Origin of the sequence: Vreelandella jeotgali Hwa, assembly GCF_000334215.1 — a bacterium.
GTDB lineage: Bacteria > Pseudomonadota > Gammaproteobacteria > Pseudomonadales > Halomonadaceae > Vreelandella > Vreelandella jeotgali.
Window position 1 is genome coordinate 1 of record NZ_AMQY01000021.1, and the last position, 56,988, is coordinate 56,988.

General features: G+C 60.7%; 54 protein-coding genes. 15 read left to right on the forward strand and 39 right to left on the reverse strand.

Annotated features, from left to right (window positions below; all coding sequences use genetic code 11):
- The first annotated feature begins 651 nt into the window (after positions 1–651).
- Genes C793_RS0109710 through C793_RS0109735 form a run of 6 tightly spaced genes read left to right on the forward strand, consistent with a single transcriptional unit; the run spans position 652 to position 6,894 of the window.
- Positions 652–1,524 carry a decaprenyl-phosphate phosphoribosyltransferase gene (locus C793_RS0109710; protein ID WP_017430752.1) on the forward strand — a complete coding sequence of 291 codons (873 nt, stop codon included), beginning with the start codon at positions 652–654 and terminating at the stop codon, positions 1,522–1,524.
- Positions 1,521–2,486 (forward strand): lysylphosphatidylglycerol synthase transmembrane domain-containing protein, encoded by a 966-nt coding sequence (locus tag C793_RS0109715; protein WP_017430753.1) that lies wholly within the window; start codon positions 1,521–1,523, stop codon positions 2,484–2,486. The genes C793_RS0109710 and C793_RS0109715 overlap by 4 nt, the downstream gene beginning before the upstream one ends.
- Complete coding sequence (locus C793_RS0109720) at positions 2,483–3,781, forward strand: FAD-binding oxidoreductase (RefSeq protein ID WP_017430754.1); 1,299 nt, start codon at positions 2,483–2,485, stop codon at positions 3,779–3,781. The genes C793_RS0109715 and C793_RS0109720 overlap by 4 nt, the downstream gene beginning before the upstream one ends.
- Positions 3,778–4,560: an SDR family oxidoreductase gene (locus C793_RS0109725; RefSeq protein WP_017430755.1), complete on the forward strand. Its 783-nt coding sequence runs from the start codon at positions 3,778–3,780 to the stop codon at positions 4,558–4,560. Before C793_RS0109720 ends, C793_RS0109725 begins: the two co-directional genes overlap by 4 nt.
- Positions 4,557–5,207: an HAD family hydrolase gene (locus C793_RS0109730; protein WP_156805017.1), complete on the forward strand. Its 651-nt coding sequence runs from the start codon at positions 4,557–4,559 to the stop codon at positions 5,205–5,207. Before C793_RS0109725 ends, C793_RS0109730 begins: the two co-directional genes overlap by 4 nt.
- A 1-nt stretch (position 5,208) precedes the next feature.
- Positions 5,209–6,894 carry a DUF8728 domain-containing protein gene (locus C793_RS0109735; RefSeq protein ID WP_169330549.1) on the forward strand — a complete coding sequence of 562 codons (1,686 nt, stop codon included), beginning with the start codon at positions 5,209–5,211 and terminating at the stop codon, positions 6,892–6,894.
- Between the two features lie 24 nt (positions 6,895–6,918).
- On the opposite strand, the gene C793_RS0109740 is transcribed toward C793_RS0109735, so the two are convergent.
- A complete protein-coding gene (locus C793_RS0109740) occupies positions 6,919–7,893 on the reverse strand; it encodes a hypothetical protein (protein WP_169330550.1) in 975 nt (324 codons plus the stop codon).
- A gap of 560 nt (positions 7,894–8,453) precedes the next feature.
- Here C793_RS0109740 and C793_RS0109750 point away from each other — a divergent pair.
- Positions 8,454–9,586 (forward strand): IS3 family transposase gene (locus C793_RS0109750; protein WP_371827780.1). Its coding sequence is split into 2 segments (ribosomal slippage): positions 8,454–8,736 and positions 8,736–9,586, totalling 1,134 coding nucleotides; the frame shifts between segments, so codons are not numbered across the junction.
- A 115-nt stretch (positions 9,587–9,701) separates the two neighbouring features.
- Here the strand turns inward: C793_RS0109750 and C793_RS0109755 are convergent.
- From C793_RS0109755 to C793_RS0109780, 6 genes are all read right to left on the reverse strand, one after another.
- Positions 9,702–10,676: an Rpn family recombination-promoting nuclease/putative transposase gene (locus tag C793_RS0109755; RefSeq protein ID WP_017430761.1), complete on the reverse strand. Its 975-nt coding sequence runs from the start codon at positions 10,674–10,676 to the stop codon at positions 9,702–9,704.
- A gap of 175 nt (positions 10,677–10,851) precedes the next feature.
- Entirely contained in the window at positions 10,852–11,643 is a 792-nt protein-coding gene (locus C793_RS0109760; RefSeq protein ID WP_017430762.1) for a SapC family protein, read from the reverse strand.
- The gene (locus tag C793_RS0109765; RefSeq protein ID WP_017430763.1) at positions 11,603–12,037 is read right to left on the reverse strand and encodes an adenylyltransferase/cytidyltransferase family protein; all 435 of its coding nucleotides are present in this window, start codon (positions 12,035–12,037) and stop codon (positions 11,603–11,605) included. The genes C793_RS0109760 and C793_RS0109765 overlap by 41 nt, the downstream gene beginning before the upstream one ends.
- Positions 12,034–13,242, reverse strand: coding sequence for a tetratricopeptide repeat protein (locus tag C793_RS14490; RefSeq protein WP_017430764.1), 1,209 nt, complete (start codon positions 13,240–13,242; stop codon positions 12,034–12,036). Before C793_RS14490 ends, C793_RS0109765 begins: the two co-directional genes overlap by 4 nt.
- A 158-nt stretch (positions 13,243–13,400) precedes the next feature.
- A complete protein-coding gene (locus C793_RS0109775; RefSeq protein ID WP_169330551.1) occupies positions 13,401–14,924 on the reverse strand; it encodes a hypothetical protein in 1,524 nt (507 codons plus the stop codon).
- Between the two features lie 318 nt (positions 14,925–15,242).
- The gene (locus C793_RS0109780) at positions 15,243–15,572 is read right to left on the reverse strand and encodes a helix-turn-helix domain-containing protein (protein ID WP_017430766.1); all 330 of its coding nucleotides are present in this window, start codon (positions 15,570–15,572) and stop codon (positions 15,243–15,245) included.
- A gap of 45 nt (positions 15,573–15,617) precedes the next feature.
- On the opposite strand from C793_RS0109780, the gene C793_RS13770 reads away from it, so the two are divergent.
- A complete protein-coding gene (locus tag C793_RS13770; RefSeq protein ID WP_017430767.1) occupies positions 15,618–16,835 on the forward strand; it encodes a tyrosine-type recombinase/integrase in 1,218 nt (405 codons plus the stop codon).
- Here the strand turns inward: C793_RS13770 and C793_RS0109790 are convergent.
- From C793_RS0109790 to C793_RS14090, 7 genes are all read right to left on the reverse strand, one after another.
- The gene (locus tag C793_RS0109790; protein ID WP_156805021.1) at positions 16,781–17,725 is read right to left on the reverse strand and encodes a hypothetical protein; all 945 of its coding nucleotides are present in this window, start codon (positions 17,723–17,725) and stop codon (positions 16,781–16,783) included. The genes C793_RS13770 and C793_RS0109790 overlap by 55 nt on opposite strands.
- 107 nt (positions 17,726–17,832) lie before the next feature.
- The gene (locus C793_RS0109795; RefSeq protein WP_156805023.1) at positions 17,833–18,207 is read right to left on the reverse strand and encodes a hypothetical protein; all 375 of its coding nucleotides are present in this window, start codon (positions 18,205–18,207) and stop codon (positions 17,833–17,835) included.
- A gap of 246 nt (positions 18,208–18,453) precedes the next feature.
- On the reverse strand, positions 18,454–20,451 hold the full coding sequence (locus C793_RS0109800; protein WP_017430770.1) for a phage tail tip fiber protein: 1,998 nt from the start codon (positions 20,449–20,451) through the stop codon (positions 18,454–18,456).
- Positions 20,451–22,220, reverse strand: a complete 1,770-nt coding sequence (locus C793_RS0109805) for a hypothetical protein (protein ID WP_017430771.1) — start codon at positions 22,218–22,220, stop codon at positions 20,451–20,453. Before C793_RS0109805 ends, C793_RS0109800 begins: the two co-directional genes overlap by 1 nt.
- Positions 22,210–22,761: a glycoside hydrolase family 108 protein gene (locus tag C793_RS0109810; RefSeq protein WP_017430772.1), complete on the reverse strand. Its 552-nt coding sequence runs from the start codon at positions 22,759–22,761 to the stop codon at positions 22,210–22,212. Before C793_RS0109810 ends, C793_RS0109805 begins: the two co-directional genes overlap by 11 nt.
- Positions 22,758–23,072 carry a hypothetical protein gene (locus tag C793_RS0109815; protein WP_017430773.1) on the reverse strand — a complete coding sequence of 105 codons (315 nt, stop codon included), beginning with the start codon at positions 23,070–23,072 and terminating at the stop codon, positions 22,758–22,760. Before C793_RS0109815 ends, C793_RS0109810 begins: the two co-directional genes overlap by 4 nt.
- Before the next feature lie 50 nt (positions 23,073–23,122).
- Entirely contained in the window at positions 23,123–23,530 is a 408-nt protein-coding gene (locus C793_RS14090; RefSeq protein ID WP_017430774.1) for a DUF1353 domain-containing protein, read from the reverse strand.
- A gap of 75 nt (positions 23,531–23,605) precedes the next feature.
- Between C793_RS14090 and C793_RS0109825 the strand changes: the two genes are divergently transcribed.
- Positions 23,606–23,863 carry a type II toxin-antitoxin system RelB/DinJ family antitoxin gene (locus C793_RS0109825; RefSeq protein ID WP_017430775.1) on the forward strand — a complete coding sequence of 86 codons (258 nt, stop codon included), beginning with the start codon at positions 23,606–23,608 and terminating at the stop codon, positions 23,861–23,863.
- A complete protein-coding gene (locus tag C793_RS0109830; protein ID WP_026106225.1) occupies positions 23,863–24,135 on the forward strand; it encodes a type II toxin-antitoxin system YafQ family toxin in 273 nt (90 codons plus the stop codon). The genes C793_RS0109825 and C793_RS0109830 overlap by 1 nt, the downstream gene beginning before the upstream one ends.
- Here the strand turns inward: C793_RS0109830 and C793_RS14495 are convergent.
- From C793_RS14495 to C793_RS0109910, 16 genes are all read right to left on the reverse strand, one after another.
- Positions 24,121–24,354, reverse strand: coding sequence for a hypothetical protein (locus tag C793_RS14495; RefSeq protein WP_156805025.1), 234 nt, complete (start codon positions 24,352–24,354; stop codon positions 24,121–24,123). The two genes, C793_RS0109830 and C793_RS14495, sit on opposite strands and share 15 nt — an antisense overlap.
- Entirely contained in the window at positions 24,344–24,973 is a 630-nt protein-coding gene (locus C793_RS13780) for a hypothetical protein (RefSeq protein WP_156805027.1), read from the reverse strand. Before C793_RS13780 ends, C793_RS14495 begins: the two co-directional genes overlap by 11 nt.
- Positions 24,974–24,983: 10 nt before the next feature.
- Entirely contained in the window at positions 24,984–26,126 is a 1,143-nt protein-coding gene (locus C793_RS0109840) for a hypothetical protein (protein ID WP_017430778.1), read from the reverse strand.
- 1 nt (position 26,127) lies between these two features.
- A complete protein-coding gene (locus C793_RS0109845) occupies positions 26,128–26,712 on the reverse strand; it encodes a hypothetical protein (RefSeq protein WP_017430779.1) in 585 nt (194 codons plus the stop codon).
- On the reverse strand, positions 26,712–26,978 hold the full coding sequence (locus C793_RS0109850; protein WP_017430780.1) for a phage fiber-tail adaptor protein: 267 nt from the start codon (positions 26,976–26,978) through the stop codon (positions 26,712–26,714). The genes C793_RS0109845 and C793_RS0109850 overlap by 1 nt, the downstream gene beginning before the upstream one ends.
- Positions 26,975–28,795: a hypothetical protein gene (locus C793_RS0109855; protein WP_017430781.1), complete on the reverse strand. Its 1,821-nt coding sequence runs from the start codon at positions 28,793–28,795 to the stop codon at positions 26,975–26,977. The genes C793_RS0109850 and C793_RS0109855 overlap by 4 nt, the downstream gene beginning before the upstream one ends.
- 9 nt (positions 28,796–28,804) lie before the next feature.
- On the reverse strand, positions 28,805–29,227 hold the full coding sequence (locus C793_RS0109860) for a phage tail fiber protein (RefSeq protein ID WP_017430782.1): 423 nt from the start codon (positions 29,225–29,227) through the stop codon (positions 28,805–28,807).
- A gap of 88 nt (positions 29,228–29,315) precedes the next feature.
- Positions 29,316–37,757: a thermonuclease family protein gene (locus C793_RS0109865; RefSeq protein ID WP_017430783.1), complete on the reverse strand. Its 8,442-nt coding sequence runs from the start codon at positions 37,755–37,757 to the stop codon at positions 29,316–29,318.
- Positions 37,758–37,830: 73 nt separating this feature from the next.
- On the reverse strand, positions 37,831–39,690 hold the full coding sequence (locus C793_RS0109875) for a hypothetical protein (RefSeq protein WP_017430784.1): 1,860 nt from the start codon (positions 39,688–39,690) through the stop codon (positions 37,831–37,833).
- A gap of 11 nt (positions 39,691–39,701) precedes the next feature.
- Positions 39,702–40,436, reverse strand: coding sequence for a hypothetical protein (locus C793_RS14095; RefSeq protein ID WP_017430785.1), 735 nt, complete (start codon positions 40,434–40,436; stop codon positions 39,702–39,704).
- Positions 40,437–40,448: 12 nt separating this feature from the next.
- Positions 40,449–41,063 (reverse strand): hypothetical protein, encoded by a 615-nt coding sequence (locus C793_RS0109885; RefSeq protein WP_017430786.1) that lies wholly within the window; start codon positions 41,061–41,063, stop codon positions 40,449–40,451.
- Positions 41,063–41,506 carry a hypothetical protein gene (locus C793_RS0109890; protein WP_017430787.1) on the reverse strand — a complete coding sequence of 148 codons (444 nt, stop codon included), beginning with the start codon at positions 41,504–41,506 and terminating at the stop codon, positions 41,063–41,065. The genes C793_RS0109885 and C793_RS0109890 overlap by 1 nt, the downstream gene beginning before the upstream one ends.
- Entirely contained in the window at positions 41,493–42,107 is a 615-nt protein-coding gene (locus tag C793_RS0109895) for a hypothetical protein (RefSeq protein ID WP_017430788.1), read from the reverse strand. The genes C793_RS0109890 and C793_RS0109895 overlap by 14 nt, the downstream gene beginning before the upstream one ends.
- 2 nt (positions 42,108–42,109) lie before the next feature.
- Entirely contained in the window at positions 42,110–42,838 is a 729-nt protein-coding gene (locus C793_RS13800; RefSeq protein WP_017430789.1) for a phage adaptor protein, read from the reverse strand.
- 4 nt (positions 42,839–42,842) lie between these two features.
- Positions 42,843–43,214, reverse strand: coding sequence for a hypothetical protein (locus C793_RS0109905; RefSeq protein WP_017430790.1), 372 nt, complete (start codon positions 43,212–43,214; stop codon positions 42,843–42,845).
- Between the two features lie 56 nt (positions 43,215–43,270).
- Positions 43,271–44,404 (reverse strand): phage capsid family protein, encoded by a 1,134-nt coding sequence (locus C793_RS0109910; RefSeq protein ID WP_017430791.1) that lies wholly within the window; start codon positions 44,402–44,404, stop codon positions 43,271–43,273.
- A 306-nt stretch (positions 44,405–44,710) separates the two neighbouring features.
- Here C793_RS0109910 and C793_RS0109915 point away from each other — a divergent pair, with 306 nt between their 5' ends.
- Together C793_RS0109915 and C793_RS14880 are read left to right on the forward strand one after the other, a co-directional pair.
- Positions 44,711–45,232, forward strand: a complete 522-nt coding sequence (locus C793_RS0109915) for a hypothetical protein (protein ID WP_017430792.1) — start codon at positions 44,711–44,713, stop codon at positions 45,230–45,232.
- Positions 45,183–45,350 (forward strand): type II toxin-antitoxin system YafO family toxin, encoded by a 168-nt coding sequence (locus C793_RS14880; RefSeq protein WP_371827781.1) that lies wholly within the window; start codon positions 45,183–45,185, stop codon positions 45,348–45,350. The genes C793_RS0109915 and C793_RS14880 overlap by 50 nt, the downstream gene beginning before the upstream one ends.
- Positions 45,351–45,717: 367 nt before the next feature.
- Here C793_RS14880 and C793_RS0109920 read toward each other — a convergent pair whose 3' ends face one another.
- The 9 genes from C793_RS0109920 to C793_RS0109965 all read right to left on the reverse strand — a co-directional run bounded on the left by C793_RS0109920 (position 45,718) and on the right by C793_RS0109965 (position 53,370).
- Entirely contained in the window at positions 45,718–46,857 is a 1,140-nt protein-coding gene (locus C793_RS0109920) for a hypothetical protein (RefSeq protein WP_017430793.1), read from the reverse strand.
- The gene (locus tag C793_RS0109925; protein ID WP_017430794.1) at positions 46,850–49,009 is read right to left on the reverse strand and encodes a portal protein; all 2,160 of its coding nucleotides are present in this window, start codon (positions 49,007–49,009) and stop codon (positions 46,850–46,852) included. The genes C793_RS0109920 and C793_RS0109925 overlap by 8 nt, the downstream gene beginning before the upstream one ends.
- 6 nt (positions 49,010–49,015) lie before the next feature.
- Complete coding sequence (locus C793_RS0109930) at positions 49,016–49,267, reverse strand: hypothetical protein (protein ID WP_017430795.1); 252 nt, start codon at positions 49,265–49,267, stop codon at positions 49,016–49,018.
- Positions 49,264–49,518 carry a hypothetical protein gene (locus C793_RS13805; protein ID WP_017430796.1) on the reverse strand — a complete coding sequence of 85 codons (255 nt, stop codon included), beginning with the start codon at positions 49,516–49,518 and terminating at the stop codon, positions 49,264–49,266. The genes C793_RS0109930 and C793_RS13805 overlap by 4 nt, the downstream gene beginning before the upstream one ends.
- Positions 49,515–50,054, reverse strand: coding sequence for a Gp49 family protein (locus C793_RS14615; protein WP_217994470.1), 540 nt, complete (start codon positions 50,052–50,054; stop codon positions 49,515–49,517). The genes C793_RS13805 and C793_RS14615 overlap by 4 nt, the downstream gene beginning before the upstream one ends.
- A gap of 8 nt (positions 50,055–50,062) precedes the next feature.
- Positions 50,063–51,892, reverse strand: coding sequence for a phage terminase large subunit (gene terL / locus C793_RS13815; RefSeq protein WP_017430797.1), 1,830 nt, complete (start codon positions 51,890–51,892; stop codon positions 50,063–50,065).
- On the reverse strand, positions 51,879–52,427 hold the full coding sequence (locus C793_RS0109955; RefSeq protein ID WP_017430798.1) for a hypothetical protein: 549 nt from the start codon (positions 52,425–52,427) through the stop codon (positions 51,879–51,881). The genes terL and C793_RS0109955 overlap by 14 nt, the downstream gene beginning before the upstream one ends.
- Before the next feature lie 99 nt (positions 52,428–52,526).
- A complete protein-coding gene (locus C793_RS14570; protein ID WP_017430799.1) occupies positions 52,527–52,832 on the reverse strand; it encodes a coiled-coil domain-containing protein in 306 nt (101 codons plus the stop codon).
- 205 nt (positions 52,833–53,037) lie between these two features.
- Positions 53,038–53,370, reverse strand: coding sequence for a hypothetical protein (locus tag C793_RS0109965; RefSeq protein ID WP_017430800.1), 333 nt, complete (start codon positions 53,368–53,370; stop codon positions 53,038–53,040).
- 348 nt (positions 53,371–53,718) lie between these two features.
- Here C793_RS0109965 and C793_RS0109970 point away from each other — a divergent pair, with 348 nt between their 5' ends.
- The 3 genes from C793_RS0109970 to C793_RS14505 all read left to right on the forward strand — a co-directional run bounded on the left by C793_RS0109970 (position 53,719) and on the right by C793_RS14505 (position 55,919).
- Entirely contained in the window at positions 53,719–55,002 is a 1,284-nt protein-coding gene (locus tag C793_RS0109970; protein ID WP_017430801.1) for a hypothetical protein, read from the forward strand.
- A gap of 49 nt (positions 55,003–55,051) precedes the next feature.
- Complete coding sequence (locus tag C793_RS0109975) at positions 55,052–55,441, forward strand: hypothetical protein (protein ID WP_017430802.1); 390 nt, start codon at positions 55,052–55,054, stop codon at positions 55,439–55,441.
- A 337-nt stretch (positions 55,442–55,778) separates the two neighbouring features.
- Positions 55,779–55,919 carry a hypothetical protein gene (locus C793_RS14505; protein WP_017430803.1) on the forward strand — a complete coding sequence of 47 codons (141 nt, stop codon included), beginning with the start codon at positions 55,779–55,781 and terminating at the stop codon, positions 55,917–55,919.
- The last annotated feature ends 1,069 nt before the right edge of the window (positions 55,920–56,988 follow it).

The window sequence follows — 56,988 nt, forward strand, 5'->3', positions numbered from 1 at the left end:
GGGGGCGGGAGAAGCCGTCGTTTCCGAAATAACAACAACAACCAGTGTGCGGCCAGCAAGGGGACCCGTACCACAACGCAGCATTTTGTCACACAAATGGGTATTTTTTGCGACACAGTACCCTGCCCAATATTTTACATCAACTCATAAGCCGTACAGTCACAGCATTGAATCGCGCAACCACTGGCTACCACAACGCCTCCCAAAGCGCTGCGACCAGATGTTATTGCGTGAAAGTGACAGCTTCTGGCGATATCGGTAGCGATAATCTCAAGATAGCGACCCAGGGGCACCATAGCCACTTAATCAGTACCCTCAGCCCCACCGAGTAGCGGCCCGCGAGCTATCGCAAGCTCGCGAGCGGCAGCAGGCGTGAAGATTCGCCAGCAGCACGGCGGCTACGGTTTGGCCTGCGGCAAAATGATAGCCGTCTCGGGGAAGCTGGCACATATGTCCGTGCTGACGGGGAGACAAAGCAATCCATTGAGGCATGTCGCTCTCTTCATTTATCAAGTGAAACGAGAAAGGCATCATACTACCAGCCTGACGCCGACCGAATACCCTACCGCCGGTATGCGCGGGCATTTCAGGCACAATTACCGTAGAATTCAACTTCTTTACGCCCACGTTGACCAGTACCGGAAGCGCCTTATGATGCGGCATGTCATCCAGCTGATGCGCCCCCACCAATATCTCAAAAACGGCTTTGTGTTCCTGGGCCCTCTGTTTGCCCACCAGTGGAGCCTGATAACGCTGGGCCAAGCGCTGCTGGTCTTTATCGCCTTTAGCTGCATGGCAAGCGCCGTTTACGTTTTGAACGACCTCTTGGACGTCGCGGCGGACCGTGAACATCCCGTCAAACGCCACCGGCCGCTGCCCAGCAGTGCCATCTCCCCCAACTTTGCCAAGCGGCTGCTGACGGGGCTGGCGTTGCTGTCGCTTGGGGTATCGCTGCTGGTCAGCCCCAACGTGGCGCTGTGCGTCGCCGCCTACCTTGTGCTCAACGTGTTTTACTCCTGGCGGCTCAAACACGTGGTGATTCTTGACGTATTTTTGATTTCCGGCGGCTTTATGCTGCGCATACTCGCCGGCACCGCCGGGCTGGGTATCGAGCCTTCTGCCTGGCTACTGCTCTGCGGGCTGATGGTGACGCTGTTTTTGGGCTTTGCCAAACGCCGCGCCGAGCTTTTAGTCCTGGAGAACACCCACGCCGACCGCAACCTGACCCGGCGCGTACTGGATGACTACAGCCCCGCCATGCTGGAACAGTTTATTGCCGTCACCGCCGCCTGCACCATTCTTACCTACGGGCTGTATACGGTGTCAGCACAGGCCGTGGCCGTCCACGGCAGCGATAACCTGATCTACACGCTACCCTTTGTGCTCTACGGCATTTTCCGCTACGTGTTCCTGCTGCATCGCCGCGCCAAGGGCAACGACACCGCCAGAGATCTGATGCAAGACCCGCACCTGCTGATAACCCTCGGCGCCTGGCTGGCCTCTACCCTCTGGGTGCTGACATGACCCAGCGATCGCTCAAGGCCTGGCAGCTACGCGCGCTGATCATGTCCATCAGCGTCGCCATGGCCGGCTATCTGGCCGCTTCGCTTTGGGGCGGCTGGCAAGAAGTGGCCCGTGCTTTTGTGCAGGTGGGCATAGCGGGCACTCTACTGGCGCTGGCACTTTCGCTTGTGAACTACGGGCTGCGCTTTGTGCGCTGGCAGCTCTACTTGACGCAGCTGGGGCACGCCGTTGCCTGGCCCACCAGCCTGCGCATTTATCTCAGCGGCTTTGCGCTGACCACCACCCCCGGCAAGGCCGGCGAAGCGTTTCGCGGCGTACTGCTCAAACCCCACGGCGTGCCCTACCCGGCAACCTTTGCCGCCTTTATCAGCGAGCGCCTGTCCGACCTGGTGGCAGTTGTGTTGCTTACATTATTCGGGCTGGCCCACTACCCCGAGGCACACGCGCTGATACTCGCAGGCGGGCTGGGCATCGTCGTGGCGCTGGCGTGTATTTCCAGCCGCGGGCTGCTCTCGGCGGTATACCGCTACGCCACGGCCCGCCGCGGCAAACTCGCCGGCCTGCTCGCGCAGCTGGCCGACATACTGCTGCGCGCTCGGCGCTGCCACCGCCCACACTTACTCGTGCTTGCCAGCTTACTCAGCCTGGCTGCCTGGAGCGCCGAAGCGCTGGCCTTTTACTGGATACTAGGCTGGCTGGGGGCGGACGTCAGCCTGGCTTTCGCCTGCTTTGTCTATGCGCTGGCCATGCTTGCGGGGGCGCTAAGCTTTCTCCCCGGGGGGCTGGGCAGCGCCGAGGCGGTCATGGTATCGCTACTGGTAGTTAGCGGCATGGCCACGCCCACCGCCGTGGCCGCCACGGTGTTTATTCGCCTGGCGACTCTCTGGTTTGCCGTAGCGCTGGGGCTTTGCTGCCTGATGCGCAGCCGCCACGACACAGCCACCACGGAGACCACGCCATGACCCCGCTTTCCTGGAACCGGCTGCCCAAGGTCACACCAAACGCCACCTACGCGCTAACCCAGCGCGGTGCCGGCGTGCCTGACCGCCTACCGCGCCCGCTGCTGGCCCACGGCAACGGCCGCAGCTATGGCGATGTCTGCCTCACCGAACACGGCACCCTGCTGTTAACTCGGGGGCTGGACCGCTTTATTGAATTTGACCCCGAGCGCGGCATTTTACGCTGCGAAGCCGGCGCCACCCTGGCCGACGTGCTGGCCCTCACCGTGCCTCAGGGCTGGTTTTTGCCCTGTACGCCGGGCACGCGCTGGGCCACCGTGGGCGGTGCCGTGGCCAACGACGTGCACGGTAAAAACCACCACGTAGCGGGAAGCTTTGGCCACCACGTACGCCACCTTACCCTGTGGCGCAGCGACGGCAGCGTTATTCACTGCGGCCCAAGCGACCCCGGCGGCTGGTTTGCCGCTACCGTCGGCGGGCTGGGGCTTACCGGCCTGATTCAGCAGGTAGAGCTACAGCTGATGCCCATCCACAACCCCTGGCTGAATATGGCCTCTTGGCGCTTTACGAACCTGGACGCCTTCTGGCCGCTGAACCGCGAGGCAGAGGCCAACTGGCCCTACACCGTGGCCTGGATTGACTGTTTGGCCCGCGGCAGCGCCCAGGGGCGCGGCATTCTCATGGCCGGCCAGCACGCCCCCGCCCAGGCGCGGCTGCCAAACTTCAAGGAAAGCCGCAAACGCATGCCCATCGACCCGCCTTTTTCGCTGGTTAACGGCATCAGCCTGCGGGCCTTCAATGCGCTGTATTACCGCCAGCCGACCCACCCGGCGGGCACGCTCAGCCACTACGTGCCGTTTTTTTACCCGCTGGACGCCATCCAGCACTGGAACCGGATTTACGGCCGGCGCGGGTTTTATCAATACCAGTGCGTCATCCCTCCCGAGGCGGCCGAAAGCGCCACCGCCGAGCTGCTGAACGCCATTGCGCGACGCCGGCAAGGCTCGTTTTTGGCCGTGCTCAAAACCTTTGGCCACGCACCGGCGGCGGGAATGCTATCCTTTGCCCGCCCGGGCACCACTCTGGCGCTGGACTTTCCCAACCGCGGCCGCGCCACGCAAAGCCTGCTGGCCGACCTGGACACCATCGTCAGCCAGGCAGGCGGTGCGCTGTATCCGGCCAAGGATGCCCGCATGCCAGCAGCGCTGTTTCAGTCCGGCTTTCCTCAGTGGGAAGCCTTCAGCGAGTTTATTGATCCCGGTTTTTCTTCCCGTTTCTGGCAGCGAGTCACTCCATGAGCCTTTTCTCCTTGCGCCCCGCCAAACGCCCGCTGCGGCGCGTCGTGCTGCTGGGCGCCACCTCGGCGATTGCCGAACAGGTCGCCCGCCGGCTGGTCGCCCAGGGCGCCTCGCTTTACTGCGTGGGCCGCCAGCCGCAAAAGCTCGACGCCCTGCTCGACGACCTTAACGTCAGAGCCGGCAGCGCCCAGCGCATAGACGGCAGCTGCGCCGATCTGACCGACAGCGCCCGGCATGCCGAGCTGATCGACGCCGCCGAGCAGCACCTGGGCGGCATCGACGCGGTGCTGATCGCACACGGCACCCTGCCCGACCAGCAAGCCTGCAGCGCCGATGCCAACACCGCGCTGGAGCAAATTAACACCAACGCGCTCAGCGTGATCAGCCTGCTGACCCACCTGGCCAACCGCCTGGAACAGCAGCAGCACGGCGTGATCGCGGTGATCGGCTCGGTAGCCGGCGACCGCGGCCGCCAAAGCAACTACGTGTACGGCGCGGCCAAGGGCATGGTGGCGATATTCCTGCAGGGGCTACGCAACCGCCTGGCCGGCGCCAACGTGGCCGTAGTGACCATCAAGCCAGGCTTTGTCGACACCCCCATGACCGCCGGCCTGAACAAGGGCGGGCCGCTGTGGGCCACTCCCGAACGGGTCGCCCAGGGCATTGTGCGCGCCATGCACAAGGGCGCAAACGTCGTTTACCTGCCGTGGTTCTGGCGCCCCATCATGCTGATTATCAAGCACATTCCCGAGGCGCTGTTCAAGCGCATGTCGCTATGAGCCGGGAAGCACCTGCACAGCACCCCATGGCCTTTTTCGACTTTGACGGCACGCTGACACAAGGCGATACGCTGATGCCGTTTCTCCGCTTTGTCGTCGGAACGCCGGCTTACTACGCCAAACTCGCCTTGTTGAGCCCGGTGCTGGGCGCTTACCTCGCCGGCCTGCTGCGCAACGACGTGGCCAAGCCCATGGTGCTCAAGCGTTACCTTGCCGGCTACGCCATGGCCGAGCTTCAAGCGCTGGGCCAGCGCTTCAGCAATGAAGTTCTTCCCGACATGCTGCGCGAACACGGCATGGCCAAGCTGCGCTGGCATCAGGCTCAGGGGCATGAGTGCGTGCTGGTCAGCGCCTCGCTGGACGTCTACCTCAATGCCTGGGCACGCCAGGCCGGCTTCTCTCGCGTGGTGTGCAGCTCACTGGCAGCCGACGCCGCAGGCCGCGCCACCGGCAAACTTGCCGGGCGCAACTGCCACGGCGCCGAAAAAGTCCGCCGCATCGCCCCGCTTATCGCCGCCACCGCGCCGCCTACTACCTACGCCTACGGCGACACCCGCGGCGATATCCCTATGCTGCAGCACGTGGATACCGGCCTGATGCTTCGCCAAGGCCCCCGCTGGCAGCGAATTCCCCATACGACACCGTAATATGCGCCAGTCAACTACACACAGCCTTCCCATGCCCCACGCCCTGACACCCCGCGCGCTGCTATTTCCGGCGGTCACGCTGGTTCTCTACCTTGCCGCTACGGGGTACCTGCTGCTGAGCGGCCACCTACACGAAGACGCCTATATTCTCTACATCTACGCCGAGAGTCTGGCCCAGGGCAACGGCATCGCCTACTTCCCCGGTGGCCCGCCGGCCGAAGGCGCGACGGACTTCCTCTGGATGGCACTGCTGGCCGGCGCCCACTATCTGGGGCTGGACGTAGCCGTCGCCGCCGGCCTGTTCAACGGCCTGGGACTGGGGGGAATCGTCTTTCTCGCCGGGCGGCTGCTGGCACCGGCATGTCACGGGCGCGGGTGGTACCTGGCCAACGCCGTGCTGGTGGCCGTGGCGCTCTGCTCCCAGGTGGCCCAGGCCTCGCTGGCCGGCTTTAGCACGGCGTTTTACGGCGCTTTTGTCGCCGCCACGTTTTATCTGCTGTACACCCGCCCCCGGCGCGGGCTGCCCTGGGTACCGGTGCTGGGGATTACGCTGGGGCTGCTGCGCCCGGACGGCGTACTCATGGGCGTGACCGCCACGCTCGTTGGCCTGTACCTTGCCTGGCACCAGCGCATGCTCAAACCCTACCTGACCGCCGCGCTGGCAAGCGCCGCCGTAGGCATCGCTTACTTTTGCTGGCGCTACGCCTACTTTGGCCACCTGCTGCCGCTGCCGCTTTACGTCAAAAGCACCTCAGTCACCACGCTGCCGGGGCTGTCACCGCACCTGGACTGGCTATGGGCCAACCGGCTGCTGGCCGTGCTCGCGCTGGCGGGGCTCGCGCTAAACGCCGGGCGGCGGCGCATGCTAACCGCCGCCTTGCCGGCGGCAGCGCTGCTAGCCGCCTTTTTGTTTGCCACCCAAAGCCAAAACGCCGCGTTTCGTTTTCAGGCGCCGGCCACCGTGGTGCTGATGCTCTGGGCGGCCCTGCTGCCCGCCGCCATCGCCGGCCTGCGGCAGCTGGCTGCCAGGCCCCGCCGGCTGCTGCAAGCCGGCGCTGCCGCGCTCGCGCTGGTGTTTGCCGGCGGCCAGGCGCACAGCGCCGCCGGCATTATCCGTGCGCTTCAGGGCAATCAGTACATTTACTATTTTTCCTACTATCTCAATGAATACCTGAGCGCAGACACCACCATCGCCCTCACCGAAGCCGGGCGCTTTGCCTACTGGGCCAAGGGCAAAAAATACGACCTGGTCGGGCTCAACACGCCGGAAACCGCCATTCACAAGCCCTCGCCGGACTACCTGGAACGGCTCGACCCCGACCTGATCTTTACCCATACCGCCGCCATGGCCGGCTACGAAGACGTCTGCACACAAGACGTATGCGAGCTAACCCCCGCACAGGCGCTGGCAGGTGCCCGCCACCCTCTACGCTGGCAAGACGTCAGCTACGGCGTGCAGCGCGCCCCGCTGGCGGTACTCAAACACCTTGAGCAACACCCCGAGGCCTACCGCGTTTTTGCAGTGCGCTACTACACCCGGCACGAGCATCTGTACCTGGTGAAAAAAGACGGCAGTATCCCCCTCGATGACTTTATTCGCACCCTGCGCTACAGCTTTACCGAGGATGCCGTGCGCTCCTACCTGGAGATGAAACGGACCCCCGGCTTTAGCGGCGTGTTTGAGTAGGCCTGACGGCTATTCGCCCCGCCGTTAGCCGGCAAAAAACGCCAGCGCACCGCTTAACCTTGCGACCAGCGCTGGCGTGATATCAAAGCTTGTCACCACGCCCAGCGGGCCGCTAATGAGCCCCAAAGCCACCACGCCAAGCGCCCAGCGCCGCTTTGCCTCCAGGCAGGCAGCGGCCTTGAGGCAAAGCGTAGGTTTGAGATAACACAAAAGGCCAAACACCAGCATCAGGTTAGTTAGCACCAGCGCCCACCAGCGAAAATGATCGTGCCCCAGCGGGTACAGCGCCAGCGGCGACAGCGCCGATACCAGCCACAGCCACGCCCTGGGCGAAAGCTCCCCGCGCACTGCCGCCAGCACCTTCAGGCTTAAACCGCCAAACGGCAGCAGCAATAGCGCCAGCGCCAAATGGTGCACCAGACGCCGGCGATTAAAGCCTTCTTCCAGGGTGCGCTGAATGTTTTCTTCAATGCCGGTGCGGTGCACCACGCTAAGCGAGCCTTTGGTCACATGCTCGCCGTGCATGGCCTGCATATCGGCCAGGTGCGCGGCCAGCGGTCGGGCCTCGTAGGCACCGTGAGTAGACACCCAGTAGGTTAGCCCCACCAGCGCCGCCAATACCGCCCCTTGCGCCCACACCGCCGGTCTTGCCGAGTCTCGGTAATGCCAGGCCATCAGCGTTATCGGCATGATCATGAAAAACGCCGCCTCGTGGATCAGTATCGCCGTCGCGTTACCCCCCAGTACCAGCGCAGCTGCCAGCCCACGGCCAAGCATCCGCTGGCGGCTCAATGCCAGCAACAGGCAGATGGCCAGGGTATACACCACGACATCGCTCCGGCCTACATCCAGTGCAAAATGCCCAATCGTTGCCGGTGAGGCCAGCGCCACCATCAGCATCAGTAGCATGCCCAGCCGCCTGTCCTGCCGGTGCCAAATACGCACCCAAAACACCACCATGGTAGCGGCCAGCACACCCAGCAGCAGATAAGACACCACGCCGGCCTCAAAGTAAGACAAAGCGCCGGGAAAAGCCGACAACATCGTGCCCAACAATCCACGCTTGACAAAGCCCTCGGCGTAAGTAAAAAGAAGCTGGGTATAGTTCCAGTCGATCAGCGCACTCCGCCCGCTAAAAAACAACACCGGTGTTGCGCGCCACCAGGCGGCTACTACCGCCGTCGTTACCACACACGCCAACACCCAGCTCGAGCGCCATCTCGCGCTCGGGAATCTCCCGCTACTTTTTTGCATGACTGTCATCCCGTTTTGCTGTCAAGCACCGCCGCGGGCATCATAGCATCCCTGCGTTACTGCATGCCGCAAGACGGCATGACACCTCGTGACCTCCTTGCCGTACCGGTACTGGCGGAGCCTTCGCGCTGAAGGTCTGCGTTTACACTCGGTTTTTGGGTGCTTCCTACGGGTCAGGTGTTGATCGCCGGTTTTCCCGTAAGAGCTCAACTCAATTGAACGAAGCAGTGTAGTGGCTGAAGTGGACCCCAAAATTTGGACAGGTGCCCAAGCTCTGATTCACCATCTCCATGAGGAGACAAATCATGAGCAAAAAACGTAATCATTACAGCGCATCGTTCAAGTCAAAAGTCGCTCTGGCCGCCCTCAAGGGCGAGCAGACCACGTCTGAAATAGCCGCTCGCTTTCAGGTTCACCCCACCATGGTGAGTACATGGAAGCGGGAGCTGCTGGAAAACGCGACCGACCTCTTCGAGGGCGGGAAAAAGACGAAAAAACCGTCCAACGAGCCAAGCAGCGACGAGCTTTACCGCGAGATAGGCCGACTGACGGTGGAACGCGATTTTTTATCGCGCAAGCTCGATCAGTAAGCCGTCAACACCGATTGACGATGATCGAGCGTGGCCACCCCCAGGTCAGCACTTCACGCCAATGTGAGCTGCTCAAGCTGAGTCGCTCCTCGGTGTATTACATCCCGCGTGCGCCGCGTCAGGAGGATCTCGACATGATGTACCGGCTGGATCAACAGCACCTGGAAACGCCGTACTATGGCTCTCGCAAGATGCGGGTTCACCTGCAGCACCAGGGCTACCGGGTGAATCGGAAGCGGGTGCAGCGCCTGATGCGCATCATGGGGATTCAGGCGGTGTATCCGCGCCCGAGAACCAGCATCCCGGGCGATGGGCACAGGATCCATCCATATCTGCTGAAAGGCCTCAGGATAGATCGGCCCAACCAGGTGTGGGCAACGGATATTACCTATCTTCCGCTGGCTCGGGGCTTCATGTATCTGGTCGCCATCATCGACTGGTACAGCCGCAAGGTGCTGTCCTGGCGGGTCTCCAACACCATGGACACGGACTTCTGTATTGACGCGCTTGAGGAAGCGCTACAACGCCACGGAACGCCGGAGATCTTCAACACCGACCAGGGCGTTCAATTCACCAGCGATGCCTTCACCGGTGTGCTCAAGGAGCATGGCATCCGTATCAGCATGGACGGCAAGGGCTGCTACCATGACAATATTTTCGTGGAACGGCTCTGGCGTAGCGTCAAGTACGAATGCGTCTACCTCACGGCCTTCGAGGACGGCCATCACTTGAAGCAGGCGCTCAGCCGATATTTTCGGCATTACAACCGGACTCGGTATCATCAGAGCCTTGATTACCACACGCCGAATCAGGTGCACTACCAACAGGTCACGACCCTGGCAGCTTGAGCCGGGAATACAGCCGGATCAGAGCTTAAGGGCGCCTTCAAGCTGTCCAACTGATTGGGTCCACCTCACCCACCCAAGGGACATGGCTCGTTATAGATCGCTTAAAGAGGGCCGATCAGTCCTTGAACACGGCTTCCAGGCTATCAGCCTTCAGGATATTTTCTGTCCATTTCTTCAGCTGATCATTACTGGCGGCATCAATACGCTGCTCGGCCCAGTCTGGCACGCCATTAAACTTCAAGGTGATCAGGCTGCGCAGGCTATCAACTCGACCCTGCTGCACGCCTTCATTAACGCCTTCCTGACGCTCCCGCTTGGCCCAGCTTTCCAGATTGTCTGCCAACATATCTCGATCCTCCATCAAACTGCTCAACTTATCCGCGCCGACATCGGTACCCAGCCATTTCAAATGTCGCTTAAACCAGCGGGTGATGATTTCATCCATGCGTTCCTTGTGCGGGTGTGCCTGAATACTCGCCAGCATACGATCAACGGCGCTTTGTAGTGCCTCGTAGCCTGCCTTGGCGTTTTCTACCCCGAACACACCGCTCAACGGGCTATTACGTTCGGCCAGCTCTTCGTCGCTATAGCTGCGTTCTTCTACCAGATAATAGCGCAAATGTGGCTGGTAAGCGCGCAGAAAGCCCGGCGGCTTGGGGCGTACCATCTGATAGACGTCTTCTACCGCCGTCCAGGGCTGGTTGCCGTTATAGAGCACGATCGGAAATACCGGCGGAAGCCCCTTCCTTGCCGTGGTGACGCCGTTTTTGATCAGGTGATCATGGAAGCTGGCAACGTAGTGCATCATCCGCAGTGGCATGCGCTGATCCACTGATGATTGGAACTCCAGCAGGATATACAGGTAGACCCGCTGGGTGACGCCTTCCCATGTCGCGTCCACCGACCAGACCACGTCCTCGATTTTCTCTTCGTAGAGCGGCGTAATGTAGTGGCCGTTGTGCTGCTCAAGCGTGGAGAAATCCATCAACGCGGCAATCTCGCTCGGCGCAAAGCCGTCGACCAGCTGCTCCACCAACTCGGGGTGACTGAAGAGCTCTTTGTATCCGGTGTCGTGGTGATTGGTGGCCATGCGTGCTCCTGTACGTTGCCTCCATCATACCACATCGCTCATATCCGCTGAAAAACACGCTTCTCGGGGCATTTCAGGAGCCCTATCGCCGTCATGCGATGGATAACCTTCATGGCCGGTATCGTGGCTAAAAACGGGGCTCTCTACGCCCCCAATTCGTCACTGCACGCATTCCTCAATCAAAATCGAATGTTAGTTCGTCGTCATCCCCTTCCCCGAACATTTCGTCCAGGTTGGTCGGCGTCTGGCCACTTTGACTCTGGGCCAGCTGCGGGTATTTCCCGGCAATCGCGCCGTGGCGAAGGTTCGCCATGCTCAGCAGGTGGGCATAGATCAGCGGCAATAGTCCCTGGTCACGCAGCTCACCGAAAGTGTCCAATGACAGGTTGTTGAGCATCTTCTCGTCCACGGCTTCCACGCCGGTCAGTTGGCCGACTTCGCCGTCGTGACGCTTAACACGGATCGCGCGTTCCACGAGGATGCCGACCTCTCGCAGGGTCTTGACCATCTGCGCGGTGCGAGCTTCCTGCTGCTGCATCTGTTGGAGCAGGTCGATTCGTCCTTGCAGCGCGGTCCCCGGCTTGCCGTCCGAGGTGAACAGCGGTTGGCCTTCATCGCGGGTCAACTGCTCCGCCTCGGTGTCGAAGGCAATGGCCATTTGGTCGGGCTTTTCCTTCATCGCCGTTAAAGCAAACGGGTAGGCCCGCACGCGGCCCGGGACGTAGGTGGCGAGCCATTGACCATCGTCATCGACGTAGGCGTTCACGCCGTCCTCGATGCCCATCAGGGCCACCGGCAAGGCGCGATCTTTCAGGAACACCAGCGGATATTCACGGGCCACGTCGGCCATTTCCGTGTAGACCACGGGCATGAACAGCTCGCCGCCGGCAAAGCGGTAATCGGCAGTGGGTAACAGGCGCAGGTCGCTATGCGCCTGGTGCTGGAGGATGTGCGGTTGGCGGAACATCATCGGCTCCTTGTGTCAGGTGGGTGCGCAGGGACGTGGAGGATATCGCCGGGGTGCGCGGCAGGTATACCACGTCGCAGTGCGGTCGCAGGCAGTCAAACTCGCCCTGCCAGTCGTCGCCCATGACAAAAATATCAATGGCATGGTCGCGGATATCGCGGATTTTTTGTTCCCAGTGGTGTTCGGCTATCACCGCATCGACGTGGCGGATGGCGCTCAGCACGGTGTGGCGCTGTTCAAAGGGCAACAGCGCTTCCTTGTGCTTCTGCTGGTTGAAAGCGTCGGTGGACAGGCCAACAGTGAGATGATCGCCCAGGGCCCGAGCCCGTTGCAGCAGGTGGATGTGGCCGGCGTGCAGTACGTCGAAGGTGCCGTAGGTCAGAACACGGGTCATGTGCCTTCCGATGCCGTATCGGCGTCGAGGTGGCGAGCAAGCCGGGGCAACAGCGGGTCATCCGGCTGCCACTCTCGCATGCTGGCCAGGTAGCGTTGCAGCAGCGGAATCTTGTCGGCGTTCCAATCCTTGAGCACGCGTGTCCAGACGAAGTATTCCCGCAGGGGCGTCATGCCGGTGGCGTTGCGGTCTTCGGCGAAGCTGGCAAAGGCGGTGTCGAGCTGTTGCCACGGGCCGTAGTGCGCGGCCAGGAAGGCGTGGGGGTCCTGTAGTTGCCAGTAGAGCCCGGCTTCACTGCGCTGGGTATGCAGGTGGATGGGGGCAAAGCGATGGACCAGGTTGTCGTGAAACGGGACGCCTTTCATCCAGATGCCGGTGTAGGCGACATTGGCCTCGGCGTCGTGGATAAAGCCGAACAGGTCGATCACTATTCCGTCGCGGGAGAAGGCGCGGGGGTTGATGCCGGGGTACGTTCTGGGGGTCTCCGTCCAGCCGGCTTCCTGCATGACGACGATGGCGGCGTTCATTTCGTTATGCGGCAATCCCAGGTCCATGTCCTTGTCGTGGGGCATGAGGTGGCCGTCGCGTTCCAGTCCCAGCAGCGTGCCGAAGCACGGGAAGGCATGCACGCCGGCCTTGTGCAGGGCAGCAAGCGTGGTCCAGAGGGTCCGGGTGTTGGCCTCGATGTCGAAGGGCTCGGACGGGTCGACGTCCTTTGCGGGAGGCGGTGTTGCTGCCCGCTGTTCCACGGCCCGGCGGATCAGGGGGAGTGCCTGCTGGAGGTGGCCCTGGGCCAGCTCGAATTGGGCGTGGAGTCCCAGCGTGGATGATGTGCCCGGCTCCAGGCGGTCGAGCTGTTGCAGGCCCTGGCGTGCCTTCCCGCCGGAGCGGTTTTTGAGGGCGTGGTTGACCAGGGCTTTCCACAGCAGGGGTTCGTCGGGCAGGGCCGTCAGGCCCCTTCGGAGGATCTGTTCCACGGCGTCCGGGCGGCGGGCCTTTTTGAGCAGGCGCATCAAGTGCAGGTAGCCGGGCATGCAATGGGGGTCATGGTTAATCAGGGTAAAGTAAAGTGCGGCGGCTTCGTGCAGGCGTTTTGCCTTCAGCAGCTCGCGGCCCTTTTGCAGCAGCTGCGGTGTGGTGAGCGGAGTCAGCGAGTCGGCAAAGGCGTCCAGTGCCTCTCGCCCGGGGCTGGTGGCAGCAGTCATGGCGTTCCCGATATATCAGTCAGCGAGACGGGCGGTGTCTCGCGGGGCCTGTCGTCCATGCGGTGAGGGTCGGCAGGCACGGCAAACAATAAAAAAGGGGCGCCGGAGCGCCCCTTTATTGGTCATACGGTCAGGCCGTATGGGTAAGCACTGGGTGCTTAGGCGAAGTCGAAAGCGTTGTCTTCGACAGCTGTAACATTATCCACGCCAGTCAGCTCAATGGTCCCATCAAACTGATCTGCCGTTGCAGTGATCTCAACATTGCTGCCGCCGCCGCTCAGGGTGACAGCAACATCCTGCAAGCTGTCGACACCTTCAAATTGGCTGAAGTCCAGACGGTCCGCACCACCAGACTCACCTACATCAAAGCTTCCAATAGTAACATCGCCGATGTTCTCGCCAGTGAACTGGAAGGTTTCACGAACGGTGTTGGTTGCGTTGCTGTAGTCGAGTGCATCAGTAGAGCCGACGCCGTCGATGCCGGCATCGTTCAGCTGGATGGTGACCTCAGAGCCGAAGTTAGCCGCTGCTGCATTGATGGTGTAGTTCGTTTCAGCTTGGCCATCGAGAACAATCGTCGACAGACCAGCTACGTCCTCACCAACACCAAGGTCAACGTCGTATGCGACATCGCCGTCTTCACTGACGTCATTGAGCGTCAGGGATTCGAGCGTATCGTTATCGGGTGTGGCCTCGTTGGACACATCATCCAGCGTAACAGCATCTTCAGCGTTAAGAACGAGAGAGGAGACGCCTTCGCTTACGGACAAGTTGGGTGCAGCAGTGCCACCTACAGCACCTTCCGTGTTGATCGTCAGCTCGGATGCTGCTGTCGTGACGTTCAGTCCTGCGCTGCCAGATGCGTTTGCATCAACAGCGCCCTCGAATGTCAGTTCGTCAAGAGAACCGATATCAAGATTTGCATCAGTACCGGCAGAGCCGCCGCCGATTGCCAGATCGTCGGTGAAGCCAAGCGCTTGATAGTTACTAACACCATCCAGTGTCAGAGCGTTCAAGTTTGACTCATCGGCAATGCTACCCAGCAGCAGAGCGTTCTCACCTGCGCCCAAGTCAATGGCGTCTTGCGCATCCAGGTTCGTACCGTCAATGCGCAGCGTATCATCGCCGTCACCTAACGTGATGTCGTGATTAGCGGCTGCGTTGCTGGTCATGTCGAGGTCAATGCTGCCAGAGCCTGTCGTGGTGACAGTCGTCAAGGCTGCTGCATTCAGGTCAGTACCCGCGAGCACAACCTTGTTGTCACCTGTCAGGTCCAGCTCCAGACCAGTAATAGTGTCGTCCGGGCCGGAAGTGTTATTTGCTTCAACAGCCAGCTGCGCGTTCGCATTATCCAATGCTACTGCTTGGGTGTAGTCGGCATCGTCGAGGGCATCGTCTTGGTAGTTCATGGTGAACGTGTACGGCTGACCAGTAACAGGAGAGCTGTTACCGTTTTTACCGCCATTGATGACACCTGCTACTGCCGCATTTTCGACATTGTCAGCAGTCAAGTTGGCTTGCATACGGTCAGCCCAAACCTGCTCAACGCTGGTAACGTCTTTCATTTCAGCAGTAAGCGTGTTGGTGTCGGACGCGTCTGAATCAGCCGCCAAAAAGTAGAAGTTCTCTACATTGGACACGATGGGGTCAAGCGTCACAGAAGAATTGCCGTTAGCGTCCACTTGTGACTTCAGCGTATCGGTACCTTCGCCACCATCAACGCGGTCAAAGCTATCGAGAGTTCCCAGCGCTGCTTCAAACGTGTCGTCGTCAGCGGTGCCTTCAGCGACTTCGACACCCGCAGTGAGACTGCGTTATTCCCTGTCTCCCAGATGATTGTTTCTGCTGACTTTTCTCTCCATGTTTACTGCCTTCCTTGGTGCTGTCATCAAACTGTCAAACGAGCTGCGATTGACATATTTATTCTCTATACTGATACACCTTTATTTTCAGCGACTTGGCGCACTATATTCGTCATGAAATTGTAAAACACGCGTCACTTATTTCGGGTGGTATTTAATCGCATCGGCGGCATCCAGCATTGACGCTTCGGGCAACACTATTTTGACGTCGTTGTGCAAAACGTGTAGTTCCACACCCCTGTCGAAAAAGACCTGCATAACGTCATCGAGCGTTGACGTGCGAATCGATCGGTTTGCCTGTAGCTTTTCCAGTCGACTGATCGTCGGACGCGACACCCCGGAAGCCTCGGCCAGTGCCCCCTGGCTCATGCCAAAAAAGTTGCGCAATGAGCGGATGACAAGGCCCGACCGTTCGGTATGGGTAAGCGGCTCGACACTTTCACGGTTGTATTTTTCATTTTGAATCATTTAGGATTCTTCCTGAACACTCATGGGAACATTGAGACAACCATCATGCCACGAAAAAACCTGACGCAGAAATTCGTCAACAGCGCTCCCCTGCCGACCGGCAAGCAGCGCGAAAATTACTACGATACCGAGTGCCCGGGACTCTGCCTGGAAGTGCGGGCCAACAAGCGCTCGTTCCACCTTCGCTATCGCAACTATCGGACCAAATGGGTCCAGCGTCGCCTCGCCGATGCCAAAACGGTCAAGCTGACCGAAATGCGGACGCGTGCCAATCAGCTGAAGGGGCGTATCGCCCTGGGCGAAGACCCGTTCGAGGAACAGGCGGCGCTTCGAGATGTGCCGCGGTTCGAGGAGTTCGTCAACACGCACTACATGCCCTATGCCCAAAGCTACAAGCGCAGCTGGAAATCCGATGAAAGCATGCTGCGTAACCACATACTGCCGGCCATCGGCCGGTTGCACATGGATGAAGTGGCGCGTGGCGACATCGTCAATCTGATCTCGAAACATCGCCGGGCGCACAAGCCGTCCTCGACCAATCGAATCCTGATACTGGTCCGCTTCATCTACAACTGCGCGATCAAGTGGGAAGCGCACGGCGTCAACAGGAACCCGACCAACAAGATCGAGTCGTTCCCGATGAACAACAAGCGCGAACGCTACCTCACCAACGAGGAGGCCCAGCGACTGCTCAAGGCGCTGGATCAGTCGGATGCGCCCACGGTCAAATACATCGTGATGATGCTGTTGCTGACCGGCGCACGCAAAAGCGAAGTCACCCACGCGCAATGGAAGGATATTGATAGGAGCATGCGGCTGTGGCGGATCGAGCGCAACAAGTCGGGCAAGACGCGGTTCGTGCCGCTATCCAACGCCGCATTGAGGATGCTTGACCAGGTGCCCAGGTACGAGGGCTGCCCGTGGATATTCCCGAACCCCCAAACGCGCAAACCGTACGAGTTCATCTACGCGTCGTGGAACACGGCCCGTCGCCGTGCCGGCCTGGAAGACGTCCGTATCCATGACCTTCGCCACAGCTTCGCCAGTTTCCTGATCAACAACGGCCGGTCCATCTATGAAGTACAGCAGATTCTGGGGCACACGCAGATCACCACGACCGAGCGGTACAGTCACCTCAGCCGGGAATCGCTGCTGGAAGCCGCGGATGCGGCGGGCTCAATGGTCGGTGATGCTTCAGACGCCCTGGATCATGACACCCAATCGAACGCCGCCCCGATAGCGACTTCAAAAAACGAGCGATAGCTGTGCGCCTCGCCGCTGGCATCGAGACAGTGCGACTTTATCCTGCCCGAGTTGTAAACATAGTACGTGACAATCGGGCGCTCGCGTTCAAACCACGCCTCATCACCGAACACATCCAGCGCGTACTGTCTCAGCTCAAGCGCCTGTTCGCTTTCCGTGAAAACAGGCCCTCGACAAGCAACCTCCGCCGAAGCCCGAGTAAAAACCGGCGAATCAAAAAACGGCACCCTGGCCTGAAACGCGCCCCGGGTATCCGGCTCCATCATGATGCCCAGAACCGAGTCGTGCTGGGTATGGCAAAACCGGAACAGCGCGACGAAAAACGCCCAGGGGCTATCGACATGGAACGGAACAGCGTCAGCCCATCGACGCATTCCTTCCTCTGCAAGGGCCACGGAACGCGGGTTGCTGCCCCCACGCAACGCAACAGCCTCGATGGCATCCTGGACGGAACCGCCCTCGATAATGTCACGCATGCCGGCAAGCGTGGAACGCTCATAGGCCGCCTGAAAATCGTCGCCGCACCGGCCATCGCAATACGGCGTGGCTGATGAGCCGACAAGATCGTTGCCCGTCCGATCTTCGAGCGATACCCCAAGGTTCGGAAGAATGGTGTCGTAGAACTCGGGATACCGTTTATAGCTGGACGTCGTGTACCGAACAACCACATCACCAGGAGCCTCGGCGTGCTTCACCAGCGCAGCCGCAACGGCAACCGAGTCAATGTCGCTGGCACACTGAACGGCCACTTGACCGTCTGCCTGAGCCAGCACCTGCCGGGCCCGGGCATCCATGCACTCGGAAATCGACAGGCGTTCAACCGGCCCCTCGGACTGGTCCAGAAGCGGCTCGACAGGGAACGGCCATTGCAGGACACCGGACTGATCCACCGCCAGGCCGCCCAGAAAAGAGCCAATGGCGCTGAGCGCCTCGAAGTCCTGCTGGCCCTTGAACCGAGCAAGCGACGGGTTCCGTAAAACGTCAGGCGCAATCCAGGCTACCATAGAGTTCGCTCCAGCTGAGGCACCCTGTCGCTCCCCATCTGCCCATGAAAGAGGGCCCTTTCATCAACAAGCGATTGGGGGACGGGCTCACCGTTTTCGAGGTAGTAAAGCACTTCATTCGACGACGCCGACAGCATCTGCTGGGACCCCGCCTGACGAAGCAGGCTGGGCGCCGCGAGATGGGTGTTGATGCCAAGGTTGGCTTGCAGCCTGACGCTGACGCTCCTGCGCTGCTCAAGCTCAAAGTCCATCGGCTCGGAAAACGCAATAGCCGGCTCGGCTACCGGCGTGAAAAATACACAGCGGTCAAACGCTAGATCGGGCAGACCGCCCTGCCGGAATCCGGTGCCGCCCAGATACTGCCCCATATCAACAATGGTGACATCGAACGTCGTGTCGAAGTCCTCGTAGTTCCCCTGCTGGTCCGCTCGGGAAAACGTACGAGAGACCCCGGGGCAACAAACGGTGCAGCTATAACCCCTGGACCGAACGCCCTCCGCCAAAGCACCCGCTGCCTGTGACACCTGGGCCGAATACAAGGACCCCGACACCATTATAGTAGTCGGGGGATCAATCTCACCCGGATACAAAACCCTGCTATACAAGCCGACACCTCAATAGTCGTTTTTAGCGTAAACCGAAGCACTGACGCTCCCCCGGTGTTGTGTATACACCTGAAACCTGAGCCTGCTATTGCCCGAGTACGGGAGCCCGTCTATCACAAAGTTCATGTGCGGTTCAGAATGGTGCGTGCTGCACTGCTGGCCAGCACAAGTATCCGTACAGGATTCGTAGGTACTGTGCCCGGAAGACGCTGACCACCCGTAACCGGAACCAGTTTCGTTGCCTTCAAATATGCCGGTATCAACAATCTTGCTATACCCGTCATAAACCTTGATCGCAACTTTGTCGTAGGGTTTTTGCAAAGAAACATCGACCCTGCCGTCAATTTTTCGACGACGGAAACGACGGTAGTGGTTAGTGTCACGATAGTCGTAGCTGCGAATATCGACCCAGTCCGAGTAGGTATTGCCGTACGAAGAAAACCTGTCGTCCCATTGCAACAAGGACGCGGTGCCAAGATACGGTCTCCCGGCTTCCGTCGGGGAAACGAATGACGAGCCGGAAAAAAGCGACCCCTCTATGGTCGACCCCTTAATGGAAGACCCTTTAATCACACCGCTGGCTGTCATGTTGTTGAGCTTGGCGTTATTCGCCTGAAAATCACCGTTTTGCCACAAGGCCCAACCACGACTACCGTTCCTGAAACTCCGGGACTTCACATCACCGGAAAACTTCGCCGCTTCGGCAACGTGCAAGTTATCCGTATCCACAGCATTAGCCCTGATCTTGCCGGCGACAGTCGTGATCGGTCTGCCACTACTGTCCTCCAACTTGCCAATGGATATAGGCCCAAGCTGACCCTCCTGGATCGTTGCATCCTTGATCATGGCCGTTTTCATGTAAACGGTGCCGCGCTCTACAAAAAACGGCGAGGTTTTGGTACTACCGTAGTTATGGACAATGGCAAAACGATCGGCAATAACAGCAAAGTCCGACTGACTCCCGTCATTTGACAAACCAAAGCCGGAAATTTTATCTCCCGACTGCACCCGCAGCGTATACATGGACTTGACGGTGTCATCCACCTCGTCAATCTCGGTCGTCATCTCCCGTTTTACGGCAGCGATGTTCTTCTTGGACTTGGTCTGGACCTCGTTTATATCATTGGCCACACCTCGAAACTTGCCATCTACCGTCTCGGCACGAGTGTTCATGTCCCTACGAACTGACGACAAACCGCTCTCAAGATTCGATTGAACAGTGTCCACTGCACTAGCCGTCGACGTTATACGCCCATCGATGCGTTCGACCTCAGTATTGACCCTGCGAGTAACCGACGAAATAGACCCCTCAAGGTTGGCCACCTGCTTATCGACCTTCTCGATCATTTGCTCGTCGGCTGTCTTGCGCTCCTCGATCTCCTCGTACAGCCCTGTGTCCAGGTCGGTTATATCGCGCTCAATAACGTCAATGCGGGTATTGAGTTCGTCGGACAGCTCCGTCTCGGTAATCTCGCCCTCGATCCGGTCAATAACGTCGGATACCAGCGGCAGGACACTAGCCTCCTCGGGCCCCGTCAACGGACCGACGTGGTCAGTAACGGAGTGAAACCGGACCCAGTAGTAGTAGGTCGTCTCGTCCTTCTCATCGAGGACGTCGAAAAACGTCGACCCTTTGGACGTGGCCAGAAGCGATCGATCACTGCCGTCAGCCTTGGTGCCGCGGTATATCTCAGCGTAGGCCATCTTGAAGTGCTTGCTGGACAGGTCCCACAACAGGTTAATGCCGCCAAACTGGGGCTGAGCAATGAACCCCATCGGCTTGTCCGGGATGACCGTGCCATCAGGTTTCTCGTCCTTGCCCAGCTCGTAAGTCGCCCCCTTGCGAAACGCCCTGATGTCGAGGTCCGAATCGACCAGATCACGAAGTGTCACCGCCCTATCCATCGGGTCACCACGACGGCCCAACCGGACTTCAAGCGCCTCCTTGATGTCGTTCTGGGTGGTCAGCTGTGGTATGCGGGTATGGTATACGCGAGTTCGACCCATCAGGCACTCTCCAGACCGGACTGAGCCATGACGGCCCGGTGAACGTGGTTGTCGTCCGGCACCTTGACCCTCAACTTCCAGTGCGTGCCAAACATGCAGGGGAGCCGGTGGATATAAGCGTCGCCGACTTCAAACTCGAACGTCTGGTCGTCCTGGCCCGGGGAGCTGGCGATCACTTCGACCGGAACCGGGTAGCTGTCCGCCTCAAGCCGCATGGCGGAAAAACTGACCGGCGTTGAATGGAACACCTTGGAGACCCACTCGGCGGAATCACTGTTGGAAGACAGGTCCACTGTACGAATCTGCCCGTTGCGAAACGCGAAATAGTGCCGGTTGTCCCGAACGCTGAACGTCACGCTCCTGAAGTCACCGGGCGAGTACCCCATCTTGTGTTCGACGAAGCCGCCGTCAGTTGTGAATGACATCCATCGACCGTCCGCAGTGGAGAACACATAGCGCCCTTCGACGGAAAACGCCGTGCAGCCCTCGTCGACCAGATCAGCGACACCGGCGCGGTCAATGAACGACGCCGAAACCAACTGCCCCTGGGCCTGGGACACCGCGATGATGCCGTCCGGTGACATATACATGGCCACACCATCGACATCCACAACGGATTCCGGTGATAAGCACGGGGCGTTGATCGGTAATTCCCGAGGAATGGCAGAGCCCGGGTCAGTGCCCTCCGCCCAATAAGGACGGCCAGACGTCAGCACAAGCAGCCCATTGTTCATCGGCAACAGCTTCACCGGACTGTATTTGAGCGGGAAGCTGTACTCCTCGGGCCAGGCGTGCGGCAACTTCAGCTCGGAAAACCGCAAATGGTGCTCCAGCATGCCGGCCGCAAATGACGACGCCACAAGACAAAGGCTGCGCATCGCTCTCGGCGCCGGGTTCCAGTCCTCACTGACAAGCTGCTCGCCTTCCTCGCCAACAGGCAACGAGTCGCTGTGGGCCTTCTCGGTGATGGGAATGTCGATCAAAAACTGCCAGGCGCTGGACGAACCATCGTAGGAAGCTCGGTAAACACGGCGTAAGCCACCAGTGTAGTTGCCGCCGTGAGGATGCTGGCTAGGGAATCGCAAAGCCACCGAAAAATCCACGTCGTAGAACACGGTTACCGGATCAGACGGCGGGCTGGGCGGCCCTTCATGGCCGTACTTGTCGACAAATGCGTAGATGTAGGCCACGTCCACCTCGTCGGCGTCGCCGCCCTCATCCTCGGCCGTATCGTCACCGGAGCCGTCGCCGCCATCTCCAGAGCCGTCACCGGAACCATCACCGCCGGAGTCACCGCCGCCTTCATCGCCGCCACCGCTGGCGGACGTGCTGGCCGCCGAACTGGTAACGTCCGCACGGGGCGCATCGTCCGGCGGCTCAACACCCAAGCGATAGCTGATCGGATTGATGTTGAGCTGGCCAGGCGAATAGTTGTCGGTCGTGGAAAACGACGGGCCGCTGCCCGACATGAAATAGACGCGCCCCCATTTGTCCGTCACCTCAAGCGGGGATGGAAACGCCTCGGACCCTTCGGGCTCGGAAAGCCCCAGCCGAGTACCGTCCTCGAACAACTTGGCAACCGACCTGATGCCCGTGCCGCTCGTCTTGCTGTACGGGTAGTCGGGCGCATCCTTCAGCTTGAAGCTACCGGGCGACAGTACGCCCTTGTCAAAGCGGACGTTGCACGCATAAGAGCCGAACTTGTCGGATAGCGCAAGGTCCTTGACCAGAGGAACCATGCCCCCAAAACTGTTGATCTCAAGCCGCATAGTTCACCTGTCCGTACCAGGGGGCGTTGTAGTCGTCGGCCGCGTAACGCAGGTTCTGGGCCACCCGGCGCATCCAGCCCTTGCCGTAGCGGCCAAAGGTGCTGATCTTCGTGAAAAACATGATCCGCTCGGCGTTGAACAGCTTGAGCGTGTCGTCCACGCCCCGCTCCTGCACCGCCTGGCGAGTTGCCGGGCCAAAGCTGCCGTCGTCGGCCACATCGACGCCGCGCTGGAGCATCCGAATGGCATTGCCGGTGCCGTGATTGATGGCGGCGTCCATCAGCTGATAGCCAATGGCCGTGTGGAGCTTGTCCGCGCCGATGCGGTCCCAGAAGTCACGGCGGTAGAGAAACTTCGCACGGTCCTTCGACAGCCCCCGAATATCCTCGTCCGGGTAACTCATGGCACTGATCCCGTAGCGGGTGCCCTTGAGCTGGCCCTGGCCCACTACCCCGGTGGTCCAGTTGCCCCGGTCCTCGCGGTCGTTCTGGAAGCCGCCTTCGTTGCCCAGCAGGCGCTCAAACACGTCGTCGAAACTCATTGGTAGCCTCCCGGCAGCTTGCTGTAGAACACCCTTTCCGCCGTCTCCATCAACCGGCCGCCGCTGTACGCGCAGATCGACACGAACACGATGGGCCGGACGAACTCCGGCAGCTTGTCGGTCAAGAAGGGGTAGGTCTGCGACGCCAGATAGCCCGCAAGAACGGCTGCCATAATTTCTCCGACCACCCACAAAAGCGAAGCCGGATGGCCATTTGTAATCCGATGGATGATGGATACGATGCCGCTGACGGCGCTCACCACCATCACGGCGATGAACGAAAAGATGTCCGGCGGGATTCGGTTCGGCATACGAAATCCTGGCTGCATTGATGAGTGATACTCAATGCGTATATTTTACCTTACAAGACGCCGCCGTGCGACCATCCGCCCTTGCCAAACAGGTGCGTGGCCCAGTAGAAACGCCGAGCGTCGCCGTAGCTGGCATTGTCGGCCAGCATCAGAGCACGGAGGGCGCTGTCGGCGAACTCCTTGGAAACGGTCTGCCAGAGGTGAGAATACAAATAGTCATGGACGGCCGACGCCCGGGCCGCCTCGTGGAAACCCGGCGAGTAGAACATCCGGGCGACCTTGGGCACACTCGACTGGTCGTAAATGTAGCCCGTGGGCACCTCGTACCACTCCCCGTCGATCTCCACGGCCAGCGGGGCCAACAGCATGTACTTCCGGCTGCTTTTCTCCAGCCACGGGGCATCCGTGTCCCGCGGCACCCAGCGCGTATCAAGTTCGGTGAGGAAGCGTGCCTGCATTAAACGGCTCCGGTAGATTCATGGAAGAAACCAGGCTATTATTGTAGCTACAATGAAGCTACGAAGGAGGTCGTCATGGCTGCTAAAGACGTCGTAAGGGCAAGAATTGACTCTGAAACCAAAGAGCGCGCCACGGCTGCCCTGGAATCAATGGGCCTTTCTGTTTCAGACGCCATAAGGCTGCTCATGCTGCGCATAGCAGATGAACAGCGGCTGCCTTTTGCCGTGCAAGTGCCCAACCAAACAACCGCTAAAGCGCTCGAAGACATGGATTCGGGCAACACCAAACAGTTTCGCAGCGCCGACGCCTTGTTTGATGATTTGGACATCTGATGCTCTCTCCAGTACGTACAAGTCAATTCAAGCGCGACGTAAAACGAGTGAAAAAGCGCGATAAGGATATGGGGAAACTACGCACGCTGCTATCTCTGTTGATAGAGGAACGTCCACTCCCCGACCATTACCAGGACCACTCACTTAGAGGCAACTGGGCTGGTTATCGTGACGCGCATATCGAGCCGGACTGGCTTTTGTTATACCGCGTAGTCGACGACCAGCTCCAGTTGGCACGTACCGGGAGCCACGCTGATTTATTCGAGAGCTGATAGTCCGGTACAAATGCCCTCAGCGGGCAGCTTCAGCCCCCGGCGAGCGGCCAGGGCCAGCAGCGCCGAGCGCAGCATCGGACTGGGGTCCTGGCAGTATTGCGCCCGCCACTCACCCAGATCACCGAACTGGTAGCCGTCGTCCAGCGGCGTTTCAATCGAGGAGCAACCGGCCAATAACAGCGAGGCGAATAAAAATGGACACAGTTTAGACAGCAAGCACTTCATCTGCCCGGCCCTTGGCAATCAGCCCGTTGGTTTCCAGCATATTGACGCCCTCCACAATGTCCGGGTCGGTAAGCCGAACACTTGAGGCCAGCGTCAGCAGCTCCCAGAAGTCCAGAAGGTCCTGATTGCTGCCATTGTCACGCTCGGCACGAATATCGGCCCGCTCCTGATCGGTGAACCGGCGCATGAACGTCAGCCGCGTGGTGGCCGTCACGGGCGGATAGTCGCTGGGCAGCACATCGAAAGCGTAGGACCGAATTTCCTTCTCGTTCTCCAGCTCGGCCAGGTAATCCTCGGCCCGGTTGCTGGCCCGGCGAACCGCCTCACGTTCCCGGAGCACATCAGCCTCCGACTCACCGTCCGCGCCGATGGAATCACGTTCCCTGGCCCGCTGGATGCGCCACTCCAGCTCCTCGATGCGCTCGGTCGCTTCTCGCTTGACGCGGAACACAGCCGACTCAAGTGCTGGCAACAGATTGGCGATGATCTTCGGCGAGTATTCCTCGACCGTAAGGCCAGGCAAAGCCGGAACGACCTGCTCGCCCTTGCCGGGAGAATAGGAGTCCCTAACAAGCGCCTCGGGCTGTGATTTTCTGATTAACAGATTCATAAAGCCACCGTTACTTGCAGTAAAACTGGAGGATGGAAAAGCCATACTGTTCGTTCACCGTCCCTCTTGTTGTTCTCAGGCGCCAAAACTTCTTCCTACCGACCCCAGTTTCCATAGTACGGCTAAACAGGCTTGAAGATGAACCAAGAGTAATAGCTGCCGCTTCTTCCCATTCGCCATCGACAGAATCAGCACCCTCGATAACAACCCCGTCCGGGTTATCAAGGTTCACGTTAGTGTTGCGAAACTCTACCTTGTAACACCAAACTGGATTATCAAACTCCCAACCGACCCAGGCTCCGTTTGTCGCAAGCCCCCTTTGGGCCCAAGTATTTGACGCGTTCCTGTCAAAGGCTCTAAACGCATGATTGCTAGAGTGCTGGCCTGAGAATATGACTCTGGGATCATCCTCAGTTATTTCAGGAACTTTGATAGGAGAAGTGTTGTCGAGCGCTGTTACAGCAGCGCTGCTGGATAATACCGCCTCCATCAAGCCACTGTTGGAGGCAACCATATCCATAGCTTCTTGACTATTGGAGGCCGCTTCCATAGCAGACGAATCTTTGGTTATAGCCGAAAGATCGCTATATGAAGTGGGGTCAAGCCCTGATTGCCCAGCAATGTATTTGCCAGCAGCCATTTTGCTGGAAGCGATAGCAGCCGTGGCCACCGGACTTGCCTCTAACAGGTCCAACACGGAAGGATTGGAAGCAAACGTGTTCATAGCCGTAGAATCAGACGCCAAAACGCCCATAGCCACGTCGCTGGAAGAGATAGCTTCAACAGCTACGGTGACATCCGAGGCTCTTTCTACCAAACCACTATCTGCCACCCAAAGGTCCATAGCCTTCTTGTTATCTGCAAAATCGCCCATAGCTACTGGGCTTGAAAAGACAGCTTTAGTGGCAACTCCTACCTGAAATATCATCCCTAGATCATCCGGGGAACTTAAAACAGCCCTCCACCCTCGGGAGTAGATGCTGTCCTGTAAATAGTCGTCGAGCAGGCTTGCATCTTTTTCGCCATCAAGGCCCAGTATGAAGTTCCTGACTATGTTCTTGGCTTGGCCACTACGTAGATCGTCCATTTGTGTCTGTAGGGTAGAAACCTTACCGTCCAGTTTGCCAATGCCGGCTATTTCAATAGCACCCATATCAATTCCACCCCGTTGAAGTTAGCGACCCTTCTTCGTCATAGTTAAGCGTTTGCGTACCCACGGTTGTCCAGGAACTCCCGGCATCGGCGCTTTTCTCAAACAGCACGGACTCCAAGCTTCCCTCACCGTCGTAAGAAAGCGTCTGCTTGACCCGTGAATCACCGCAAGAATAAACAGCCGTTTCCAGATTACCGTTGCCGTCATAACTCAGAGTCACGGGCCAGTCAGAAGTGCCAATAGGCGTAGGCTTGGCGTCTTCCACCAGCCGCTCAATCGTCCCGGCCGTCACCCGGGCCTCGACCGGCTCACCAACCACATGGTCAACGGCCGCCTGCTCCACGCCGCGTTCCACGGTGCAAACGTGGACCGTCGGCTGGCTTTCGGCGGTGACCGCCGTGACTTTCACGACCTCGTGGTCCTCGCCGTAGCGCCGGGAATCCTTGTAGACCGTCAACAGGAAATAGTCGCCGTCGGCAAGCGTGGCCGGCAGTCCTACCGGGTCAGCCACCCGGACCGTGGTGTCCTCGGCCGCGATGGGAGCGTCAAGCGCCCCGCGAGCATTGTTGAAAAAGAGCTGTGCCATTACATATCCACCACAACGATCATGAAATCGACTTCCTTCTCGCGGGAGTCGGTATAAATCAGCGGCGAGAACTTGTAGCTCTGGCCGCTTTTACCACCGCGAATCCATAGCTTGACCTGGGTGTCGCTATACCCCGTGCTGACCAGCTCGATGCCGTCCGGCGCTTCCACCTTGACGTCCTGAACCCGGTCGCCCGGCGCGAGCCAATCGGACAGGTCGATGTCGTAGTCCAGGTAGTCACGGGGCTGTTTGCGAAACGTCTTCATGTCACGCGGTACTCCCGGTTGGACGCCGGCAGAGCCAAGTGGCGCATGCTCGGCGGCAGTTCAATGGTGCGGCGGACGGGCGCGTCGCCGTCGATGTTGATGCGATAGATAAACCGCGACGTGCAGGCAACGCCGGGTTCCGGGTCAGCAACGCCAATCACAAAACGCAGGCCGTTACCGATGGTCTCCGCCTGCGCCTCAATGGCCCCCGTCATCAGGCGGCCGCGATAGCCGTGAGCCACAATGTCCACCGCTGCGATGGCATGAACGCCCGCTCGGGCGTAGGACATGACCCAGTTGTCGCCCCGCGTCTCGGCCTTCGCCCTGACATCGGCACCCATGAACCGCTCGACGTGAGCCTCGATGCCGGAGGCCGCAACGCCCTCGACAGGACCATGCACGCAACGGTTGGCCACGCCGTCGGCTGTCGTTGCGGCTTCGCTCTCGCTTGCACCGTTGCGGAACCGGTTGACCCAGACGTCGAACTCAACCCCGGCAAGGGCCTCGGAAGCACCGAACATGAACGCCTCGGCGTAGCGGCCGGCGTCAATATCGGCTTGCGCCTCGGCAGCCTCGGGGACCCCCGGCCGAATGACGTTCGCCGTCTCGGTACAGTCGGCCCGGGCCTCAGTGCCACCGGCAACCCGCCGCTCGGCATAGGGCACCGCGTCGCTTGATGCCAACGCCGTCACGTCCTGCTTGTCACCCCACCGACTGCGCGTCATCTCTGCGGCAGTCTCGGCAACCGCTGTGGCTACCCCATCTGACGCCACCCGCCAGCGGTAATGACGCCACTCCGCTTCGACCGTCGCTGATGCGGCTGCCTTACCCTCTCCCCATTGCCAAAGGTTGACGTCAACGTCTGTCCAGGTGTCAGCCTCCGCATGGCTGGAACCGCGCACGCCCCGGACCCAATAGGTCTCCGCACTGCCCCAAAGCGCCTCGGCTTTCATTGGTTCAGAGCGTAGCCGGCGAGCTACGTACGCCTGGTCAACAGTTGTTGCATCGGCTGCGGCCAAACCGCTGTTGTAGCTGTACCGCTCACCGTCACGCTCGATGGTCGGGGCCAGACGCGCCTCGGCAGTGCCCAGCGCCCCGCCGATAATGATGCGTAGACGGTCGGGCTTTGAGACGCCCTCTGCGACCGCTGCGGTGCTGCCACGAAAATCGTGGTAAATGTTGACCTTGAGGTTCTCGGCCGTGATCGTGGAACCGATCTCAAGACGGCCCCGGCCGATAGTCGCGTTGGGTATAGCGCGAGTGTAGGAACGCCCCACCACTGTACTGCGGGCGTACTGCTGCTTGACGTGCAGCCGATCAACCGCAGATTCGGCAAGCCAGGTTCGGGCCTGTCCCGGCAGCTTGCGGCCATCGACCCTTGCGTGGCGACGTGTCAGCAGTTCATCCGCAACCGCTTCTGCATAAGCCGACGTCGTACCCACAAACTGCTGGGCCCGCTCGCCACGCCCGGTGGTGTTTGCCTCGGCCCGAGCCCGGGCAGAAACGTAGACCAGCCCTACTATTCTGGCTGTCGTAGCAGCCTCGCCACTCGCCACGCCGTCGACCGGCGCATAGCGGGTGGCAACAATATCGGTCTCGGCACCGGCTTCCGACGTGCCGGCCAAAAACGCCCGCTTGTAGCCGGCGTTATCAATCTCTGCATGCGCTAACGCATCGCCCCGGGCGTCGGAATACACCCGGTTGACGACCGGCTCTGCCGTCGCGGACGCCTCGGCACGCGCCCATCCCCACGCCCACGAATGACGCGGGGGATAGGTCGTACCGTTAAGCAGCTGTCCGTCAAGCAAGGCCGACATGAGTTACCCTTACCGCAGGATGACCTGGAGCCCGCCGATGTCGACGGAAAGCACGTCGTTGATCTCCAGCGTCTTGGAGACGGTGAACTCGCCGTGGTACAGCAGGTTGCCGTCGGTCTGGGCGTCATAGAGTGCATAGTGGGTAATGGTCACCGAGCCGTCGGCAATCGGCGGGAACTGCAACACCTTGGCGTTGCTCACCGCGTAGCCCTCGCCGGACGTGGCCGGAGACGACCAGCCGGCGCTGATCGAATCGCCCTTGGCCGTGTCCTGACGGACATAGGCCGAGTCGGTCACCTCGTTGCCGGTCGCGGCGTCGGTAGGGTCCGACGTATAGAGCGCCAGGTAGATGGTCGCCGGCGTGGGCAGACTCTGCCCTCGCAGCGTGTGGTCCAGGATGCCTTCTTCAAGGTAGTCGGAAAAAGCTGCCATATAGCCCCCGAATGAATGGTATTATCTCAGCGTATATTGTACGCCACAAAAGGCCGGGGGTGATAGCCTCCGGCCTTCTTTTTGCTGCCTACTTGAACAGCGCCGGGAACTGGTTGGCCACCGGCGTCATCTTCCTGACCTTGTTGAGCATCTTGTCGTTGGAGTAGCCCTCGGCGCCCCAGTCCAGCAGCATCTCGGCCTTGCCGGCCACCGGAGAGAACGAGCCGATGGGTGAATTGCCCCACTGCGACTGCTCGCGCATCGAGAGCAGCACTTCCAGCGGCCCAAAGCCCCCGGCGCGGGAGAACAGGTACTTGGCGTACTCTGTCGGGCCGCCGTAGTCTTCGATGTCCTTGCCCGGCCGCCCGGTGGTGATCGGCCGCATCCACTCCCTGATTTCGGTGCCCACCATCGCCAGCGGGATCGTCGCCGCAGCAAACGCCAGCGCCGGCGCCGCAGCCAGAAACGCTCGCTGCTCGGCGGGCAGCCCTTCGCTCCGGGCCCACTGGCGTTTGCCCTGGCGCCACATGCCGCCGATGATGCCCTCGCCGTAGGCGTACATATAGCGTTTGATCATCCAGAACGCCTTGAAGTACGGATTATTGAACCATCCCGGGTTCTGGAACTTGCTCGGCTCCGAGCTACCCTCACGTACAAACTGCGAAATAGCCGCCTCCACTCGCCCCGCCGTATGGTTAGTTGCCGAATCCGCCCCGGCGGTCCAGGACGGACGCCCCTGCCGGTCCCAGGCCCGCACTTCCTCCGCCGTTACGCCCAGCTGCGACAGTGCCTGGGTGTCACCGATCTCGGCGCTCTTGAGCAAGTACCGCATGCCGAAGGACACGCCCAGCGCCCGCACGGTGTTGGTCACCACCTGCTGGCCATTGTACTTGAAGAACGTCGTACCGATTTTGTTCAACGTCGACGACTCGTAGTTGTCGCCCATCGTCTGCCACATGATCCGCTCGCTGGCATCGCTCATCACCACGCCCATGTCCTTTGCCATCCGCCAAGCATCAGGCAAACCGCGCACGCCTTCCATCAGACCCACGCGACCGTGCGCCCGGGCATAGGGCAGCCCACCTTCAGCGAACGATGCCAGACCGGAAAAGCCAAGGATCGTGAAGCTCGTCCATGCGGTGACCCAATCGTTGACGTTGCGTATATCACGCGGCATCGACGATGTAGTGCGGCCCAATACGCCATCAAGTAGCTTGTTGATCCTGTCAGTGGCTTCAGGACCGTGATTCTGCTCCACTTCGTCCATCATGCGGTGGAACTCGCCGTTGGGGTCGTAATACAACCCCTCCTCGTTGACCAGCCCCTGCCGCTCGGCAAAGTTGCCCTGCGGGTCCTCAAAGCCGGCGAGCCGCGAGTTCTCCTCGGCGGGGTTATTGACTCGGCGCGTGTGGCCGCCGAAGTTGGCCTCCCACGCGGTCCGCTTGGCCAGGCCGTCGATGAAGTGGTACATAACCGCATCGGACCGGTCGTTGAGGAACCCTTCCTCGCGCAGACGCCGGGCGCCCAGCCGCTCCATCATCCTGCGGCTGGTATCGTGGTACGACACCGGCATCCCAGGCGCAACAGCAAACTCCGAGTTCCCCTGGCTGTCGAGCAGCATCTCGGTCCGTTTGTTCAACTCCTTGTCGGACGCCTCGGGGAACGCTTCCCGGATCAGTTCGCCGAACCGGGCGCGGTCCTTATCCACCGCCATGTGGTTCAGGGCGACCGGCGGGCGGTTCTCGTCGATGGCCACCGACCGCAGGCCCTCGTTGCGAGCATCCTGGCCAAAGGCGTTGACCATCTTGGCAATCTCAGCACCACCCCGAGTGTGAATCCGACCGTCCTCGAAGTCCTGGATCGCCTTGCGCACCGCCGCCTGCTTCTCCTTGCCCTTTTTGAGCCCCTTGATGCCGGCGGCGTCATAAATCCGCTGGAAGCTGCGTTCCATCTGCCCGGCCCAACGGTTGCGCAGCGCGTTCGACTTATTGTCAAAATCCTGCTCGCCAATAGAAGACCGATCTGTCGCGGAGCGGGTGTAGAGCCGCTTGGCCAGTTCGGGATGAAACGATTCGATCTGCGCAATAGCCGTGCGAACCAGCTTGCCCGAGGCCCGGGTCAGCGAGTTGGATGTCAGGGTGTGACTGCCACGCTTTATCTGCTGATTCAGCCGGTTGAGCTTCATCACGTTCTCGCCCGGCGTGCCCTTGTAATGCTCCACGGCAAAGTCATCGGTGCGCTCGCCGAGACGCTGTCGCTGGCCTTCGGCGCGGGCCTCCTGCAACCCCTGATTGATCCGCTGGCTGCGGCGCATCACATCGCCAATGATGGCGTCGTGGGCTTCCTTGCGCATGGAGCCGCTCTCCAGCCCCTTTCGCGCATCGACGGCACGCTGCTGAAGGTCGGCCAGCTGAGCCTGGGCATCACGACGCGCCTCGGCGTAGTTGCCCTTGATGGCACTGGCGCGGCGCCCCTTGGTGTCCTCGTTACCCTTGGTAATCTGCCCTTCACGGATGGCGTTGACGAACGACGCAAAGCTCTCGGAACGATTGAATCGCGGCACCAGTGACTGAACCCGCTCCCAGAGGCCGCGCAGCAGGTTGGCCATGTGTTCAAATGCCGACGGCTTGGTTTTGCCACCTTCGACACCACGTTCCGCGAGATTCAGCGACCGCTCAATGGCGTGGTTCGCGGTCTGGTCGGCAAACCACTCCTTGAACACCGTCGCGTTGCCGCTGGCCTCGGGGTCCAGGCCGGTCGCCTCCTGAAACGCGCCATAGACCTGATCGCGCATGGCCGGCGTGTTCGCCAGCGACTGCGCATAGTCGTCAAAAACCAGGTGGCCAAGCTCGTGGCCCAGCTGGTGATGCCAGCGGATGTTGGCGTTGACGTTGGAGCGCATCGGCTGGGCCGGCAGCGACACCACGACAAAATCCCCGGCGGGCATGTACATCGGGTTGTGCCCGGCCCGGCCGGTAGCCAACGAGTCCGTGGCCCGCTTCGCGTTTTCCTCGTCGAGGAGCCCGCGCTTCGTGAGAATGTCACCGATCTGCGAGGCGTCCTTGCCCACGGTGACCATCACCGGGCGGCCGGTGGACCGGAAGTCGTTGACCACCTGGGAGACGAACGACTCCACCTCGCTGCTGTACTTGGCGCCCTCGACGTGGAAATCACCGTCGCCGAAGGTCCGGTGGAGCGTTTCCAGCCGGTCGGTCTTCGCCGCCGACGTGCCGTGGCCCTGCGCCTTGATGGCGTTCTGCTTGTCGATGAACGCCTGCTTGTTGGTCTGGACCCGCTGGTCGCGGGGCATCAGCGGCGCATTGGCGCCCGGCCCCCTGGGGCCCGTCCTGTCGTGGTAAAGCGACAGCAGTTTTGCGTGCGGATCGAGGCCGGGAGCAAGCCGCTTGACCTCGCCACCGCTATCAAAGAACTGCTCGATCTGTTTGGCCAGGTCGGTCGAGCGGCGACGAGCCCTGGCCAGCGACCCAAGCGCCTCGTTGGCCGGATCGGTCTCGTAGGGATCGTTGCGATCCTCGGCTTCTTCGTCGGGAACCTGTCGGCCCTCGTAGCTGCCGTCCTCGTTCCTGACCGCGTACATCTGGTTGCCGGCACTGTCGGCCGTATCGCCACGGGGCGCTTCTTCCTCGGGGCGGCCGCCATCGTCGCCCTCCTGGGCCATGCCGTCCGTCTTTTCGGCCAGGTCCTCCGCCTCGGCAAACGCATCGTCGTAGGAGTCGCCCTCGTCCATGAGCTGCCGGGCGATGTTCGACACCTTCGGGTCGTTCTCGGATTCCAGGCGGCCGGTCTCATCCAGCATGCGTGAATAGGCGATGGCCGCATGGCGGTCCCGGCTGTAGCCGTCCATCAGGGTGCCGAACGCCACCTCGCCGTTGAGGTCCTCGTCGATGCTCAACCCCAGCCGACGCGCCTCGGCGTCCTGGAGCTTGAACGATCGGGCAATGCTGCGGTTCTGATCCACCGTCGCGGTGTCGAGCGGTTCCGTCTGCCGGGACACCTCGGTTTCGGGCAGGTTATTGAGCAGCGACTCGGCGTCCGCCAGCTTTTGCTTGACCTGCGAAATGCGTTTGCGGACCCGGCCAAGCGTTGCCAGCGACGAGGCGTTTTCCGCCCAGCCGTCGGCCATCTCGACGCTCGCCTGAGCCAGCTGAAACGGGTTCAGCTCAAGCGTGTTGCTGGGCCCCTGCAACCGATCATGCTCGTCGCGCAGCCGGTCGACGCGGGACTGCTGAAGCTCGCGCATCTGCCGCTGCGTCTCCGGCTGAAGCTCGGCGACGGTCTCGACCACCTGCCGCGTGTCCATGCCATCGCCCACGTCGTTGCGCATGCCGTTGATGTTGTTGAGCGCGTCATTCAGCGACATCAGGGTAGCCAGCTGCTGCTCGGCATCCAGCCCCTTCAACCCGCGAGTGATGCGCGACGTCAACGCACCCAGCGCCTTGCGGCGGGCCGTCTGGCGATCCGCATTGCGCTCCAGTTCGTTGCCGATACGGGCAGCTTCCCGCTGGTTGCTCACCTGCTCGTAGTGCGCCCGCTGGGCTTCGCCGAAGGTCACCGGGCCGCTGTCGCCCTCGTGGATAATCACGTTGGGCGGGACGAAATAGTCGCTGCGCAGCGACTGGATAAACGGCGACCGCTCATTGCCCGGGAGACTTTGCCAGGAGTGCGGGCCGTCGACCATGCGGCTCAGGTTGGCCAACAGGTTGCGGTACGCCTGGGCCGGTGTGGCCGGCGCCGTCTCGCCGCTCTGGGCGTATTCGGCCAGACCCACCATGTCGAACACGCGATGAGCTTCCTTGCCATCGGAAGACCGCACAGTCAGGTCAGCCAGGTTCTGCGGGTTGCCGTTCTCATCGGCCAGCCGTTTGGTACGCGCCTTGGAACGCACCGCCTGATCCGACGCCCGGCCGGACTCGACCTTCTCGGTAGACGCGCCTACGGACTCCAGGGTGCCGGTCCTGTCACGGCGATAGCGCATGGCGTTGAGCAGCCCGCCAAAGAACCTGGCATCTGACATTTCCTGCTCGCCACGAGTTGTCGGCCCCTGATCGGAGACGCCGGAGCCGCTGGCCGTTTTCACCTCCGGCTGGCGATCAATCGGGCCGGTGCGCGAGTGCTGCGCCGGCTGCATCATGTCGAGCTGGTCCGACAGCCCGCTGATCAGCTGCTCGGGAGACTCGATGGCCGAGTTGGTCATGGTCTCCACCGCTTCGTCGCGGGCCGACGGGTCGGTAATGTCGGCGGCATCCAGCATGGAATTGATCATGCTGCGGCCATCCAGCGCCGACACATCGGCCGCCGCCAGAGCGTCGCCGGCTACCTCGCCGTGGGACCCCTGGCTAATCGCCGTCTGAAGCCCGGGGCCGGACGTTTCGCCGGTCAGCTCCGAGTAGATGGCCCCGGCCGCCGCGCCGCGAAGAACGCGACGGTCCCGGGCCGGGTCTTCCACCTCGGTGGTGCCTTCGCGCTGAATCTGCTCGGAGTTCACGATGGCCCGAGCGGCCTGTGCCCCCATACCGAGCCCTTCGAGGCCTTTGGCACGTTCCTCCTGCTCGGCGGTCAGCTCCCGGTTCGCCGGCTCAACAACTCGACGATCCTGCTCCTCGATCTGCTCGGCTTCCCGACGCTGCCGGTTCGCTTCGGCCAGGGTATCCGTCGACCCGGCGTCCGCACCGGGCCTACTATCACTGGTCGCTGCCCCCAGCAGCCCACCGCGAAGCTGCTCGCCCTGCTCAAAGCGGACCTTCGGGCTGCCGAACTTGCCATCGTGGCGGACCCGGGCGGTCTGCATCAGCTCGGCCAGCTCGGATTCGTCCATCTTCGCCAGCCGCTGGCGGATTTCCTTCTGGCTCGGGATCAGGCCGCGAGCGGCCGACTGGTATTCGCCGCGATTCCTGATGCGGCCCTCGTCCCGCATCTGCTCGATCTGCTTGACCTCGGGGACCAGGCCCTCAAGGAAACGCAGGTTGCTGGGCAGCGGGGCAGCCTTGTCGTTCGAGTCCTTGCCGCGCTTCCAGTTGCCCAATTTTTGAGCGATGGCCGAAACGGCCTTGTGGCGGGCCCGGCCGGCAGTCTCCGACGTGCCGTCGGTCTCGAACCCGGCCGCCTTTTTCGGCAGCTCCTTCATGCCCATCGCCCGGGCGACCTTCTTGAGCTGCTGCATGTCGAGGTCGGACAGCTCACGGCCGTCGAGCGCCGACTTCAGCCGGGTGTTGGGATCATCGGCCAACGGCTCGTTGAGCTTGCTTTGCAGGTCCCGGCGCAGCACCTCCTCGCTGACCCGATCCTGTTGCTCAATGTACAGCGACGGGTCCACGCCCTGCCGGGACGCTTCGTCGATCAGCGGGCGGTTGTCGCGCTGCGGGACATCCGACGTGTTATCCAGATCAAGGCGCGTGGGTTGCGGACGGCCCGGCGACGGTGCGTCGGTTGCAACGGGTGCCTGCTGCCGGGGCTGCTGCTGCACGTCGGCATTGCGAGCCGCATCGACCTCGGCCTGGTATTGAGCAGCGCGTTCCGATTGAGCCTGCACCGGGTCAACGGCATCTGCATCCCGGCCTTCGGCGCGAGCCTTGCTGACGGCTTCGTCGGCCAGCTTGCCGGTCGTGACGTAGTCCTTTACCGGGTCACCGTCTTCGTTGCGCTCGCGCACCACCGTCAGCGGGTCATCCTCGGTAGCATTATTCAGCGCATCGGCCTTGCTCTGGCCATACTCAAGATTGGCCGCCTGATCCGCGTCGGAAGCCGAAGTCGGCGCGTTGCGGGCCGCCTCACGGGACAGCGAGATGTTGATGCCGCCGTCATCGGTGCGCCGGTAGTAGGCGTCGTTGCCGAACTCCTCAAAGAGCTTGCGGATGGTAACGCCGTCGTTGACGTTCTTCGGCGCGATGTACCTGGCCTTGTCCGGCGTCTCGCGCATCTGCGCGGCAATGCTGGACGGCGGCTCGGGGTCTGTGCCCCCGCTCTTGGCTACAAGGTCGTCCACCGTTTCGCTTTCGACCGCCTGCCGGTTGCGCCCGGGCACGGGGTCCGGTCCCGGGCTGGTTGCCGACTGCCGATCGGGCATCGGGTTTCGTTCCGGGCCAGGCTGTTCCGGTGCCGCGTCAGCCTCCGGCTCGGGCGCCTCGGCGGGGGCCTCCTCCTCCGAAGGTTCCATACCGCTGGCCGAGCGATCCGCGCCCTGAAGCAAGCCGCCGATGTTGCCCACGCCGGCGACGGCACCGCCAAAACCACCGCCAACGGTTGCGCCGGTGATCGTGCCCTCAAGCAACCGCTCCGGGTCCAGCTCGTAGCGACCCTCGGTCGCATCGATCTTGTTCAGCTCACCGATCAGCGACTGGGTAAATTCGGTCAGCCCTTCGCGGCTGGCACCGTGGCCAACGGATTCCGCCGTGGACGCGAAGTATTTGGCGATGGAATCAATGTCTTCGCCGGCCCCGAACTTCCTGCCGACATCACCCAGAATGCTTTTGGCTGCGGTGTATTCAAGGCCGGTCTGAAGCGCACCGATCACGAAAGCCCGACCCGGAGCATCGACGCCTGCGGCCTCCTGATCAAGGACGGTGCCGCCGGTCTGCTGCACGTACATCGAGGCGCCGCCGCCAAGTTTGGCGGCTGCCCTGGTGGAAATAGCCGACGCCTGGCTCACTGCCTCGGAGCCGGCCGTGCGCCGCATAAGCGCTTTGCCGATACCGGCCCTGAGAGCCCTGGTGCCAATGGATGCGGGTACTGACGCGCCGGCAGTGCCAAGAGCGGCCGCGGCATCCAGAGCCAGACCCGGGGTCTCGGCAACGCCACGTTCCATTGCATAGGTGCCCAGGTCTGCAAGGCCGTCGACGTCGTCCCATGACTCTACGGTGGCCGGATTGCGGATGGCGTCCAGCATCGCGGCGTCAACGCCTTCGCGCCCTTTTTCGCTCAGCGTGTCGATGCCGGTGACATCGCCAAACGCCTGCATGAACGCATTGCCGGACGCTCGTAGCTGGGCCACACCGCGATCAAACGCTCGGGAGCCCGTGCCGTCCTTGTGGCCCAGGTACTCAAAGCTCTGGTTGCGAAGCCTGTCGTCAAACTCGCCGCTGAACAGCCGCTCGATGTTGCGTTCCCGGTTGGCCTGCACCGACTGCTTGAGCGACTCGATCTCGGGTGACGCCTCACGCCCGAGCATATCGTCTACAACGCCAAGCCCCACAGCGGCGTCCTGCTCGGGGCCGCTCCATTTGGTCCGCGAGCCCATACCCTGCCGGAGCATGGTGTTGCCCAGGTTGCGGCCCTCATCGTCGTAGACCGATCGAATGGTGCGGCCGTAGGTCTCCCCTTCTTCGTCACCGAGCGTGTACCCTCGGTCAAGCGTCTGACGGGCCAGCTCGGTTGCCTGTACGCCGCCAACCTCGGCCCCGTGGCCCGGGGTATCTTCGGGAGTGTCAACGCCGGATACGCGGACGCGGCCAACATCCGGGTCCTCAAAGGTATCGCCGTCGATAACGTAGTCGGGAGTTTTCCTATCGGCCATAACAGCTCCGGGCATAAAAAAGGGCGGTGTCTGCCGCCCATTATACGCATAGCTGTTTGTTACTGCGAGCCCGTCAGTTCACCCCGAGGTTGCCCAGCGATGGAGGCACTGTGTTCGCTTGAGTGGGGATTTTACCCTGTTGAGCCGCTTTCAGGGCCTGGCCTTTTGCTCTATCGCCCGACATTCCGTCTTCCATGAGCTTCACAAAATAGTCGATGGCGCCGCCACGCTGGTCCGGCGGGACATCCTGGAAGCCCTCGTCGTTGACGAAGTTCGACGCCGCCACAACGGTTTTCGGGTTGCGGTTCTCAAGCAGGCCTTTCATGTATTCGCCGGCGTCGGCCGTTGACCCGGGGGCCATCGCCCGTTTCAAGGCAATGGATATAGAGGCGCGAAAGTAGTTCTTGTCCTGCCGGGAACCGACAGCACGGTTGGCAAACAACTTGTTGCGAGCCAGGAACGTCTTGATGGAATCCCTGGCCTGGGTCAACTGGCCTTGAAGCTCCTCTGCGTCGTAACCGTCTTCTGCCGCGTCTACCTGGTCCTGATAGGGCTCAAAAACGTCATCCATTACGTCCTGCTGAATATCGAACAGCCTGGAGTGATTCTCGGCATCGTCGACTCGGCTCTGCAACCTTTCAGAACCAGACTGCGCAGCCGGGCTGCCGGATAAACCAAACACGTTGTCAGTCGCTTGCGACAGGGAAAGATCGCTGTCTTTTCGGCTCTCCTGCCGGGCTTCAGCAGCCCTCCTGTTGATATTGGAAAGCGTCTGGACGGTACTCTGCCCTTGTTGCTGCTCGGCGTCCTTCAAGCGTTTGTCCACCCGGCTAAGATCGCTCTGGGGCATGTCAGCGTAGTCGCCAAACTGCTCGCGGTAATGCTGGATGCTGCCATCCACAGCCCGTTTTTGCTCCTTCAGCTCGTCGATTTTAGCTTGGCGGTCCTCTCGCTCGCCACCAGGGCCGTGGCCAGGGTAGGATTGCGACTCCAGCTGTTCAATCTCGCTCTGAAGCTCAGCAGACCTCACGTTCAAGGTTTCAATAGCAGGACGAGCGTCGGAAGCCTCGGATACAACGTCACGCTCCTGGTTGATCTTGCCGATGGTTTGAGCGTGCCGCTGGATTTGACCAGTAACCTGTCGGCCAACTTCTTCCTCAGCGCTGTTATAGTCAGCAACCATCGCCTGCATGTCTTCCATGTTCTCGGCCGAAGACATGACGGTCATGGCCTCGTCAGCCGAGATTCGGACCGGGTCCGGGGCAGAGTCCGAGTCCTCACTCGCCCGGGGCTGTAGGACAAAAGAGTTGTTTTGGCTGTCATAGACGCCGTCGACAAACTTCGGCCCCTGCTCCCCGGTGGAATTGTTCACAAGCCCCAAAAACGAGCCCATCGTCTTGGGGTTATCATTCATGACCGACAGGTCACCGTCGGCACCCTCAATCACCTTGAAGATGTTGCCCCTGACGGCGTTAAATCTTTCCTGGTGTTCTTCTTGAGCGATCCTGAGATTCTCGGCGTTGGTAGCCTTAATGTCGGACTGCTCGGTAGACAGATCACGCCTGGCTTGAGAAGCAGCAGAAGTTGCCTTGGCGCCTTCCTTGGCCGTCTTGTTGACCTCGGTTGCATACCGCTGGTTGGCGTACTTGGCATCAGACTCCGCTTCGCTGATCTGGAAAGGTGCCGTAGCCCTCTCGACAAACGCCATCGTCTCCGCCTTATCAGCCTGGGCCTGCCTGGTACGACCAAGGCCCTCCTCCTGATCCATGCGGTAGTCGTAGGACTCACGAGCAAAGCGGTTATCCAGCCGGCGCCCTTCGTTGCGGAGACCGTAGCTCTCCTTCTTGAGGTCCCGCAGTTCCTGCTTCTGCTTGTAATCCTGCACCTTCATGAAGGTATTGGCGCCGGCATTAAGTGCTGTGGCTATGCTCATGTGTCCACCCTTTACCAGATCATTGCGGCGATGGTCGCCATAGTGCCGATGGTGCTCGCCGTCTGCTGTTTCTGCTGGGCATCATGCTGGTCCTTGGCCTGCTCATACTGCGTTTTACGAGCCGAGGCGTTCTGGGCCGATTCCGTCAAGCCACCCATCGCGCTGGACGAGATGTTGTTACCGATATTCAACATCGTGCCCTTGAGGTTGTAGTTACGCTGCTCGTCGAGCTGACGGCCGGTATTCTTCGCGGACAGCTGACCAAGGGTCGACTGACGCTGATTGGTGCGAGATTCCGACTGCCGCTGTTGGCCGGATATGGAAGTGCCGTAGCGTTGCCGCATACGTTCCAACGCTTCACGGCTACGGACCGACTGCTTTTTGGCGTCCTCGGCAGCTTGTTCGGCGGTCTTGTCCCCGAGCGTGCCGGCGAGCGCGTCCTCCTGCGGCGCAAAGTCTTCCATGTACCGCTCAAACTGCTCACGACTGACACGGGCGGCTTCGTTATTGGCCTTGTCCTCGGAGATATTGGTATTGAGGCGGTAGGAGCCATCGTCCTGATAGCCGGAAGGCTCGGGCTGTTTTTCATTCCCGAAGATAGGCCATCCGCCTTCGGGTTTGGACTGGCTTGACCGCTCCTTATAGTCCTTGACAGAGCTATAACGGTTCTTGTGCTCGACGCTCCTGTAAAGGTTCTGGTTAGGGCCGTTCGCCGCACGTTCTCGGCCTTCACGTTTATTCGCCATGCTGAACGCCTCCTAGAAGATACTCTCGGGAACTTTCTCGGCAGTCGTAACCCCGCCTTCCTGAGACCAGTATTTGCCGGTACCGCTGCCACCGGCACCGCCGGAGTACATGGACGCGCCGGCCCCGGCGACCTGTCCAATCGCCTGAGAGTAAGCCTGCTGCTTCCTGGCCTCGGCTTTGGCTTCAGACTGCATGCGTTGGATGCTCTGTTGGGCGCCGGTACGACCCAGTGCCGACAAAGACTGTTCAGTATCCGCCGCCAACTCGCGGCCTACGCCAAGCGCCCCGGCCATACGAGCGTCACGCTTCTGCTGCGCCTCACTGGTCGCTCTGACATTACTCTCGGCCACCGCTTGACCCAAACTGCCAGCCGCTTTTGACGTACCGCCGCCAAGTGCCGATAGCCTTAGCGCGTCAGTGCCCTCGCGCATGACAGCACTGGACGCCTGGGCGCGGCTACGATCCTCGAAGTTCTTCCGGGAATCGCTGAGGTACTCCTTCTCCAGCGGCGCGTACGTTTCCTTGTAATGGTCCCACTCGGCAGCGGACACCGCATGCTGGGCTTTTTCCGCCTTGGACATTTCCGGTTTGCTGGGACTGGAACCGCCCCCAAAAAGACCACCCATCAGCGAAGCTCCTTACGAAATACGAGGAGGCTCGGGCTATACCCGAGCTTCTTCAATTTGCGTTCCCAGGCCGGGCGGGTTGTGGCGAACTCCACGCGAGTACAGCCCTGCTCCATCGCCACAAAGTCCAACTCCGACACCACATCGGGCATGCTGTCCGGGATCCCGGGCTCCAGGTAAAGCATCCAGATGTACAGCGAGTGGGACCCGTCGAGCCCGGTAGAGGCCGCCGTAGCCATGAAGCCGCTGACGACTTCCCCGACCCGGATCAGCCTGACCTCGCACTCGCCCCGCAACGCCGCGGCGTAGACATCGCCGGCGCAGACATCATCGGACGGTGTCCGAACACCGACCGCCTGCACGCCCTCGTCCAGCAGCGCAAAGTGATCGCGCAACATCTCGCGGCGATCCACCAGCACGAAGTCGACCTCAGATGCCGCCATATGCCACCTTCCGATTGATCGCCTGGTTGCGCTGCTGACCAAAGCGCCGGCCGGCGGTCACGCCGTTCTGGTACATGCTGAACATATCGCTTGCCGCACGGCGGTTGGACCACTCGGCCGAGGGCATCATCAACAGGTAGCCTTCGGCCAGCGACTGGATGGTCTCAAGGAACGGCTCCAGCTCGTCGGCCAATACGGCTTCGCCCCGCTTGGGGGCCACCGCCATGTGCGCGACCAGCGCGTCCTGGACCACGGATTCCTTGGGCACGCAGTCCAGTTCCAGGACCCCGGCCGGCGTAATGTAGTAGCCGCTGGGCTCACCGTCCTCGACCGTGGCCTTCGTCGGCGAAATACCCAGCAACTGCTTGTCACCGAGCTTCACCCAGTAGGGGCGGACCACGCCGCACTCAGCCGGCACCGACAGCTCCACTTCGCGCAGCCCCTTGATGACCGGCTGGGATTCCGTGGTGACCCGCCAGGCGTGAGTGTCCGTACAAAACTGCCGAGCGGCCCGGGCGATCGCCTTCTCGGCGGTCATGTCCGGACAGCCCGGCGCAGCAAGCAGCACATCACCCAGCAGCTCATGGTTGAGGTCGATCACGTTCAGCCTCCCACGGTGCCGGCACGGTCACGAGTCACCCGGTGCGGGGCATTGTTCGCGCCGTCGGACATCTCGGCCTGTGTCCTGAGACCCAACGATGCCGCAAACGCCTTATAGTGGGACGACGCCCGTTCCATGTTCTCGGCAAAGCTCGCGTCCTTGGAGTAGGCCCGGTACAGGACATAGTCCAGAACGGCGTTGGTATAGATGTCGGGCAGCGGGACGTCCATGTTGTAGTCCTCCAGTTTGGTGCCGGAGTCATGGATGGGCGTCGGCGCCTGTGATACCAGCGCTTCGACCTTGCCCCTACCGTCATTGCCCGGAAACACGTAAAACGCGCACGGGTCGGACTCATCAAAGACGAAGTGCTTGACCGTCGAGGAAAACGGCGAAATCGACTCGTCGTGCCAGTCGGGATGCTGGGTATCCAACACGTCGCGGTTCACCAGCCGGACGGCACGGCCGCCCTTGCGGTTCGACTCGGTGCTGGACGACCCCAGGTTCCTGATGATCCGCAGCAGCATGAGGGCACCGGCCGGGATTGTTTGCCGGGTGCCGTTTTCCAGTGACAAAACCACGCTTTTCGAGGAGGCGGACGGCTTGTGCAGTGCCACCTCTCGCGTCGCGTCGTTCAACCACTGGGCCAGCTCGGGCAACGGCCAGCGAATGCCGGTGTTGTCCTGGATCAGCGTCTGTGCGCGATGCAATACCGACTTGGCTTGTACAGCCATGAGACTACTCCTCGATCAGCTGCTTGGCCGCTTCCCGATCGTCGGTAGAAACGTCAAAGCCGACCTCGGCCGTCAGGACGTTCATGCGGACCTCGCCGTTGGCGGTCACGTCTTCCGTATTGCCACGGGCCTTGATGGTCTTCAGCGCCTCGACAACCATCCCGATGTTTGGCTCATCGGTATCCTGCTCGGGAGCAGGCTCGCTCGCCTTCGGCTCGGACTTGGCCTCCACGTCGCCATCCACCGGCTGCACGCCCATACCCATCGCCGGATTGACCAGCGACGGGCGAAGTGGGCGCGGCACCCCGGCTTTGAAGCGGGCGGTGACACCGTTGGCCACCACCTGGAGGTCATGATCAGAAACGTACTGTGTCATGTCACTCTCCAAAAAGGGGCCGCCGCGAAGCGGCCCAAAAACACCCTGCCGGGGTATTAGCTGTAGATCGACAGCGCCGTATCCAGCACCATCACGCCGAAGTTCTCCTTGGTATCGAAGCTCGACAGATTGCCCTTGAACTGCGGGTTCAGGAAGCCGAAGATTTTCGAGACCGAGATACCCAGCTCGTTTTCGTAGTCGAAGACGTCCTCGACCCACTCGGCCGCGCCGATGTCGGCCATGCCCAGCGCCTGAGCGCCGCAGAACAGGGCACGCTGGCCGGTGTCATTGCCGGACGTCTCGCCGAACCGGTCACCGTCAGCGGCGGCTTCGTTGGAGAAGACGTGGCGATACTCGTGGATCACCATGCCGTCGACCACAACGCTGGAAGCGCCGGAGAACAGGTCGTTGGCCTTGCCGCGAGCGCCGGCGTGGCGGACGTTCTGGATGAAGTCCGGGTCAAGGCGCAGATCGGCCATGCCCTGCGGGGTCACGAACACCATGTACAGGTCCTCGCCACCGTTGCTGCGCAGCGGCTTGAGGTAGTTGTCCTTGGCGTTGGCCTTCATCCGCACGAGGGACTTGTAGGTCAGCGGGGTCAGCTTGCCGTCCGGCGCATCAAAGCCGGTGCCCTGGACGATATTGCCGTCGGCACCCAGGTAAAACTGACGGTTGGTCGTCGGCGCGGGAGACGCCTCGGCAAACTCCAGATTCTCCAGGTTGGAGCCGGAACGGTTCTTGCCGTTGGTCTGCTTGGTGAACGGCATGCTGGACAGCGACAGAAACGCCATCTGGTCCAGGCGGTCACCCAGCCAATAGGCCAGCTTATCCCGCGACTGGCGACGGAAGTTCACGATGGACTTCTGGTCGGCCATGCGGCCTTCGAGGCGGTTGGCGTTACGCAGCTGATCAATACCGATCACGGTATCGAAGGACTTGAGTTCTTCCTCGTTGCCTTCCAGCGTGTTGTCGCCGACCACACCGTCGCCCTGCATATCGGCAACAAGGGTCATCACCGCTCGGGCGCCCTTCTTGTCCTTACGCAGCTCGGTAATGTGGTGGATCATCGAGTTCTCGGACTTGCCGAGGAACTTGTTGATGAAGGAGCGGTTTCGGGCGTGCGCCCAGAAATCCATGCCCCACGCGGTCTTCTGTTCGTCGGTCAGGGCCGCAAAGTTCGTGTTAGCCATGTCAATCTCGCTGTTCTGCCCGCGAGGACTTAGCTGCTCGCCAGGCTCAATTCGTTGGTCATCTTGTCTACCGCTTCTGTCCGTGTCGGGGACTACCGTAAAAAGAGCGCTGTTGAGGGGACGACCCTGGCCCGTGTCGTGGAGCTACCCGCACGTATATAATCGCATAGCGGATAAAGAAAGGCAAACGATTTTGCCATACACGAGGCGGGTGCCTATAATAATGACCCCTCCGGCACAGCCATTAAAACTTGGCGGCAATTCGCCAAAAGGCTATCGTGCAGGTATGTAGCTAGGAGAAGTGATATGGCGTTCCAAAAAACAGGCATTGGTGTTGCGATCGGCTTCCTTGCAGCGTTTTCTGGCGGCGTTAGCACTGCCTCCGCTGCAATAGAATCCGGTATGTCGCACGCACCGCTGGTTAAAAAATCCGCAGCAAGGAACGAGGATGCGGAACTACGCCGATCCATCAAGCGGATGAACAGCATGGCACACCGGCTTTCCAGGCTACTCAGATTCGACATCATCCGTTTGACGGAAATGCCTGCGGGCACCGAACCGGGACTGGATGCTGCCCAGGGGCTGGAAGCGTCGCTAAGAAGCGTGGAAGCAAACGTGCGGGACGTGTTGGAAATCGTCGATCGCCCCGAAGCCGAAGAATTGGGTTTACTTGAACTTCGCCGCAACCTGGCATTGGCGCGCTCCAATGCTGTGACAATAAGGCGGCTGGCCAAGCAAAAAACCGCGGCTCCTGAAACGCATACGGGTCAGACGCCCGGTGAGGCATTTGCCGCTATTGCAGATTCGATGGAAAAGAACTTCGCCTGACCAGAGGCGGTATTGCCTGATCGCCATGCTGTACCCCGAGGCCCACCACAAAAGCAGAAACGATACCCCTTTAATGCGCAGGCTGGCAGAAATGGCTGAGAGTTTTCAGGACTCGTAGCAAAAAACCCCAGCCGGAGCCAGGGTTTGATGCACTCTCACAAGGAACTCAGAGGTACTCTGAGAGAGAATCTACATACAATCGCATTACTGAAAACTGAAAGCAGCGAACCTTCAGTAACTCTATATTCTCACAGCATATCTTTTGGTGCAAGGGTTTTCATGAAAAACTGCAATCCCTATACCGTGACAAACTGCCCCCGTGTGTTCAGCACCCGCGAAGTCATGAATATGTCACAAGCCGAGCGCCGGTCCTGGAACCTCCAGTTCAAACCGCCGCGGTTGGGCGTGGCGAGTGATGGATTCGGCCAGTTTGAGGCTACCCCCAGCTCAGCGTATCGGCATCACCTACAGCCAATAATGGCCCATTAAATCGCGTCGCCCATCAACCGCGAGCGGACCGAGTCCGGCAGCGCGGACCAGTCTTCCACCGTCAGGGTATTCACGTCGACGTCCTGCGACCCGCTTTCCTGCTGCGGCGTGGCCGAGGATGCCTCGGGCGGCGCCTTGCGGGCCTTGTCGACCTTCTCCCTGCGCGACTGCTGCTGGGCCTTCTTCGCCATATCGGCCTTGGAAGCGCCCTTCTTCTCGGCCGGCGCGGGCTCCTGCTTGGCCGACTCCAGGTCATGAATCCGGGTCACGGCAGCCACGGCCCGCTCGGTGGACTGGCTGCGGGTGTAACCCTGCTGGAAGTAGAACGCCTGTAGCTCCACGGCCTCCTGGCTGATGGCCTCGTCGAAGTTGTCGGAGTTCTCGTTCAGCGCCGGGTATTCCTCGTAGATCGACTCCAGCGTCTGCTCGAACGCCATCTGGTCACGGACATCGGCGGCAATCTTGTCCGGGTCGACCTGCTGGCCGGACTGGCCGCCCTCGGCCGGCTCGCTGCCCTGGCGCATGGCGGTGAACACTTCGGACTGGAGTTTCGCCGCCTCCTCGGTGTTGCCCTCAACCAGCGCCGAGTTGGCCGCGTTCATCTTCTCCTGAATCTGCTCGTCGCTGAGCGTGTTGGCCTCGCGCTCGGCTTTGGCCTTCTCGGACTCGATCTCCTTGAGCTTCGACTGGGTTTCCTCCAACTGACGCTCGGCGGCCCGCAGCTGGGCCGTGCGCTGATCGAAGCGCGACTTGGGGATTACCGGCTGCTTATCCTTCGGCTTCTGATCCGGTTCAGGCGTCGATTTATCCGCATCATCGTCAGCCTCAGCGTCGTCGTCACCAGCATCGCCCTCAGCAGAGTCAGCGTCCTCTCCTTCGGCGTCTGCTTCCTGCTGGCCCTCGGCCTCTGCGCCGCCCTCGGCGGCCGAATCTCCATCGTCGTCGGCGGTGTCGGCGTCTCCCCCAGTATCGCCAGAATCAGCAGCACCGTAATCAGCGCCTTCATCTGTGGTTCGATCGGACTCCAGTTCGTCACCAAGATCAAGGTCGCCAAGGCTATCAACCGGGTCTTCCTGGTTGTAAAGGTCGCCATAGTCCATCTCCGGGGTCGCTTCGTCCTGTGCATCTTTAGCCATTGTCAGGCTCCTTTTCGGCAGGGTTGGATCGATTGGCCTGGGCGGCGGCCAGTTGGGTTTCGCCCTGGAAACGGGTACGGGCCATGTCGGAGGCCACCCGCAGTTTCTCGCTCTGCCCCTTGGAAGACAGCGTCATATCAGACAGCCGCAGCCGGGTCAGCAGCTCCTCGCGCTTGAGTGCCACCTCGGCTTCGAGGCGGTCGCGTTCGAGGGACATTTCCGGCGACTGCTCACCACCGGCCGTCTTCTCGGCGGACGCCTTGTCCTTCTCGGCGGATGCGCTTGCCTGTTCGGCCTGTGCCTGGAGCTTGGCCAGTTCGCCTTCGAGCTTGCCGATCTCAAGCTGCTGCATTTTCTGCTGCATCTCGATCTCTTCGTCGGTCGGCTCGGCCTGCCCCATCATCTCCTGGACCCGGTCGGCCAGCTCGTCGCGGTCGGTCAGGTTGGAACGCCGAATGATGGCGTCGTCGGGGATCGCCACACCGCCTTCCTTGCGCAGCTGCATCAGCTGGCCGAACTCGTCCTCGTCGGCGTTATCGCGGGTCGGCAGCGACGTAATCGAGACGTCATAGCGCCCGGCGGTGACGTTGTTGAGCACTTCGCCGGTCTCGTCGATCTGGTTGATGATCAGCTTCTCCTCGCGCTCGTCCGGGTTATCCGGGTGCAGGATGCTGACCGTGCGCTCCTCGGTGTAGAAGTCCTGGACCAGCTCAAGGAGCTTGTGGCCCACCAGCCGGCGGCTATATTCGAGGTGCTTGAACGGCTGGCCCAGCTGAATCTGGCCGCGCTGCGTCTTGCGCTCCATCGCCACGCCGGACACCTCGGCACTGGCCTGGCCGAGCATGCCCTCGTTGACACCGCTGATCTGCTGGATCGCCATGCCCGTCTTGTCGGAAATCCGATCCAGGCCGGACGGCACATGGTTGGGCTGAATCTTCTGAGGCGGCTGGTAGTTCTTGGCGTAGACCAGGTGTAGGCCGGTCTCGGCGCCCTTCTCGGAAAGCTCGTCCTCGGTCATGTTCACCAGCGAACCTTCCTCGGTAATCCAGCCCGAGTTGGCCGTGGTGTTGACGATGTGCAGCTCCTGGCTGCGAGCCTTGTTGTAGAACTCCTGGGGATTCAGCAGGTTTCTCACCATGCCGAAGGGATTGCCGCGGCGGTAGTAGGGGAAGTACGGGATCACCGTAAAGGTACGGTAGAGCGACCAGTCGTCGTAGAGCACCACGTCGTCGGCGGTGACCGTCCAACGGACCTTCCGCCCGGGGCGCTTGATGACCTGCACGCCATAGGTCTCGGCCAGCCGGGTCACTTCGTCCTCGCCCATCTGCTGCGGGACCTCGCGCATGTCCCCGGTGTCCGGGTCCACCAGCACGTACTCATCGACCCACTGGTAGTGCTGCCGTTCGATCACCCGCACGCTGCGGATGGTCCGGTCGTCGAGCCCCTCGATGCCGTGAGACCCCGGGGACAGGAACTGCTCGCCGCCGAAGCGGCCCGTGCCGAAGCGCACGGAGTCATAGGCGTGGTGATCGCCGGAACCGACGATGGACTGGAGGGAGTCGGACTTGTCCTGGCCGTACTTGGTCGCCAGCTCGTCAAGCGACATCCACCAGGTCACCATGACCTCGTTCCACGTCGACGGGTCCATCTCCTTGCCTTCCGGGTCGGGAATCACGGTCAGCGGATCGAGGTGCTTGATCGATACGTCGCCCATCAGGTTTTCCTGGAAACTGACGCGCACGTCGAAGTAGCCGCGGTCCTGGATCATGCCGTCGGCAAACACGAAGTTCTCGATGAAGTGGTAGTCGTTGGCCTGCATGATGGACTGCGCCACCCGGCCCAGCACCAGGGCGCCGTCGCGGGTGGAATCCCGCTTGGGCAGAAAGCCGACCTGCATCTCCCGGCTGGCCTGCTCGCCCAGCGCCGTATTGATGGTCGACAGCACCAGGTTGAACGTCATGGCCGGGCGGCCCTCATCCTCCAGCTTCTTGCGGTCGGCGTCCGACCACTGGTCACCGCGGTAGAAAGCGTCGCACTTCCTGGCCAGGTCAACGTAGTCGTTGTGGCCATTGTCCCGGGCGCGGACGTAATGCGCCCACTGTTTCCGGGCTACTACCTTCTCTTCGCCGCTGTCTGGGGTCGCCTCTGCCATGCCGTATCAGTCCTCGACGTGGTTGCGCTCGTGGAACACGGCCCGCGAGCAGTGGTAAATGTCGTCGTCCTTGAGCCAGACGATGAAGTCACCGGCGACCGGCGGCTCGTACGCCTTGAACTCCACCATCTCGTCATGGAGCGAAATGGTGTAGCTCGCCTCGCCCACCTTCGTCAGCTCGTCGGCGTCTTCGATCCGGTGCGCGTACCGGGTCACCGGCTTGGACTGGTAGGGTTTGAACGCGGGGTTGATCTTCATACCGATCCCTCCAGACGCGATGCCGCATGCTCGGTAGAGAACTCGTCCTTCACCAGCTGCCAGTCGTCGCGGAACATGAAACCAATGGTGTAATCCATGTTGTCGGTGTCGCGCATGTCGATGACCTGGCCACGGCGGGTGTGCATCATCACGGTCTTCTTCTCGTCGTTCCAACGCCAGAAACCACCCCACTCGGGCAGTGCCAGATCATGGCCACGCTTGAGATACGCAAAAGCTGCTTCAAACTTCATTGCACTATCTCCCAGTCCTCTGCCAGTGCGTCAGACTGCGCCACAGACCAGGGGACAAGTTCCCCGTTGGCCGTGTACATGAACAACGCGTCCCGGAACACGGGCTCCCCCATATACTCGCCAAACCCGAACCCGTGGATTTTGGCGATGGTGTTGCTGCCCTGAAGCCAGAAAACGTACATGCCCTGGCCATTCCAGCCGGCCCGCTTCACAGCGCCGCCGGCTCGAAGAATCTTCAGCGCTTCGCCAAAGTCCAGGCCGGTGGCCTTGCTGTCACCTGCCTCGCGGTAACGATCCTCGGCCAGCAAAAAGCCAAACAGCGGCCAGAGCTTGTCGAACGCCTGCTCGTGGGCGATCTTCCGGCCCAGCTCGGCGTCAAAGTTGGCCGGGTCGACACAAGCCGACTCGCCGGTAACGGTATATCCGTTGTCGAGGTGCAGGATGCAGAAGGTCAGGGTTGTGCCTTCCGGGTGCGTGTACTGCGTAGCAGCAATACGCGCTTCCATCGCTTCGGGGGTCACTTTGTTCGGCAGCATGGTTTCTCCTACGACGTCATCGCTGACGGTTTATCCGTGTTGCGTATAGTTTTGGACAGTTTATCACGCCAGGAGCGTTTTGGCGGCTGTTTTCTTTCACGCGTGGACGTGAAGTGCATTAAAAGCTGACCTATCCACGCAGCGGAGTCCACTTGGTCGTCGAACTGCCCGTTGGGGAAGCGCATCATCTCGGCCACCAGCGCCATCGTGGCGTCACAGTGCTTGCGGAAGAACACCCGGCGCTGCTGCATACGCGCCTGGAACGGCCGTGCCCGGGCAATCTTGTCCTGCCGGCCGGGGCGCAGCTCCTCAATGGGCATCATGGTTCGCGTTTCCCGGATGCGCTTCTCCAGAATCGGGCCCATCGTCATCAGAATGTGGCCCCGTTCGATGCCCACCAGCTTGCTCTGCCAGACCTTCTGCACCTCCAGCATCTTCTCCACGATCTCCAGCGTCCGCCACCGGCCGCGCTGCACATCCACCACGAAGATGTTGTCCTTGCGGTCCACGCCGACCGTTAATCCAACGGTAAAGTCGTTCTGCTCGGTCTGCCCGATGGCCAGGTCCCAGGCCGTGTAGAAGTTCATCTCCTCAAGCGGCGGCAACTCGTGCTGCATGAACCACGAAAAGTCTTCCTTCTTGAAGTAATCGCCGTCGTCGGCCACCGGGTTCTGCTGGTACAGCGCCGACCAGTCACGCGGGCCGATGGTGCGCTTGATCTGCTCCAACGCCGTGATCGGAAATCGCTCCGGGTGCAGCGCCTCGCCCTGCTTGCGAAACAGCTCGTCATGCTCGGCAATCGCCGGGTAGCTCACCACCCGCCACTGATCACCCTCGCCGTCGGCCATCTGCTCAAGGAGCTTGCCGCCCAGGTCCGCATCATGCCAGCGGGTCATCATACAGATCACACCACCGCCGGGTGCCAGACGGGTGTAGGCCGTCGACCTGTACCAGTCCCAGATACCTTCCCGGGTCGTTTCGCTCTCGGCATCGGCGCGGTTTTTCAGGGGATCATCGATTATAAGGACAGAACAGCCCCTGCCGGTTATGGGCCCGCCTACCCCAGCAGCTACGTAACCACCCTCGTGGTTCGTGCTCCACACCTCGACCGACTGGCTGTCCTTGGACAGCGACACCTCGGGGAACACCGTCTGGTAGCTTTTCTCGCGCAGCAGGCCGCGCACTTTCCGGCTGAAGTCGTTGGCCAAGCTGCCGGCGTAGGAACAGGAGATGATCTCGTGTTTCGGGTTCCGGCCCAGGTGCCACGCGGGAAACACCCGAGAAGCCAGCTCAGATTTCCCCGACCTGGGCGGCATGCTGATCATCAGCCGGGGGCTTTCCCCGGCGGCCACGGCGTTGCTGAACCACTCAAGATGCTCGCAGATGTCCTTGTGGACCCATCCGGGCTGATAGTCGGGGTTCGTGCGCATCACCAACGGCAGCAGATGGTCGTGGGCCAACTGCCGGCGGGCCAATTCCCGCTTAGCCTCCTCCTGCCGGTCGAACTCGCGCTGTGTCTCGGCTTCCTTCTCCCGGGCGACGCGGGCACGTTGGGCCTCGGCCTCCTGGTTCTGCCGGTACATCTCCTGGCGCTCACGACGCTCAGCCTCCAGCCGGGATTCCCTGTCCTGCTGATCCTCGGCGGCCAGCTTGGCGTGCTCGGCCACTTCCTCGGTGCGGCAATAGACGCAGACGCCATCCTTCAGCAGGGTCTCGGGGGTTTCCTGCTCACACTCGCTGCAATACTGGCACTTCACCTTGCGCTGATCGCCGGTGGCCACCTTCATGCGCGGCATCGGATCGGTTCGCTTGAACCGGCGCCCTTCATAGCTCGCCATCGGTATCCTCGTCGGTCACATCCTCGGCGTCGTACACCTCGCCGGGTTGCAGGGAATCCATGCCCATCGCCGCCAGGTGGAGCAACTGCTGGGTGCTCAACCCTTCAAGCTGCTGCGGCGTGTTGACCTGCTTCTGGTCCTCCGCCGGATCGTCCAACAGCTTGTGCAACTTCACCAGCGAGTCCGTGGCCCGGGTCATTTCGGCGCTGGTGCCCGCCAGGTGGTACGAGTTTATGTACATCTGGTGGGCGTCTTCCTTGCCGAACTTCACCCGGGGCATCACCTGTTCGCTCATTTCCCGATCGTAGTGCTGCATGTGGGCCTGGACCTCGGGCAGCTTGTCCCAGGTCGCGCCGGTGGACGGATGGGCCCCGGCTTCACGCGCCGCATCGCTGGCCGACATCCCGCCGACGCGAGCCGCCACGAAGTACCTGAGCTGAGCCGATATGCGCGGAAGATCGACGGCGCCAAGGTCGGCGTCGTTTTCCATGTTCAGCAGCTGCTGCTCGGTCATCTCTTTGGGGTCAAACGCCATGCGTACACCAACGTCTATATATGCTTGGCGTATATTGTAGAGTGTAAAAAACCCCGCGGCAATGGCGGGGTGTTGGCCTAAAAGAGGTTGTGTTGTTCGTTAGGCGAGCTGGCTCCAAAGGCCGAAGGCACCAATAATAACCGCGGTTAGCGTCAATATCGTACCTATCGACCAATGCACGGAACTTAGCCGTGAAGCGGCGATATGCTGCTTGAGTTCGGATACTTCCAGGCGTACATCCGTATTAGCCTTCCGTACCTCGGTCAGAAACTCGTGCATTTCCTCGCGCTGTTCGCGGCGCTGAGTCTCTGCGTCCTTGAGAAACTCGTGGAAACGCGCATCAGCACGGGCCGAATGTTCACTAAATTTAGCGTCCAGCTCCTCGCGTGTAATGTCGCTTGCCATGTGTTTCTCCTTATCGGCCTTTGCCTTGTCTGTAAACGGCTTTGTGGTCGCGTAGACATAGCTAGGCCGTGGCTCGTTGTACCTAGTAGCCCTCTCAAACCGTTTAGCTACACGCTCCGCCGAATCACTTTCAGACCCTGAGTACGGCGTTTCGGACCGCGGACTGCTGGTTCTTGACGACCTTAACGACGGCTGTACTCCCCCTTCAGTCCTCAGAGCCGTCATGCGGTTCCTCCAGGGCCTCCGTAAATGCGTCTCTCAGTTCTTGTACAAGGCTGAGTGGCAGCGTCAGTCCGGCAACATTCAGGCGATACACCTCAAGGTCTTTGGGGGCTATAGAAGTCAAGTTGCCATTGTCGTCAAAAGTATGTTTTTCCCCTCCAACGTCCATGCTTGTTCGTCCAAGCCGAAGGTGTACATACCGCTCGCCATCTGTCTCCAACCCTGACATGGAAAACTTTGTCACATACTCGTCAATATAGTTCTCGGAACGTCGATGGTTGGTTGTCTGCACTTCGTTGTTACTGGCGTCGGCCATACGTTCCTTCCTCCTTGTTCCTGTACCCACAGCATACCCCACCCAGCGCAGGGCGTGCATCCAGCGGCAAATTTTGCGCAGAAATTTTTTCCGGTCGGATTACGCAGGACGGTTTTCAAGGGATGCGGGAAAAGCGGTATCGGTAACAAAAAAGCCCAGACCCCGGTTAAGGGAGTCGGGACCTGGGGCAAAAATCGCGTGTTCGGGTGTGGAGTCCCTGTGCGAAAGGGGCGCCGACCCGGATTCGTGTTTCGGTTCCACGCGATCCGGGTTCCAAGCCACTGGAACCTTGGATTGGCCCCCACCCGGGGGCCAAGCACATTATCACCCTGTGAAAAGGAAATGATCATGTTCGTTCAAACTAGCACTACTACTCAGCCCATTCAACACAAGGCACTGGCGTTCGCGGTCAAGACAGCACGCTTTCCCGGTGCATGGACAGAGTGGGATGGCCACCAGCAGCTCGACACCTTCCTGCTTGAGCTGCATGACCGCCCTGCCGAGTACGTCAAGGACCCGTTCGGTCGCAACAGCGGTCGCTGGCAAGCACCAGGCATGGATGCGCTGCGTGCTCTGCCCTTCCTGTATCAGGGCGCTACGCAATATCTCCTCGCACGCTTCGCCCTGAACCACATGGGGCTTGGCGAGGACGTTGAGCCCATCAGCGTCGCACGCGACCTGCATGACCGGCTTGATACGTTCCGCTCGGTGTTCGCTGCCTACGGCTGGAATCGCGTCGACGGTGACTTCTCGGAAGCCACCACTCGCGTAGAGGTTGCAGAGAGCAAGCCGTGGCAGGACGTCGGCGACACAATGGCCGACCCCACCGTTGAAGCTGCGGCGATGACCGTCGGCTGCTCGCTCGAAGAAGCGATGGACACGTTCGTCGAGGAGATCACAGCCAACGACGGTAACAAACCCACCAACGCGCAATTCCAGGTCATCAACGTGGCAGCGCGTGAGCACATCGAGGATCGCCACTTCGATGGCTGGGTTGAGCCGGTCATGGATGACATGAGCGATGATCCCGCTCGCACCGCCAAGGAAAAGCGGGCTCACCTGAAGGAGCAGCTGGACGCTGAAGGCATCAAGAAGTTCTTCGGCACCAATAAGGTGTATCGCGGGCTCGTCAAGATTCATCGCCGGCTGTCCAAGACCATCGACCAGCTCCATCAGGACCTGGAACGCGCAACAGCCTACGCACAGCGTCCCTCAAGCGAGCAATACGCCGGCAGCGATGAAGGCATGCTCATGCAGCTCGGTCGCGTCGATCACTGGCTGGCCAGCAACGACACCACAGGGCTCGACGGCTTCGATCCCGGTGAGCGTTTCCAGGAGGCCATTCGGATCGCCAACAACGAGCTGGGTGATCTGGACGACCTGCTGGAGGACATGGAAGACGAGCAGCGTCGGCTCAACCCGGTGTGGAAGATGCTCAACCGGCGCGGTGCGCCGTACTGGTACGCCAACGTCGGCGAGTTCTACACCATCGACGAGAAGGAAGAAGCCAGCAACCGTCGTGCCGAGCTTCGTGACCAGTGGATCGCGGCTCGCCCGATGGAGCTGAAGAAGCAACTCGATAGCAAGGCGCTGAACATGCTCGCCGAGCTGTCCAACTTCGACAACCAATAACCATCAATCGGGGGGCTTCGGCCCCCCACCGTCGCCAAGGAGGATCACCATGAGTACATCACTCACCAGGCTCGCTGCCATCGCCGAGCAGTTCGCCGAACCGGCTGCACCGTCCATCCCCAAAGGCTGGACACACATCGGCACTGACCATCGTGGCAAGCCGCATTACCGCACGGCGCCGGGCATTGCCGTGGTCACCAGGCCACGCAACCCGGTTGCCGATCTCATGGCGCTGCCGCGTGAGAAGGCCGAGCACAACGAGGGCGGCACCTGCCCTCACTGCCTGGGTCGCGGGCGCTACACCGCCCATCGCGGGCACTTCGGCAACGAGAAATGCTTCCGCTGCGATGGCAAGGGCATCCTGGACCGCAAGGACCTCGCGTTTCTCAAGCGCCGGATGGAGGCCGACGAACCCATCTGCCTGGTCGTAAGCGCCTGACCGAGCGAGATCGGTTACACCCCGACATTCACACCTGACCCCTGCGTCGCGGGCCACAACAGCGTCGCGTCCACCCACCGACTCTGCGTCCTTGCGTCGCGTCCACCCCGGGCGTCTGCGTCTTTGCGTTTTGTCTTTTATTTTGTGTGATTGGTTGATCGATATGTGTTGATTGTTGATTGGCTTGATGGGTTTTGAGGCCAGTCAAGAGTCAATGGTCGGTTGTCGGGTGACACGGGTCGCTTGGCTTCAATGCGAATCAGGGTCCCGGATCAAGTAACACGGGACACACGACATTCGACACAGGAAACGGCTCAATCGACACAGGAGCCAGAACATGACGAGCTTTTACGATTTACACATGCACCTGAGCCGAGCGGTTCGGGTGTTCGGCGACAATTCACAGGCTGCCTTTCGCTGGCGGGTGCTGATCGGCCTTCGAGAAGAGGCGATTGCCGAGGCACTGATCGGTCAATGACTCACAGTCGTGAAGCACAGGGACAGTTGGAAGAAAAACATCGGCGTGAGTCGCCTGCCCCGGGTCGATTGGCCCGGGGCTTTTTTCATTTGAGGTTTTGAATCGGGTCACGGGCCGATGGCTGGATGCCGAAACGGTCCAGGGCAGCGTTCTGCGGCGGAAGGGTTGGTTCCCCCTTGTCTGTCCCGCCAATGAGCGCTGCCTTGGGCCGCTTTGGAATAAAAACCGCGAAAAACGATAACTTTTCGTTTGACCCATGTAGGACTACCATTATTTTGGACCGAGCCAAAATTGCTGTAAGTCGCTGATATAAAAGCGCTTAAAGAAAAACCTGGCGTGTCCAACAACTAGGCAAGTTCCATTTGGACAGGAACAAGGGCCAAGGCTTTTGGCACGGTTTTTGCATCACGCGACAGGGAGCACCGAAGCGGGGGCAACAGCATCGAGGTAGATCAGTTCAATCTGCCGACCGACCTCGGCAATCTGCAACACGACTTTATAGAGCGTGCGCCCTGGCACCCGATCGTTCGCCATTGATGCGGCAGCAATGAAACAGCAGCGGACCCTGCGCCCTGTGTCGTTTGCCCCAACCGTTGCCGGTTTCCTGGCCACCTCGGCCCGGGGAAGCCAATACCTCGTCGTTTTACCCCTGGACAAAGCGGTACGGCTCGATGCGTTCCTTGATCCGGTTCGAGTCGTAGCTCCTTCGATTTGCATATATCGGTAAATGACTTTCCGGGACGAAACTCCCGTTCTGGTAGGACGACCGTTAGTTTGGATTGTCGAAAAAACGCCGTAAGTCGCTGATCTCAAATCGGTTATAGGACTTATGCGTATGTCCAACAAGTAGGTAAATTGATTTCACAAAAAAACAAACGTCCCTCGCCCTTCGTCCCTCGCCACGGGTCCTGCGCCCTTCGCCCTTCTTCACTCGACACAGGATGGTCAACCATGAATTGCGCACTCCTCAGCACAAATCCCTCGTGGTGGGGCAATCCACCCCTGTTTTTTGCCAATCTGGGCATGGAACACTTGACATTTCTCTCCTGTCCCGTGGCAGGCGTCACAG

Excerpts from the sequence above, each read along its gene's own strand:
- C793_RS0109755 (WP_017430761.1), bottom strand. The coding sequence starts at position 10,676 with ATGGCCACCAATCACCACGACACCGGATACAAAGAGCTCTTCAGTCAC.
- C793_RS0109970 (WP_017430801.1), top strand. The coding sequence starts at position 53,719 with ATGTTCGTTCAAACTAGCACTACTACTCAGCCCATTCAACACAAGGCA.
- C793_RS0109920 (WP_017430793.1), bottom strand. The coding sequence starts at position 46,857 with ATGGCTAAAGATGCACAGGACGAAGCGACCCCGGAGATGGACTATGGC.
- C793_RS0109735 (WP_169330549.1), top strand. The coding sequence starts at position 5,209 with ATGCGCCAGTCAACTACACACAGCCTTCCCATGCCCCACGCCCTGACA.
- C793_RS0109885 (WP_017430786.1), bottom strand. The coding sequence starts at position 41,063 with ATGGGTGGTCTTTTTGGGGGCGGTTCCAGTCCCAGCAAACCGGAAATG.
- C793_RS14490 (WP_017430764.1), bottom strand. The coding sequence starts at position 13,242 with ATGACTGCTGCCACCAGCCCCGGGCGAGAGGCACTGGACGCCTTTGCC.
- C793_RS0109830 (WP_026106225.1), top strand. The coding sequence starts at position 23,863 with ATGCTCTCTCCAGTACGTACAAGTCAATTCAAGCGCGACGTAAAACGA.
- C793_RS14095 (WP_017430785.1), bottom strand. The coding sequence starts at position 40,436 with ATGGCGAATAAACGTGAAGGCCGAGAACGTGCGGCGAACGGCCCTAAC.
- C793_RS0109910 (WP_017430791.1), bottom strand. The coding sequence starts at position 44,404 with ATGGCTAACACGAACTTTGCGGCCCTGACCGACGAACAGAAGACCGCG.
- C793_RS0109805 (WP_017430771.1), bottom strand. The coding sequence starts at position 22,220 with ATGCGGCTTGAGATCAACAGTTTTGGGGGCATGGTTCCTCTGGTCAAG.
- terL (WP_017430797.1), bottom strand. The coding sequence starts at position 51,892 with ATGGCGAGCTATGAAGGGCGCCGGTTCAAGCGAACCGATCCGATGCCG.
- C793_RS0109865 (WP_017430783.1), bottom strand. The coding sequence starts at position 37,757 with ATGGCCGATAGGAAAACTCCCGACTACGTTATCGACGGCGATACCTTT.
- C793_RS0109760 (WP_017430762.1), bottom strand. The coding sequence starts at position 11,643 with ATGTTCCGCCAACCGCACATCCTCCAGCACCAGGCGCATAGCGACCTG.
- C793_RS14090 (WP_017430774.1), bottom strand. The coding sequence starts at position 23,530 with ATGCAGGCACGCTTCCTCACCGAACTTGATACGCGCTGGGTGCCGCGG.
- C793_RS0109715 (WP_017430753.1), top strand. The coding sequence starts at position 1,521 with ATGACCCAGCGATCGCTCAAGGCCTGGCAGCTACGCGCGCTGATCATG.
- C793_RS0109855 (WP_017430781.1), bottom strand. The coding sequence starts at position 28,795 with ATGTCGGCCTTGCTTGACGGACAGCTGCTTAACGGTACGACCTATCCC.
- C793_RS0109930 (WP_017430795.1), bottom strand. The coding sequence starts at position 49,267 with ATGAAGATCAACCCCGCGTTCAAACCCTACCAGTCCAAGCCGGTGACC.
- C793_RS0109840 (WP_017430778.1), bottom strand. The coding sequence starts at position 26,126 with ATGGGTGCTATTGAAATAGCCGGCATTGGCAAACTGGACGGTAAGGTT.
- C793_RS0109915 (WP_017430792.1), top strand. The coding sequence starts at position 44,711 with ATGGCGTTCCAAAAAACAGGCATTGGTGTTGCGATCGGCTTCCTTGCA.
- C793_RS0109800 (WP_017430770.1), bottom strand. The coding sequence starts at position 20,451 with ATGGGTCGAACTCGCGTATACCATACCCGCATACCACAGCTGACCACC.
- C793_RS0109765 (WP_017430763.1), bottom strand. The coding sequence starts at position 12,037 with ATGACCCGTGTTCTGACCTACGGCACCTTCGACGTACTGCACGCCGGC.
- C793_RS14505 (WP_017430803.1), top strand. The coding sequence starts at position 55,779 with ATGACGAGCTTTTACGATTTACACATGCACCTGAGCCGAGCGGTTCGG.
- C793_RS0109795 (WP_156805023.1), bottom strand. The coding sequence starts at position 18,207 with ATGGGGCAGTATCTGGGCGGCACCGGATTCCGGCAGGGCGGTCTGCCC.
- C793_RS0109860 (WP_017430782.1), bottom strand. The coding sequence starts at position 29,227 with ATGGCAGCTTTTTCCGACTACCTTGAAGAAGGCATCCTGGACCACACG.
- C793_RS13805 (WP_017430796.1), bottom strand. The coding sequence starts at position 49,518 with ATGAAGTTTGAAGCAGCTTTTGCGTATCTCAAGCGTGGCCATGATCTG.
- C793_RS0109925 (WP_017430794.1), bottom strand. The coding sequence starts at position 49,009 with ATGGCAGAGGCGACCCCAGACAGCGGCGAAGAGAAGGTAGTAGCCCGG.
- C793_RS13770 (WP_017430767.1), top strand. The coding sequence starts at position 15,618 with ATGCCACGAAAAAACCTGACGCAGAAATTCGTCAACAGCGCTCCCCTG.
- C793_RS0109825 (WP_017430775.1), top strand. The coding sequence starts at position 23,606 with ATGGCTGCTAAAGACGTCGTAAGGGCAAGAATTGACTCTGAAACCAAA.
- C793_RS0109810 (WP_017430772.1), bottom strand. The coding sequence starts at position 22,761 with ATGAGTTTCGACGACGTGTTTGAGCGCCTGCTGGGCAACGAAGGCGGC.
- C793_RS13800 (WP_017430789.1), bottom strand. The coding sequence starts at position 42,838 with ATGGCTGTACAAGCCAAGTCGGTATTGCATCGCGCACAGACGCTGATC.
- C793_RS0109875 (WP_017430784.1), bottom strand. The coding sequence starts at position 39,690 with ATGAGCATAGCCACAGCACTTAATGCCGGCGCCAATACCTTCATGAAG.
- C793_RS13780 (WP_156805027.1), bottom strand. The coding sequence starts at position 24,973 with ATGAATCTGTTAATCAGAAAATCACAGCCCGAGGCGCTTGTTAGGGAC.
- C793_RS0109975 (WP_017430802.1), top strand. The coding sequence starts at position 55,052 with ATGAGTACATCACTCACCAGGCTCGCTGCCATCGCCGAGCAGTTCGCC.
- C793_RS0109890 (WP_017430787.1), bottom strand. The coding sequence starts at position 41,506 with ATGGCGGCATCTGAGGTCGACTTCGTGCTGGTGGATCGCCGCGAGATG.
- C793_RS0109965 (WP_017430800.1), bottom strand. The coding sequence starts at position 53,370 with ATGGCCGACGCCAGTAACAACGAAGTGCAGACAACCAACCATCGACGT.
- C793_RS0109720 (WP_017430754.1), top strand. The coding sequence starts at position 2,483 with ATGACCCCGCTTTCCTGGAACCGGCTGCCCAAGGTCACACCAAACGCC.
- C793_RS14615 (WP_217994470.1), bottom strand. The coding sequence starts at position 50,054 with ATGCTGCCGAACAAAGTGACCCCCGAAGCGATGGAAGCGCGTATTGCT.
- C793_RS14570 (WP_017430799.1), bottom strand. The coding sequence starts at position 52,832 with ATGGCAAGCGACATTACACGCGAGGAGCTGGACGCTAAATTTAGTGAA.
- C793_RS0109730 (WP_156805017.1), top strand. The coding sequence starts at position 4,557 with ATGAGCCGGGAAGCACCTGCACAGCACCCCATGGCCTTTTTCGACTTT.
- C793_RS0109710 (WP_017430752.1), top strand. The coding sequence starts at position 652 with ATGATGCGGCATGTCATCCAGCTGATGCGCCCCCACCAATATCTCAAA.
- C793_RS0109955 (WP_017430798.1), bottom strand. The coding sequence starts at position 52,427 with ATGGCGTTTGACCCCAAAGAGATGACCGAGCAGCAGCTGCTGAACATG.
- C793_RS0109845 (WP_017430779.1), bottom strand. The coding sequence starts at position 26,712 with ATGGCACAGCTCTTTTTCAACAATGCTCGCGGGGCGCTTGACGCTCCC.
- C793_RS0109905 (WP_017430790.1), bottom strand. The coding sequence starts at position 43,214 with ATGACACAGTACGTTTCTGATCATGACCTCCAGGTGGTGGCCAACGGT.
- C793_RS0109725 (WP_017430755.1), top strand. The coding sequence starts at position 3,778 with ATGAGCCTTTTCTCCTTGCGCCCCGCCAAACGCCCGCTGCGGCGCGTC.
- C793_RS0109780 (WP_017430766.1), bottom strand. The coding sequence starts at position 15,572 with ATGATTCAAAATGAAAAATACAACCGTGAAAGTGTCGAGCCGCTTACC.
- C793_RS0109815 (WP_017430773.1), bottom strand. The coding sequence starts at position 23,072 with ATGCCGAACCGAATCCCGCCGGACATCTTTTCGTTCATCGCCGTGATG.
- C793_RS0109850 (WP_017430780.1), bottom strand. The coding sequence starts at position 26,978 with ATGAAGACGTTTCGCAAACAGCCCCGTGACTACCTGGACTACGACATC.